General features: G+C 63.7%; 49 protein-coding genes and 5 pseudogenes. 18 read left to right on the plus strand and 36 right to left on the minus strand.

All coding sequences use genetic code 11. The features are described from left to right. The first annotated feature begins 159 nt into the window (after positions 1-159). Complete coding sequence (locus tag OKW41_RS17125) at positions 160-1,125, plus strand: diguanylate cyclase domain-containing protein (protein WP_429444253.1); 966 nt, start codon at positions 160-162, stop codon at positions 1,123-1,125. A gap of 369 nt (positions 1,126-1,494) precedes the next feature. Here the strand turns inward: OKW41_RS17125 and OKW41_RS17130 are convergent, their stop codons facing one another. Next, positions 1,495-2,703 (minus strand): acyltransferase family protein, encoded by a 1,209-nt coding sequence (locus OKW41_RS17130; protein WP_429573252.1) that lies wholly within the window; start codon positions 2,701-2,703, stop codon positions 1,495-1,497. A 537-nt stretch (positions 2,704-3,240) separates the two neighbouring features. On the opposite strand from OKW41_RS17130, the gene OKW41_RS17135 reads away from it, so the two are divergent. Together OKW41_RS17135 and OKW41_RS17140 are read left to right on the plus strand one after the other, a co-directional pair. Then, complete coding sequence (locus OKW41_RS17135; protein WP_429573253.1) at positions 3,241-3,366, plus strand: hypothetical protein; 126 nt, start codon at positions 3,241-3,243, stop codon at positions 3,364-3,366. Between the two features lie 54 nt (positions 3,367-3,420). Next, positions 3,421-5,385: an enterotoxin gene (locus OKW41_RS17140; protein ID WP_429573254.1), complete on the plus strand. Its 1,965-nt coding sequence runs from the start codon at positions 3,421-3,423 to the stop codon at positions 5,383-5,385. Between the two features lie 21 nt (positions 5,386-5,406). On the opposite strand, the gene OKW41_RS17145 is transcribed toward OKW41_RS17140, so the two are convergent. Beyond that, on the minus strand, positions 5,407-7,278 hold the full coding sequence (locus OKW41_RS17145; RefSeq protein ID WP_429573255.1) for a beta-galactosidase: 1,872 nt from the start codon (positions 7,276-7,278) through the stop codon (positions 5,407-5,409). Between the two features lie 300 nt (positions 7,279-7,578). Between OKW41_RS17145 and OKW41_RS17150 the strand changes: the two genes are divergently transcribed. Continuing rightward, entirely contained in the window at positions 7,579-8,070 is a 492-nt protein-coding gene (locus OKW41_RS17150; RefSeq protein ID WP_429573256.1) for an aminoacyl-tRNA deacylase, read from the plus strand. A 122-nt stretch (positions 8,071-8,192) separates the two neighbouring features. On the opposite strand, the gene OKW41_RS17155 is transcribed toward OKW41_RS17150, so the two are convergent. Continuing rightward, positions 8,193-10,577, minus strand: coding sequence for a filamentous hemagglutinin N-terminal domain-containing protein (locus OKW41_RS17155; protein WP_429573257.1), 2,385 nt, complete (start codon positions 10,575-10,577; stop codon positions 8,193-8,195). A gap of 354 nt (positions 10,578-10,931) precedes the next feature. On the opposite strand from OKW41_RS17155, the pseudogene OKW41_RS17160 reads away from it, so the two are divergent. Both OKW41_RS17160 and OKW41_RS17165 read left to right on the plus strand, forming a co-directional pair. Then, a pseudogene (locus OKW41_RS17160) lies at positions 10,932-11,051 on the plus strand (GGDEF domain-containing protein); the annotation flags it as partial. Positions 11,052-11,059: 8 nt separating this feature from the next. Next, positions 11,060-11,752, plus strand: a complete 693-nt coding sequence (locus OKW41_RS17165) for a cytochrome b/b6 domain-containing protein (RefSeq protein WP_429573258.1) — start codon at positions 11,060-11,062, stop codon at positions 11,750-11,752. A 44-nt stretch (positions 11,753-11,796) separates the two neighbouring features. Here OKW41_RS17165 and OKW41_RS17170 read toward each other — a convergent pair whose 3' ends face one another. Beyond that, complete coding sequence (locus OKW41_RS17170; RefSeq protein WP_429444260.1) at positions 11,797-12,258, minus strand: CHRD domain-containing protein; 462 nt, start codon at positions 12,256-12,258, stop codon at positions 11,797-11,799. 336 nt (positions 12,259-12,594) lie between these two features. On the opposite strand from OKW41_RS17170, the gene OKW41_RS17175 reads away from it, so the two are divergent. The 3 genes from OKW41_RS17175 to OKW41_RS17185 are packed head-to-tail and all read left to right on the plus strand — an operon-like array spanning position 12,595 to position 13,375. Beyond that, positions 12,595-12,732: a hypothetical protein gene (locus OKW41_RS17175; RefSeq protein ID WP_429573259.1), complete on the plus strand. Its 138-nt coding sequence runs from the start codon at positions 12,595-12,597 to the stop codon at positions 12,730-12,732. A 30-nt stretch (positions 12,733-12,762) separates the two neighbouring features. After that, positions 12,763-13,239, plus strand: a complete 477-nt coding sequence (locus tag OKW41_RS17180) for a GGDEF domain-containing protein (protein ID WP_429573260.1) — start codon at positions 12,763-12,765, stop codon at positions 13,237-13,239. Further along, positions 13,178-13,375 carry a GGDEF domain-containing protein gene (locus tag OKW41_RS17185; RefSeq protein WP_429573261.1) on the plus strand — a complete coding sequence of 66 codons (198 nt, stop codon included), beginning with the start codon at positions 13,178-13,180 and terminating at the stop codon, positions 13,373-13,375. The genes OKW41_RS17180 and OKW41_RS17185 overlap by 62 nt, the downstream gene beginning before the upstream one ends. A gap of 209 nt (positions 13,376-13,584) precedes the next feature. Here the strand turns inward: OKW41_RS17185 and ilvD are convergent. Further along, a pseudogene (gene ilvD / locus OKW41_RS17190) lies at positions 13,585-15,448 on the minus strand (dihydroxy-acid dehydratase). A gap of 480 nt (positions 15,449-15,928) precedes the next feature. On the opposite strand from ilvD, the gene OKW41_RS17195 reads away from it, so the two are divergent. After that, complete coding sequence (locus OKW41_RS17195) at positions 15,929-17,320, plus strand: short-chain fatty acid transporter (protein WP_429573262.1); 1,392 nt, start codon at positions 15,929-15,931, stop codon at positions 17,318-17,320. Between the two features lie 102 nt (positions 17,321-17,422). On the opposite strand, the gene OKW41_RS17200 is transcribed toward OKW41_RS17195, so the two are convergent. From OKW41_RS17200 to OKW41_RS17225, 6 genes are all read right to left on the minus strand, one after another. After that, on the minus strand, positions 17,423-18,568 hold the full coding sequence (locus tag OKW41_RS17200) for a branched-chain amino acid ABC transporter substrate-binding protein (RefSeq protein WP_429573263.1): 1,146 nt from the start codon (positions 18,566-18,568) through the stop codon (positions 17,423-17,425). A gap of 308 nt (positions 18,569-18,876) precedes the next feature. Further along, positions 18,877-19,308 carry an NUDIX hydrolase gene (locus tag OKW41_RS17205; protein WP_090807459.1) on the minus strand — a complete coding sequence of 144 codons (432 nt, stop codon included), beginning with the start codon at positions 19,306-19,308 and terminating at the stop codon, positions 18,877-18,879. A 23-nt stretch (positions 19,309-19,331) separates the two neighbouring features. Next, positions 19,332-19,976: a LysE family translocator gene (locus tag OKW41_RS17210; protein ID WP_429573264.1), complete on the minus strand. Its 645-nt coding sequence runs from the start codon at positions 19,974-19,976 to the stop codon at positions 19,332-19,334. 88 nt (positions 19,977-20,064) lie between these two features. Then, positions 20,065-20,199 (minus strand): hypothetical protein, encoded by a 135-nt coding sequence (locus tag OKW41_RS17215; RefSeq protein ID WP_429573265.1) that lies wholly within the window; start codon positions 20,197-20,199, stop codon positions 20,065-20,067. Positions 20,200-20,251: 52 nt separating this feature from the next. Continuing rightward, positions 20,252-21,232 carry a substrate-binding domain-containing protein gene (locus OKW41_RS17220; RefSeq protein ID WP_429573266.1) on the minus strand — a complete coding sequence of 327 codons (981 nt, stop codon included), beginning with the start codon at positions 21,230-21,232 and terminating at the stop codon, positions 20,252-20,254. After that, positions 21,229-22,608, minus strand: coding sequence for a leucine-rich repeat-containing protein kinase family protein (locus OKW41_RS17225; protein WP_429573267.1), 1,380 nt, complete (start codon positions 22,606-22,608; stop codon positions 21,229-21,231). Before OKW41_RS17225 ends, OKW41_RS17220 begins: the two co-directional genes overlap by 4 nt. Positions 22,609-22,907: 299 nt before the next feature. Between OKW41_RS17225 and OKW41_RS17230 the strand changes: the two genes are divergently transcribed. After that, positions 22,908-23,531, plus strand: coding sequence for a methylated-DNA--[protein]-cysteine S-methyltransferase (locus OKW41_RS17230; RefSeq protein ID WP_429573268.1), 624 nt, complete (start codon positions 22,908-22,910; stop codon positions 23,529-23,531). Positions 23,532-23,665: 134 nt separating this feature from the next. Continuing rightward, positions 23,666-23,971 (plus strand): panthothenate synthetase, encoded by a 306-nt coding sequence (locus OKW41_RS17235; RefSeq protein ID WP_090807469.1) that lies wholly within the window; start codon positions 23,666-23,668, stop codon positions 23,969-23,971. Between the two features lie 8 nt (positions 23,972-23,979). On the opposite strand, the gene OKW41_RS17240 is transcribed toward OKW41_RS17235, so the two are convergent. From OKW41_RS17240 to OKW41_RS17260, 5 genes and pseudogenes are all read right to left on the minus strand, one after another. Next, a complete protein-coding gene (locus OKW41_RS17240) occupies positions 23,980-25,221 on the minus strand; it encodes a Zn-dependent hydrolase (RefSeq protein WP_429573269.1) in 1,242 nt (413 codons plus the stop codon). A 4-nt stretch (positions 25,222-25,225) separates the two neighbouring features. Further along, a complete protein-coding gene (locus OKW41_RS17245) occupies positions 25,226-25,447 on the minus strand; it encodes a helix-turn-helix transcriptional regulator (protein ID WP_429444270.1) in 222 nt (73 codons plus the stop codon). Further along, the gene (locus OKW41_RS17250; protein WP_429573448.1) at positions 25,380-25,706 is read right to left on the minus strand and encodes a hypothetical protein; all 327 of its coding nucleotides are present in this window, start codon (positions 25,704-25,706) and stop codon (positions 25,380-25,382) included. Before OKW41_RS17250 ends, OKW41_RS17245 begins: the two co-directional genes overlap by 68 nt. Positions 25,707-25,772: 66 nt before the next feature. After that, positions 25,773-26,480, minus strand: a complete 708-nt coding sequence (locus OKW41_RS17255; protein WP_429573270.1) for a dienelactone hydrolase family protein — start codon at positions 26,478-26,480, stop codon at positions 25,773-25,775. Positions 26,481-26,771: 291 nt separating this feature from the next. Next, a pseudogene (locus OKW41_RS17260) lies at positions 26,772-27,945 on the minus strand (porin). A 372-nt stretch (positions 27,946-28,317) separates the two neighbouring features. Between OKW41_RS17260 and OKW41_RS17265 the strand changes: the two are divergent. Beyond that, entirely contained in the window at positions 28,318-29,826 is a 1,509-nt protein-coding gene (locus tag OKW41_RS17265) for an MFS transporter (protein ID WP_429573431.1), read from the plus strand. A gap of 136 nt (positions 29,827-29,962) precedes the next feature. Here the strand turns inward: OKW41_RS17265 and gudD are convergent, their stop codons facing one another. Both gudD and OKW41_RS17275 read right to left on the minus strand, forming a co-directional pair. Then, positions 29,963-31,312: a glucarate dehydratase gene (gene gudD, locus OKW41_RS17270; RefSeq protein WP_429573271.1), complete on the minus strand. Its 1,350-nt coding sequence runs from the start codon at positions 31,310-31,312 to the stop codon at positions 29,963-29,965. Between the two features lie 130 nt (positions 31,313-31,442). Next, positions 31,443-32,774, minus strand: coding sequence for an MFS transporter (locus OKW41_RS17275; RefSeq protein WP_429573272.1), 1,332 nt, complete (start codon positions 32,772-32,774; stop codon positions 31,443-31,445). 417 nt (positions 32,775-33,191) lie between these two features. On the opposite strand from OKW41_RS17275, the gene OKW41_RS17280 reads away from it, so the two are divergent. Then, a complete protein-coding gene (locus tag OKW41_RS17280; protein WP_429444275.1) occupies positions 33,192-33,902 on the plus strand; it encodes a FadR/GntR family transcriptional regulator in 711 nt (236 codons plus the stop codon). A 55-nt stretch (positions 33,903-33,957) separates the two neighbouring features. Here OKW41_RS17280 and OKW41_RS17285 read toward each other — a convergent pair whose 3' ends face one another. From OKW41_RS17285 to OKW41_RS17295, 3 genes are read right to left on the minus strand one after another with little or no spacing between them, the layout of a single operon-like run. Beyond that, positions 33,958-34,263: an AtuA-related protein gene (locus OKW41_RS17285; RefSeq protein WP_429444276.1), complete on the minus strand. Its 306-nt coding sequence runs from the start codon at positions 34,261-34,263 to the stop codon at positions 33,958-33,960. 1 nt (position 34,264) lies between these two features. Beyond that, positions 34,265-35,623, minus strand: coding sequence for an acyclic terpene utilization AtuA family protein (locus OKW41_RS17290; protein WP_429573273.1), 1,359 nt, complete (start codon positions 35,621-35,623; stop codon positions 34,265-34,267). 25 nt (positions 35,624-35,648) lie between these two features. Beyond that, positions 35,649-36,953, minus strand: a complete 1,305-nt coding sequence (locus OKW41_RS17295) for a CitMHS family transporter (protein WP_429573274.1) — start codon at positions 36,951-36,953, stop codon at positions 35,649-35,651. Between the two features lie 98 nt (positions 36,954-37,051). Between OKW41_RS17295 and OKW41_RS17300 the strand changes: the two genes are divergently transcribed. Together OKW41_RS17300 and OKW41_RS17305 are read left to right on the plus strand one after the other, a co-directional pair. Further along, complete coding sequence (locus OKW41_RS17300) at positions 37,052-37,948, plus strand: LysR family transcriptional regulator (protein ID WP_429573275.1); 897 nt, start codon at positions 37,052-37,054, stop codon at positions 37,946-37,948. A gap of 359 nt (positions 37,949-38,307) precedes the next feature. After that, entirely contained in the window at positions 38,308-38,535 is a 228-nt protein-coding gene (locus tag OKW41_RS17305; RefSeq protein ID WP_187634427.1) for a hypothetical protein, read from the plus strand. 188 nt (positions 38,536-38,723) lie between these two features. On the opposite strand, the gene OKW41_RS17310 is transcribed toward OKW41_RS17305, so the two are convergent. Together OKW41_RS17310 and OKW41_RS17315 are read right to left on the minus strand one after the other, a co-directional pair. Further along, positions 38,724-40,952, minus strand: coding sequence for an NADP-dependent isocitrate dehydrogenase (locus OKW41_RS17310; RefSeq protein ID WP_429573276.1), 2,229 nt, complete (start codon positions 40,950-40,952; stop codon positions 38,724-38,726). Positions 40,953-41,355: 403 nt separating this feature from the next. Next, entirely contained in the window at positions 41,356-42,651 is a 1,296-nt protein-coding gene (locus tag OKW41_RS17315; protein ID WP_429573277.1) for an MFS transporter, read from the minus strand. Between the two features lie 121 nt (positions 42,652-42,772). Between OKW41_RS17315 and OKW41_RS17320 the strand changes: the two genes are divergently transcribed. Beyond that, complete coding sequence (locus OKW41_RS17320) at positions 42,773-43,846, plus strand: LacI family DNA-binding transcriptional regulator (protein ID WP_429444280.1); 1,074 nt, start codon at positions 42,773-42,775, stop codon at positions 43,844-43,846. 46 nt (positions 43,847-43,892) lie between these two features. On the opposite strand, the pseudogene OKW41_RS17325 reads toward OKW41_RS17320, so the two are convergent. The 8 genes and pseudogenes from OKW41_RS17325 to OKW41_RS17360 form a co-directional block, all read right to left on the minus strand. Continuing rightward, positions 43,893-44,235: pseudogene (locus OKW41_RS17325) on the minus strand (type II toxin-antitoxin system ChpB family toxin). Between the two features lie 12 nt (positions 44,236-44,247). Further along, on the minus strand, positions 44,248-45,132 hold the full coding sequence (locus OKW41_RS17330) for an alpha/beta fold hydrolase (protein ID WP_429573278.1): 885 nt from the start codon (positions 45,130-45,132) through the stop codon (positions 44,248-44,250). Positions 45,133-45,213: 81 nt separating this feature from the next. Next, positions 45,214-46,476, minus strand: coding sequence for a 3-(3-hydroxy-phenyl)propionate transporter MhpT (mhpT, locus tag OKW41_RS17335; protein WP_429573279.1), 1,263 nt, complete (start codon positions 46,474-46,476; stop codon positions 45,214-45,216). Positions 46,477-46,577: 101 nt separating this feature from the next. After that, a complete protein-coding gene (gene dmpG, locus OKW41_RS17340; RefSeq protein WP_429573280.1) occupies positions 46,578-47,609 on the minus strand; it encodes a 4-hydroxy-2-oxovalerate aldolase in 1,032 nt (343 codons plus the stop codon). Positions 47,610-47,622: 13 nt separating this feature from the next. After that, positions 47,623-48,573 (minus strand): acetaldehyde dehydrogenase (acetylating), encoded by a 951-nt coding sequence (locus OKW41_RS17345; protein WP_429573281.1) that lies wholly within the window; start codon positions 48,571-48,573, stop codon positions 47,623-47,625. Positions 48,574-48,608: 35 nt separating this feature from the next. Next, positions 48,609-49,418, minus strand: a complete 810-nt coding sequence (locus OKW41_RS17350) for a 2-keto-4-pentenoate hydratase (protein ID WP_429573282.1) — start codon at positions 49,416-49,418, stop codon at positions 48,609-48,611. Between the two features lie 18 nt (positions 49,419-49,436). Then, on the minus strand, positions 49,437-50,387 hold the full coding sequence (locus tag OKW41_RS17355) for a 3-carboxyethylcatechol 2,3-dioxygenase (protein ID WP_429573283.1): 951 nt from the start codon (positions 50,385-50,387) through the stop codon (positions 49,437-49,439). Position 50,388: 1 nt separating this feature from the next. Next, positions 50,389-52,251, minus strand: a complete 1,863-nt coding sequence (locus OKW41_RS17360) for a bifunctional 3-(3-hydroxy-phenyl)propionate/3-hydroxycinnamic acid hydroxylase (protein ID WP_429573284.1) — start codon at positions 52,249-52,251, stop codon at positions 50,389-50,391. A 220-nt stretch (positions 52,252-52,471) separates the two neighbouring features. On the opposite strand from OKW41_RS17360, the gene OKW41_RS17365 reads away from it, so the two are divergent. Continuing rightward, entirely contained in the window at positions 52,472-53,311 is an 840-nt protein-coding gene (locus OKW41_RS17365; protein WP_429573285.1) for a DNA-binding transcriptional regulator, read from the plus strand. A 196-nt stretch (positions 53,312-53,507) separates the two neighbouring features. On the opposite strand, the gene OKW41_RS17370 is transcribed toward OKW41_RS17365, so the two are convergent. The 5 genes and pseudogenes from OKW41_RS17370 to OKW41_RS17390 form a co-directional block, all read right to left on the minus strand. Next, positions 53,508-53,645 carry a hypothetical protein gene (locus OKW41_RS17370; protein ID WP_429573286.1) on the minus strand — a complete coding sequence of 46 codons (138 nt, stop codon included), beginning with the start codon at positions 53,643-53,645 and terminating at the stop codon, positions 53,508-53,510. A 191-nt stretch (positions 53,646-53,836) separates the two neighbouring features. Next, positions 53,837-54,154 (minus strand): annotated as a pseudogene (locus OKW41_RS17375) (porin); the annotation flags it as partial. A gap of 189 nt (positions 54,155-54,343) precedes the next feature. After that, positions 54,344-55,039 carry a response regulator gene (locus OKW41_RS17380; protein WP_429444289.1) on the minus strand — a complete coding sequence of 232 codons (696 nt, stop codon included), beginning with the start codon at positions 55,037-55,039 and terminating at the stop codon, positions 54,344-54,346. Between the two features lie 32 nt (positions 55,040-55,071). After that, positions 55,072-56,454 carry a sensor histidine kinase gene (locus OKW41_RS17385; protein ID WP_429573287.1) on the minus strand — a complete coding sequence of 461 codons (1,383 nt, stop codon included), beginning with the start codon at positions 56,452-56,454 and terminating at the stop codon, positions 55,072-55,074. 50 nt (positions 56,455-56,504) lie between these two features. Next, positions 56,505-57,545, minus strand: a complete 1,041-nt coding sequence (locus OKW41_RS17390) for an ABC transporter substrate-binding protein (protein ID WP_429573288.1) — start codon at positions 57,543-57,545, stop codon at positions 56,505-56,507. Positions 57,546-57,671: the final 126 nt, after the last annotated feature.

Raw genomic sequence — 57,671 nt, forward strand, 5'->3', positions numbered from 1 at the left:
CGGCAAAAGCGATAGAATGCCCGCTCTGCAAAGGACAATATTGACGGGGTAGACGGCATGGAGCGGCCGGGCGCGCAGCGTTGGCATGAGCAAACGTTTCTAGGTGTCTTTCGCGGACAACCTGAGAAGGAGCAGGCGCTCCTCCGGATATGCTTGGGCATGGTCGTGTTGATCGGCTATATCGCCGTCGCCGCGCTCCAACGCACGGCCGCCGCGTATGACACTCTGGGCGTGGTTTTCGCATACGTTGTATTCGGCGTGGTGACATACATAGCCGCGACCGCCTGGACAGTTCGGCCGCGCCTTCGATTGACGGTCACCACGATTGCAGACCAGGCGCTTGTCATGACTGCCTTGGCGCTCGGCGGGCGCGTGGCGCTGCCCTTGCTCTGGGTCGTGTTCTGGTTTCTTGTGGGTGCCGGTTGCCGCCACGGTAAGCGGCCGTTGCTACTTTCATGTGCAGTTGCGCTTGCAGGCGTCGTGATTTTGATGCACGTCGAGCCGTGGTGGAGAGAAAACCTCGCGGTGGGATTGGGCATCATGCTCAGCATCGCGGCGACTTCCGTGTACTTGATGGCCCTCGTGCATCGGCTCGAACGGCAGGCTGCGACGGACCCTCTGACAGGACTCAGCAACCGCACTCGCCTCGAGCAGGCGATCGCTAAAGCGACTGCTGCGCGAGACGACGATAAAGGACAGTCTGTCTTGATGTTCATCGATCTCGACGGCTTCAAGTACGTCAATGATGCTTATGGGCATGCGGTGGGTGATGAACTGTTGCAGTGCTTCGCCAACGGTCTGCAGACACGCATTCGCCGCGGCGATACGGTTGCCCGCCTGGGAGGCGACGAGTTCGCGGTGCTCGCCCGCCACGTGCATGGCGACGCCGGCGCGCGCGCGATTGCCGACGGTATTCACGACATCCTTCATGGGCTTCGAGAGATCGCCGGTCATCCCGTCGCCGTATCGGCCAGCATTGGCGTGCGCATGCTCGGTGCCAATAGCGCGGACGGACGTCTTGATGTACACGCCCTGATGCGCCAGGCCGATAGCGCGATGTATCGCGCCAAAGCGAACGGGACGGACAAAACCTCATTCTTCGATGAGACGGGTGCCGGCGCGTAAGCGGACAGGGTTCCCGGCGGCGCCCTGCTCGTGTTGGCGAGCGCATTTGATGCAGGTGCCGGGCCGCGGACGCTCGTATCTGGGAGCATGTGCGCGTCGTCTCGCTGCGGAAGGTAGTTTCATTTCGCGGCTGGAGTTTGGCCCGGAGTGGGGCGAACTGAGACGGTCGCCATCCGGCCGGGTGCGGCCATGAACGGTCCGTCACGTAGCTCGCTAGTCTGACACCCAACGTCGGTTTGCCGCCATTAACCGGTCGCTCGTGCGCCGACGATTCACGTTGCTCGGACTGTCGCGTGACTGGCAAGATGAGGCTTTCAACCCGCAGATATATAGCTTTTAGCAAGACATCCGCAGGCTGGGGCTTCTCTGTCAGTCCCGCTCAGACGGGCGCCTGCTTGCGACGCTTGGTGAGTTGTCAGTGGTAGACGCGCGCGAAGACTGTTCCTTGCCCGCGGCGTAGAGGATCCGGCCGAGGCGTTCCCCGGGCCGTTCGACATAACGGCGCGAGAGCGCTGCCACGAAGATCGTTGTGCAAAGGGCGAAAACGGTGAGAACGAGCAGAGACGCCAACGGATGCGCGCGTACCTGTGTCGTTCCGAAACCCTCGACGACTAGCGGCGTCAACGCGAACAGAATTGGGAAATGCAGCACATAGATGCTGTAGGAGATGTCGCCGATAAATGCGAACGGCCCGGCTTCAAGTGCCTGCATCGACCTGCCGCTGTGATACAGGCAATATACGGCGACGAACGCGACCAGCATCTCGATGTTCTCAGCGCCTTTCATGTCTATACCGAGCCGGTCCGCGGCCATCTGCGAGAACAGCAGCGCAATCAATGCGATGGTAGCTGTGATGCGGTATGGAACATCGCCCGCACGCGGCAGGAAGGGAATGGCGGCGCCGAGTCCGAAGGCTAACGCATAATGCATACAAAACACCCGCGGGATCGGTAACAGGGCCAATAGGGAAACACAAGCGAGTAACGCCCACCGCTTGCGTGGATTCCGGGCAAGCAGATAAATAACTGGAAATGCGAGAGAGTAGAACAGCTCGACACGCAAGGTCCAAAGCGGCCCGTTCAGGTGTACGTAGAGCCCCAACATGGAGAGCGCGATGAGTTTTGCGGTGGGCGGCGAAGGGTACGCTTGCCACGCTCCCCACGCGCTATAAAGCCCAGAGTCCAACGCCTGCGGGGATCGAATCAAATGCCAGAGACATAGCGTCAGGACAATTGAAGCCCATAAGGCTGGGTAGATCCTGAAGAAGCGCCGCACATAGAACTTTTTAACCGGCGGCGCCTGTTGCGTTGGTTCATTTGACAGCGACACTGCAAGCACGCATGCGCTCAACACGAAAAACATCTGAACGGCGCCCGACGCATTGAACAAGCCGCCAATGAGTTGATACGAAGAGAGGACTGAACGATCGTTGGCAAAAAGGCGCGGCCAGTCAAGGATGCTCCACACGTGCGCCATAACAACGATCAGGCATGCGATACCGCGCAACGAAGTGAACACTTCGATATTCTTCCGCGCGTTGGCGGGACGGACTGACACGACGGCGTTAGTCATAGCCATGACCTGGCCTCCACATAGCATGCCCTTGTTATATCGTTTGCGGTCGATCCGACCGAGGGATTCCACGAAGCTCACCCAAGGATAAGACGACAGGTCAGACACGAATGCCGGATCGTCAAAAACACCCTACGGATTGGCGTATTCAAACGATTGGCGCATTCAACAGGAGGCTTATCAGGCAATGACCGCTGTTCGCGAAGTTGCGACCTCGCCGTCGCGGCCCGGACCTCCATAACAGGTCGAACGAGGCGGACGGCTCTTCTTTCCGACGGTCGCTGAACTGTATGAGAGGCTTTCCATAAGGCGGATATGGCTGTTGCGCGTCCGAACTGGCTTTCACAACCCCAAAGGCCCGATTGGTCGGCCCGAGTTACACAGCCGAGCCACGGAGCGGGATACAACGATGCGGCCGGCCGTAGTCGCCTCGGTAGCGATCATTTACGATGGAGCAGTTCCAGTGACCGCTGCGGGTCGCAAGTACGCGTTGGCGGATTTGAGAGTCGCCGCTCCGGAGCCGCCTCGGGCGAGCGCTACGGTGTGCCCGGCAACGAAGCGGTGCTCAACGCGTTCTTGCGCTACCACCATACGCAGGGGCTTTCCGAACGGCTAATGACTATCGACGAACTGTTCGCGCCTTCCACCACGGCGCAGTTCGTTATCTGACGCCATTCGCGGGGCGGCGAAAATCTCTTCCTCTGGCCCGAGACAGGTTTCTCCATGCGCGCCAACCATGCTTCGCCTACGCAAACTGGCATGCCCGTGCTCCAGACGACGGGACATATCTCCTCGTTCGGCAACGACGCGATTGCATTGCGCTGGACGAACGAAGACGAACGTCTCGCCGGTTTCTCACTGATCGATTGCGAGCGCAAACGCACGTTACGCATCGTCGCGCCGTTCACGCTCACGCTCGCTGACGGAACCACTATGGGCGTGGCCGAGCTGAGGGTCGTTGCGCCCGTGAGCGACGCTGCGCTCGAACCCAACCCGCATGCGTCCCGCTTGGGCGAACGAATCGCAGGGCGACGCGCGAGCGTCTCCCTGGTAGATACACATGGACGCCTAAAGGTGCAATGGAGCGTCGAGCAGCGCGAAGGGTCACGATATCTGCGCGTCCAGCTGGCAATTACGGCGCTTCTTCCGGACGAAGAGATCGCTGCCGTCTCATTGCTGAAGACGCGCGCTCCAGGCGCCAGGGCCAGTAGTGAGCGCAAGGGCACGCCGGTCATTGCGGGTAACTTCTATCTGGGCTTCGAGCACCCGCTGGCGACAAGTCAGGTGAAGGGCGACAGCCTCAGCTTCATGCTGCATCGCGCGTTGCCGCTGGAGAAAAACAGGACGCTGGTCTACTCCGCTGTGGCAGGTGTAGCCAGCGACGGCCAGGTTCGGCGCGACTTCGGCATCTATCTGGAGCGGGAACGGGCTCGCCCGTATCGCCCGTTTCTGCACTACAACAGTTGGGGCGACATCGGCTACCTCACGCCGTACACGCAGGAGCAGGCGCTCGAGCGCATCGAAGCAATCGGCCACGAGTTGCACACAGCGCGCGGGGTGCAGATCGATTCGCTTCTGTTCGACGATGGCTGGGACGACCTTGGCGGCGGCTGGCAATTCAGCAAGGCATTTCCACATGGCTTCGCTCCGCTGCGCGACGCTGCCGCGCGATTCGGCGCCGCTCCCGGCATATGGCTTTCCCCGTGGGGCGGCTACGGTATGCCGAAACAGGAACGCGTGACGCGAGGACGTGCCGCTGGTTATGAGGTCATCGACAACGGTCTCGCATTATCGGGGCCGACGTATTACCGGCGCTTTCATGAAGTCGTGATGGACTTGCTCGACAAGGGCGGCGTCAACCATTTCAAGTTCGACGGCACAGGCAATGCCGACAGGGTGTTCCCCGGCAGCCTGTTCGACAGCGATTGGGACGCGGCGATTCAACTGATCGAGGACATCCGCGCGGCCAAGCCCGAAACCTTCATTAATCTCACCACAGGTACGCATCCGTCGCCGTTCTGGCTGCGCCACGTCGACTCCATCTGGCGCGGCGGCAGCGACGATGGCCTGGCGGGCAGCGGCACGAACCGCGAGCGCTGGATCACATACCGCGACACGCAGACGTATCACAACGTCGTGGAGCGCAGTCCGCTCTTTCCACTCAATTCGCTGATGCTGCACGGCATCCTCTACGCGCAGTGCAATCCACGCCTCAATGCGTCGGCGGGCGACGCATTCTCCAACGAAGTGTGGTCGTACTTCGGAACCGGCACGCAATTGCAGGAGCTCTACATTACGCCGGCGCTGCTGGGCGAGCACGACTGGGATGTGCTTGCGCGCGCCGCCCAATGGGCGCGCGAAAACGGCGACATTCTTCGCGACAGTCATTGGATTGGCGGAGCGCCGGACGAACAGGCGGCCTATGGTTGGGCAGCGTGGGCGCCGCACAAGGCGATCGTGACGCTGCGCAATCCTCACAGTCGCACGCACCGCTTCACACTCGAGCTGCGGCGCCAACTGGAACTGCCAGATAACGCGGCGGCACGATTCGAATCGCGCAGCCTTGGGCGTGCGGGGGATTCCGGTATTCCTGCTCAACTGGACGCTGATCTGTCGCAAGCAGTGCAACTGGCGCCGTTCGAAGTGCTCACGCTCGAACTGCTGCCAGTTGCCGCCGCGAAGCGGTGAAGGGGGGACGAGGCGTAGGCGCTAGTACAACCTGTCGGCCAGTTGAATCGGCTTTGCCTCGATCTGATGGAGGTCGAAGACCAGCACCTCGTTGTTACCTTGCACGAGCCACGGCGCGGGACAATACAGGCGCCTTTGCGGGCCGATGTTCCAGTAGCGTCCGAGATTGTGGCCATTGACCCAGACGATACCCTTGGTCCAGTTGCTCATGTCGAGCCAGGTGTCGCCGACTTCAGTCAGCAGCACGCTCGCCTTATAAAAGAGACCGGGTTTCCGTGGGTTCGTGCAGTCTTCGTTGAGGTTGGCGATAAACGTTTCATCCATCGGCAGCAGGTAGATGTCCCATTCCTCGAGCAACGCGAGCGAGCCGTCGACGCGTTTCATCGTGACCGGCTCGAGCAGACCTTTACGGTCAACGATCGCGGGTCCGAAGTTGACGCGCCCCATCGCCTCGACGAGTATCTCCAGCGCTACCTGGCCGTCCGGGTTCGACCCGTGGTTATGCCGCGCCGAAGGCAGGGGAAGCGGCGCGCGATGCATCATGTGGAGCGACTGCGCGTACTTCTGCGGCAGTTGCGCTCTCGATACGCCGCCCGCGTACCGTTCACCAAGGAAAACCGTTGCGTAGTCGTGAACGGCGCTGATATCCAGCACACCGCGCGCGTGCTCCGGCAAAGACTTGCGATACAGCACGAAGCCAAACGCCTGACCGTAGCGTTCAAACGACTGCGGCTCGACGCCATGCTCGCGTGGCAGTGCCGCGGGCAGGTTGTCCCAGATCGAGGCGTAGAGCGTTGGCATCAAGGCCTCAGCGCCTGCGCAGTCAAGCGTGGCGATGACGTCGGGTATGGCTGGCAAGGGTTCGGGCAGATAGCTGGCGATAAGGTCTCGATACTTCATGTACTTCGGCGTCGCCATGCCTTGCTCGCTGATCGGGGCGCAGTAGTCGTAGCTCGTGATGTCGGGCTGATAGTTGCCTGAACCGTCCGCGTTCGCGCCGGCAAAAAAGCCAAAGCTCGTGCCGCCGTGAATGACATACAGGTTGAACGACAGTCGCGCCTGCATGAACGTGGCCAAGGTACTGGAGAGGTCGTAGTCCACGCCCGCGAACCCCGCTTCGCCCCAATGCGTGAGCCACCCTGGGTACACCTCGCCAGCCATCGCGGGCACCGAGGGGAATTCGCGGCGCACGGTTGCGATCTGCGCTGCGTCGCCGTTGCTCAGCGCGATCGCGCCGCCCGTTACCGTGGTGCGATTGCGTTCGAGTTGCGGGAGACCATCTTCGGTGTAGAACGGCCCGGTTATGCCTCCTGCTAGCCAAAGCTGCCTGAGCTCTTCGAGGTAAGCCGGATTACTCGCATACGAACCGAATTCGTTCTCGATCTGGATCATCAGGATCGGTCCGCCGTGCTCGCTCATCAATGGCTTGATACGCGGAACCAGTTCGTCGATATAGCGAGACACCGCCGCCATGTAGCGAGGATCGGTGGCCGAGTCGGTCCGCAACTGGATGTCCGGATCGCGCAACAGCCAGGAAGGGAGGCCGCCCAGATCCCACTCTGCGCACACGTAAGGCCCGGGGCGCAACAGCACCCACATCTGCTCGGCTTGGCACAGGCGGATGAAGGCCTCGATATCGCGATTCCCGCTGCGGAAGTCGAACACGCCTCTATGCGTCTCGTGGTAATTCCACATGATGTACAACGCGATGCAGTTCATCCCCATCGCCCTTGCCATGCGGATCCGGTGTCGCCAGTACTCGCGCGGGATGCGGGCTGGATGCATCTCGCCGCTGCGAATCTGGAACGGCAGGCCGTCGAGCAGGAAATGTTCGCCGTCGGGGCTAAAGGAGAAGGTATGGCTGCGTTCGAGGTTCACGATGGGCGTTGTCAAGTTGACGAATGCAGGCTACTTGTAAATCGGCTGCACCTGCGAGAACGGTAGAACGCAGTTCCTTAACGATCAACAACTTGCGAACTTTTTCGGTCCGCGGCGGCGCCGTGCCTCGCACGGACCAAAGGTGTCGTTCGCCGGACTGGCCGACCAACGTCATCTGAGGAACGGCGGATTCAACCGGTGGATGCGATCGCTCGATGGAATCGTTCAGCTGGCGTGCGTATTGCCGGTGCGTGAACTATTCTGAAAAGATCGCAATTGTTCATTCCTTTTCAGGTATTCGACAGGAGGTGTGCCATGTCGATGTCGCCAACCTTGCAGGATTGCCTGCGCAGCAAGGGTTCCCGCTACGAAGTCGTGCGTCACCCATACAGCCACTCGAGTATCGAAACGGCTGCTGCGGCGCACATTCCGGGCGACCGCCTCGCCAAGACCGTGCTCCTCGAAGACGAACACGGCTACGTGGCCGCCGTGCTGCCGTCAACTTACGCCGTGCAGCTCTCCGAACTCTGGAGCAAGACAGGGCGCCGGCTCGCCCTGGCCACGGAAGTCGAACTGCGCGAATTATTCAAGGACTGCGATGTGGGAGCGCTGCCGCCAATTTGTATGGCGTATGGCATGAAAACCTACCTGGAATCCAGCCTGGCAGGCCAGCCCGACGTCTACTTCGAGGCGGGCGATCACGAAGAACTGATTCATATGGAAGCGGATCAGTTCCTCAGGCTGATGGACGATGCGGAGCGCGCCCATTTCGCACGGCGGATGCGAGGGTTGAGCGGGCGGGCCTGACCCAACTGGCCAGCCCGTGCGCTGGCCGCGATAATTTGAGCGCCGTTTGCTTCATTTGTCAGGGGGTAACTAATCGGCGGAAGCTAGAATTTTTTTCCAGCTTCCGCTTGATTAGTCACGCGTCATTGCACCAGCTGCCAGCGCAGCACCGGATGCGTCGCGCCAGCAGGCATCGCCCACACCCCTGTCGGACTGAAGTCATAACCGACGAATGATGCCGGTGTGCTCATCTGCGCGGTGGTCAGCCCGTTCGCCGCGGGAATCTGCGTGCCGTACACGACGCCGACTGTGGCAGTCGTGGTGTCGGTGTCCCAGTACACATCGTTCCCGATCGTGCCGTTATTGGCCCGCGCGATGCCGATCGGCTGATAGGACGGCTGAGTCACGAGACCGGTCGCGAATGACTGGGTGATCGTTCCCGAGTTTATGACGACGAGGCCGGCGCCGCCGCATGGCGTACCGGCAGCGCCTCGGCAATAGCCCAGAAGCGTTGTCGAGCCGGTTGCATAAGACTGGTTGATCGTGCCGCTGTTAACGCCGACAAGGCCGCCGCCGCCCTCATTGATATAACTCAGAGAAACGACAGGACCCGTGGCGAACGACTGGTTGATCAGACCGCTATTCGCGCCCACCAGACCACCGAGCACATTTCCCGCGGTCACGGCGGCGCTGCTCGAAGAACGCTGGATCGAGCCGGCGTTAGCGCCCACGAGCCCACCGGCTATCGAAAAGTCGAGCAAAGCGGATGCGCCAGGTCCACCGCTAAGAACCGTGCCGGACGTATTCACCCGCAGGACCGTGCCGTTGTTCATGCCGGCCAGCAAGCCCATGTAGACGCTGGCCATCTGGTTGGGAGCCGTGCTCGCCGTGCCCGAAATGTCGACGTTGCGCACGACGCCCTGGGCGCCGATCACGCCGAACATACCCATCAATCGTACGAACTGGGAAGGCGCCAACTGCGCGACCGTTAGCGAGCTGATCGTATTGCCTTGTCCGTCGAACTGCCCCGTGAATGGTGTTTCGACGCTGCCGATTGGAACGAAGGCGGTGTTGCTCGTCGCGCTCGCATCGACATTCTTGCCGAGCGCGTAGTTACCGGTGAGGTCGTTGGCGACATTCGACAGATCGGTCAGGGAGTTCACCAGCTTGTGTGCGGTGATCTGCGTCACCAGACCGCTGAACGCGGGGGGCGTCCACGCCGGGTTGCTCAGTTGGGTACCGGCAACGTATGTGCCGTTCATGTCATAGAAAGCGCTCAGCGCGCCGGTGCTTTTCGACCAGTCGAGCGTGCCGTGATTCACGACGCTGCCGCCGTTGTCGCTTCCGGTTGCGTCGGTGCGCAAGGTCAAATTGCCCGCGCCTTTGTTCGCAATCGTCGCGCCGCTCGCGACCGACACGTCGCGGTACGCGGCGAGCGTCAGCGAAGCGGGACCAGACCAGCGCAGGCTCGATGCGACGTCCAGATCGCCCGTTGCGCCCATCGCGCCTGTCGTGTCGACATCGACAGTAGTGCCCGAATTCAGGCTGCGGCGCAGTGCGCGTGCAGCGAAATGATCGATCGTGAATGCAGGCGTCGAGAGATTCCATGCACCCGCATGGACAGCTGCCCTGGCGCCGAATGCCAGTTGCGCCGCGGCAGTATCGACCGTCCCGCCGCTGCCGTCGGCGTTCCTGGCCGTGATGACGCCCGACTGCTCGACCCGGCCGCTGTCGGCGACGAGCCACACATGTCCGTCGCGGTTCGCCGTGCCCGTCGCCCGAATGCGCGCGCCACCGCCTGCGAGCGCAAACACGTTGCCATCGGCGGCCTGCAGGCTGATCTGCGCAGCTGCGATGCGTCCACTGTTGACGACCGTACCAACGCTGCCCGTCTGCACGAAAACCTGTTTGCTGCTGGCCGAGTCCTGTAACAGCACCTGTTCGCCTGCGGCCAGTTCGGCCGTGCCGCCTGGCGCTTTGATCGTGCCCGCATTGACGACCGCGCCTCGCGAGATCAGGAAGACATCGGCGCCGCTCGAACTGATTTTGCCGAGGTTGATCACGCTCGCATTTGACTCGCCCGACAGCGTGAGTGCGTCGCCTTTGATGAAAGCACAGTTGCAGACATCGAGCGTAGACGCGACGAAACGTCCACCCGTTGTCACGACGCCCGAGGGGCCCACGACTATGCCCTGCGGATTGATCACATACACGCTGCCCGTTGCGCTGAGTCTGCCGAGGATTGCCGACGGCGAGCCGCCCGTGACCCTATTCAAGGTCGCGCCGGAGCCGTTGTCGAACGTCACGCGGTTGTGGGCTCCGACAGAGAAGCTGTTCCAATCGATCACGCCGCGCGTCGAACCCGGCTGCGTGACCAGCAGCGCGTTGCCATGGCTCGAGATGGTGCCGGCCCCGGCAACGTATTGGCCGCCCTGCGGAAGAACGCCTGCTGCGCACGCAAGGTGCGTCGCAGACAGACCGGCAACGGAAATGCACAGGAAAAGCAGCGATAGTGCAGGACGCGTCATACATCCCCCTTTCCGCGCGGGCACGCATGGGAGTGCGCGTGAAGAACCGGTCTATGTCTATGAAGAATAGCAATTTGGCGCTGCTGCGCCTCGCGATGACCTCAACCTTTCGCGACGATCAGTATTGGCTTTGCGCCGATATGGCGCGTTTCGCAGAAGATGCCAGCCGGCGGCGAAATTTCCGCGTTCACCGTGTAGCTTTTCGGTCGACCGTAGGCCCACCCGCCCGGCTTCGCGTCTCCTCCACGACCCATTCCGATATCATTTCGCAAGGATGCGCGGCGTTTGCCGTTATCACGTATGTAGTCTCTAACCTTTTGCCCGTTGCACCGGGGACGCGCTCTGAAGTCAGCGATGAAAGTCGATCTAGCCACGCTTTACCTTCTTGTGATCGGAACCTTGTTTGCCAGTTCCGCCATGATGTATTGGGAACACCTGTCCCATCCCAAGCGCGGCAAGGAATTGCGAATGCTGTACGACACATGGATGCTCACGAACCCGACACACGGCCGACCCAGCCCGTAACCCGCCCTGTCCTTGTCTGGGACGCGCCGGTGCGGTTGTTTCACTGGCTGGTGGTCGTGCTGGTCACGGCCGCGTATGTCACGTTGAAGTTGAACTGGATCGACTGGCACGTGCGCGTCGGCGAGACGCTGCTCGCCCTTGTCATTTTCCGGCTGCTATGGGGCTGCTTTGGCAGTGAGACCGCCCGCTTTCGCAGTTTCGTGGCATCACCCGCTGCCGCGCTTCACCATTTGCGCCGCCTGTTTCATCGCGAGCCCGATGTGCAGGTCGGTCACAATCCGGCCGGCGGCTGGATGGTTTTATTTCTGCTCGTCTTGCTGCTGACCGAGACGCTGAGCGGGCTCTACGTCAACAACGACATCGCCGACGAAGGGCCGTTTAGCGAACTGGTGCCCGTGTGGCTCGCCAACGCAATCTCAGCGTTGCACGGCCTTGTCTGGTACGTGCTGCTCGCCGCGGTGGTGCTGCACGTGCTCGTGATCGCCCTCTACGCGGTAGCGAAGGGACACAACCTGCTGCGCCCGATGCTGACCGGCTACAAACTGCTGCCCTCGTCCGTGGACGCGCCGCGGCAGGCGCCAGCGCTGCTGGCGCTGCTGCCATTCGGCGTCGGCGTTGCCATGGTGATGCTGCTCGCGGCTTATCTTTGAGCCTGACGCAAACCCGCTCTCCGGGCGCGGCTACCGTGCCTGCTTCAGTTGCCCTTCGGCGGCGTCACCTGGCCGCGAATCTCGCCATCCGGATTGTTCTTCGTGTGAACGTTGATGTACATGTCACCGGCTTCGAACATCTTGGCGTCGGCCGGAGATAGCGTGGCCTGACCGGTGATCGGGCTCGTCGCCTCCATGGTGCCCTTCTGCGACAGCCAGATCTTTACGCCAGCGTTTTTACCGGCCGGGGCGGGTCCGTGGAAATGCGCCATCGTGGTCGGACTCGTCAATCCGCTGAAGCTGATGTTCCAGGTGACGACCCGCGTGCTGGGGTCGAACGTGAGCTTGGCGCTGCCGCTGCCAGGCGTCTGCACCGGCGGAACCTGTTGGGCGCCCGTCAAAGGCACCTCAAACGAGACGGGCGCCGCTTGCGCCAAGGTCAGCGTACCCGCGAAGGCCAAACCACCGAACACCATGAAAGCGCGCCGCGTGATGGATCGTGACATCTGGTTTTCTCCTGTTGGGTTTGCCCTTGGTGAGCGGGCGATTATTGAAGACTGCAGAAGACCTCGTCGGCGTTGTTGGCAGCCAAACAAGTGAGTCAAGCATAGACGCAAGCAGGCCGTAACGCGAAGGTTGCATGAGGCCGAAATCCGGCTATGCGTGGCGACCGCCCCGTCACGTCGACGCCAGATGAGTCTGTCCAGCGATTCGAAAGGAAACCGTCGGGCGAAAATCGTTGAAATTTGATCTGGCGCGAAAAATTCTTCCGGTACGATGTGCGCTTTGCGCGAAGGCAGCGGATGTAACTGGCGCGACCTGGTGTTGCGCCAGGAGCCTTCATGGATCACACCCATTGTTACGCTGCCATGTCCATCCCGAACGCCTTCATCGGCATCGCGATTCTGTCCTGCATGATGAGCGTCGCCGTTCTCGGCTCGTATGGATCCGGCCTGGCGCATGAAACGACTTTTCTGTAGGACACGCCGCTGAACGTCGCGTTTCTCGGCATGACGATACTGACGTTGCCATGCCTGTCGGTTGGCATGGTGATGCTGGCGCATGACCGGCTGGCGGAGCGGGTGGAGCGCCTCGCCACCATCGACGATCTGACGGGCGCGCTCGGGCGGCGGGCGTTCATCGCCAGGACCGAGTCGCTGTTCGAGTTGGCAAAGGTGGCGAAGTCGAAGCTGTCCATCGCTATTCTGGACATCGATAACTTCAAGGGCATCAATGACAGATACGGGCATGCTGCTGGCGACCAGGCTCTTGCGCATGTTGCCTTGACGATATCGCGCGGAATTCGGCAAACCGACGTCCTTGGCCGCATCGGCGGTGAGGAGTTTGCGCTACTGCTGCCACTGACCGGGAAAAAGGAGGCGGCCCGTCTCACGAACCGGTTGCGCGCACTCGTCGCGGCAGCTGTTGCGCGCTCCGACCGGCGACGTCGAATGCACACTCAGCGCTGGCGTCGACGAATTCGGTGACGGCGATACCGTTGCCTCGGTGATGGCGAGAGCCGATACAGCGCTCTATGCCGCGAAAGCCAACGGCAGAAACTGCGTGATGCTGGCGGGGTCGTCGCAGCGTGCCGATGACATCGTTTCCAGTTTTCCGGCTTAGGAAAGGCTCCGCGGAGGGCTACGCAGGAGACGCCTGAACGATCGTCCATTCGCACTGCCACTGCAAAAAGAACCGGCATGCAGTCGCCCGCATACCGGTCTCTATTGGGGCCCAGTCGCGTCACCGCGAAAAGGGCCGCCGCGCCGATCCGCGCCAGTCCGCGCTTTATTGGCGCTTTATTGGCGCTTTATTGGCGCTTTATTGGCGCTTTACTTGCGCTTCAATTGCGAAATATCGCGCACCGCGCCGCGATCGGCCGAGGTCGCGAGCGCCGCGTACGCCTGCAATGCCTGCGACACGACACGCTCGCGATTGGTCGGCTGCCATGCGTCGTCGCCGCGCGCTTCCATCGCCGCGCGACGGCGTGCGAGCTCTTCATTCGACACCGCGAGATGCATCTTGCGCTGCGGAATGTCGATCTCGATCACGTCGCCGTCTTCGACCAGACCGATCGTGCCGCCTTCCGCTGCTTCGGGCGACGCATGGCCGATCACGAGGCCCGATGAGCCGCCCGAGAAACGGCCATCGGTAAACAGCGCACAGCTCTTGCCGAGGCCCTTCGACTTCAGATACGAAGTCGGGTACAGCATTTCCTGCATGCCCGGACCGCCCTTCGGACCTTCATAGCGGATCACCACGACGTCGCCCGGCACGACCTTGTCACCGAGAATCGCGTCGACCGCGTCGTCCTGGCTTTCGAACACGCGCGCGCGACCCGAGAACAGCCACTGCGATTCGTCGACACCCGCGGTCTTCACGATACAGCCCTTCTCCGCGAGGTTGCCGTACAGCACCGCGAGGCCGCCGTCCTTCGAGTACGCGTTTTCCTTGCTGCGGATACAGCCGCTCTTGCGGTCCGTGTCGAGCGTCGCGTAGGTCGCTTCCTGGCTGAAGGCGACCGTGGTCGGAATGCCGCCCGGCGCCGCGCGGAAGAAATTCTGCGCTTCCTCGCCCGCGCCGCCGGCGATGTCCCACTTCGCGATCGCGTTGCCGAGGGTGTCGCTATGCACGTTGCCGCACGACAGATCGAGCAGCTCCGCGCGCGCGAGCTCACCGAGAATACCGATGATGCCGCCCGCCCGATGCACGTCCTCGATGTGGTACTTGTCGGTCATGGGCGCGGCCTTGCACAGGCACGGCACCTTGCGCGAGATACGGTCGATGTCCGACATCGTGAAATCGACGCCCGCTTCCTGCGCGGCGGCCAGCAGGTGCAGCACGGTGTTGGTCGAGCCGCCCATCGCGACGTCGAGCGTCATCGCGTTTTCGAACGCCTGCTTGGTGGCGATGCTGCGCGGCAGGACCGAGGCGTCCTCTTCCTGATAGTAGCGGCGGCACAGATCGACGACCAGGCTGCCCGCCTGCTCGAACAGGCCCTTGCGCCATGCGTGCGTCGCGACGATGGTGCCGTTGCCCGGCAACGCGAGGCCGATCGCCTCGGTCAGGCAGTTCATCGAGTTCGCGGTGAACATGCCCGAGCACGAACCGCAGGTCGGGCACGCGCTGCGCTCGACTTCGGCGACTTCGGCGTCGCTGATCTTCGGATCGGCGGCCTTGATCATCGCGTCGATCAGGTCGATCTTCGCGATCACCTGGCCGTCGGTCGGCGACTTGACCTTGCCCGCTTCCATCGGACCGCCCGACACGAACACGACCGGAATGTTCAGGCGCATCGCGGCCATCAGCATGCCCGGGGTGATCTTGTCGCAGTTCGAGATGCAGACCATCGCGTCCGCGCAGTGCGCGTTGACCATGTACTCGACCGAGTCCGCGATCAGTTCGCGCGACGGCAGCGAATACAGCATGCCGCCGTGGCCCATCGCGATGCCGTCGTCGACGGCGATCGTGTTGAATTCCTTCGCCACGCCGCCGGCCCGCTTCGATCTGCTTCGCGACCAGCGCGCCCAGGTCGCGCAGATGCACGTGGCCCGGCACGAACTGCGTGAACGAATTCACGACCGCGATGATCGGCTTGCCGAAATCGTCGTCCTTCATGCCGGTGGCGCGCCACAGCGCGCGGGCGCCGGCCATGTTGCGGCCATGAGTCGAAGTGCGTGAGCGATAGTTAGGCATCTGTATCCTCAGGTATTGCTGTTATCGGTTTGGATGAGCGCCTGCGCGGGCGTGGGGATCGCAGCGCGGACTTTGCGCTGGGAACGAATAGTGCAAGAACGCCAGTAAGACGTCCAATATATTTTTTCTGCGCAATTAGGTCGTGAAAGATATTAATCGATGTCGCGACCGTTCAGCCGATTTCACGTTTTCTTGACATTGCCCGCTCCCACCGCGAATAATGTAGCGTTCGTTTAACGAAACCATGTTCACCGTAAGAACATTGAAACGGAAACAGAGGTCTTTTCGAGCGCAACACCGGGTTCGAGGCCAGTCGCGCCCAAGCCTGGGCCCACCCTCCTGGATTCGCGCCAATCTGTCCGCTGTGATCAAGATCAGGTAAGGCAAGTTTGCCGCCAATACGCGCCAGCACCCCGCGCCGGCGCGCCGTACCCGCCCCTCCGCCCAGCACAGGGCCGGGCACTACACAGAGTCACACACATGAAGCGAGACACTCCCCCTCACGCCGCCGGCCGACCGGCCGCTTCGCGCGGCATCGTCGAAGGGCTGGTTTATGTTTTCGAGCAGGTCATGCCCGACCCGTTCGTACTGTCGATCTGCCTGACGTTCTTCGTCGCCGTGCTGGCGATGCTGATCGCACCGACCGGCACACTGCCGACGCTGCTCGATTCCTGGTACACCGGCACGTTCGGCATTCTCGGCTTCGCGCTGCAGATGATCCTGATCCTCGCGACCGGCTACGCGATCGCGGAAGCGCCGATCGTGCAACGCGGTCTGCGCGCGCTCGCGTCGCATGCGAACTCGCCGACGCGTGCCGCGCTGCTCGTGTTTCCGGTCGTCGCGGTTGCCGCGTGGCTCAATTGGGGGCTCGGGCTCATCGTCGGCGCGTTGCTGTCGCGGGAAATCGCGCGGCGCGTCGACGTCGACTTCGCATGGCTCGTCGCGGGCAGCTATTCGGCCTGGTCGATCTGCAACAGCGGGCTGTCAAGTTCGATCGCGCTATCACAGGCATCGCACGGCAATGCGCTGAATCTCGTCGAGAAAGCGACCGGCCACGTGGTGCCGCTCAGCGAAACCATCTTCGCGCCGTTCGTGTTCATTCCGACCGTGCTGGTCGTCGTCGTGATGACCGCGATCTTCATCAAGATGCATCCGAAGGCGGAGAACGTCGTCGCGTTTCGTCAGAGCGGCGAAGCAGCCGCCGACGCGCCGAGCGACGACCCGCATGCCCGAGCGAGCAGCGAGACATCGCTCGCGGCGCGCCTCGAACAGTCGATGCTCGGCACACTGCTGATGCTCGCGCTCGGCATCGGCTATCTGGCGCTGACGTGGCACAAGGAAGGATTCGATCTCGACATCAACAACACGATCCTGATCTTCCTGATGATCGGTCTCGCGCTGCAACGCACGCCGATCGCGTACGCGAATTCGATTCGCCGCGCCGCGCGTCAGACCGGCTCGATGCTGCTGCAATATCCGATGTACGGCGGGATCATGGGCATCATGAAGGGCACGGGTCTCGCGTCGATGATCGCGAAAGCGTTCGTGACGATCGCGTCACCGGTCACGCTGCCGCTGTGGAGCTATCTGAGCTCGCTGATCATCACGCTGCTGGTGCCGAGCGCTGGTGGCCACTGGGCGGTGCAGGGTCCGTTCGTGCTGCCCGCGGCGCTCAGCCTGCATGCGTCGGTGCCACGCACCGCAATGGGCGTCGCGATGGCCGAGAATGTATCGAACATGCTGCAGCCGTTCTGGGCCGTGCCGATCGTTGCAATCGCGGGTATCCGGATTCAGCGCGTCATGGGCTATACGGCGGTGACGTTCGCGGTGTCGCTGGTGATTTACGCGGTGGCGTTGTGGCTCGTGCTGTAACCACAATGACCTGAGTCGAACGATCTCGCTACCGTCAAAACAAAGGGCCGATGAAGCAATGCTTGATCGGCCCTTTGTGCTTTTGCGGCGTACCGCTCGCTGTTACATCTTGACGACGTCCAGCAGCGTCTTTTTGCCGTCCTTGTAGTCGTACAGCGAGATCACGCCGTGCTGAAGGTCGCCCTTCGCGTCGAACGTCGTTTCGCCGGTCACGCCCTTGTAGTCGGTGCCCGACACCTTGGCGAGCACCTTCGCCGGATCGGTCGAGTTCGCGCGCTTCATCGCGTCGACGACGATATACACCGCGTCGTACGTGAACGGCGCGTCGAATTCGATCGGATGACCGAAGCGCTTCGTGTACTTCGCCGCGAATTGCGCGCCGCCGTTCATGCGCTCGACGGCCATGCCGGCCTGCGAGCACACCACGTTGCCCGCCGCCGGACCGGCGAGGTCCGCGAGGCTTTCGGTGCACACGCCGTCACCCGACAGCATTTTCGCGCGCAGGCCCAGCTGACGCGCCTGCTTCGCGAACGGACCGCCGGTCGCGTCCATGCCGCCGTACATGATCGCGTCGGGATTCTCGCCCTTGATCTTCGTGAGGATCGCGCGAAAGTCGACGGCCTTGTCGTTCGTCGCGTCGTGCGATACGACCTTCAGGCCGAGTGCCTTCGCGGTCTTTTCGAATTCGTTCGCGAGGCCTTGGCCATAGGCGGTCGAATCATCGACCACGGCCACGGTCTTCGCGTTCAGCGTCTTCGCGGCGAAGGTCGCGAGTGCCGGACCTTGCTGCGCATCGGTCGCGACGACGCGGTAGGTCGTCTTGAAGCCCTGCTGGGTGTACGCCGGGTTCGTCGACGACGGCGAGATCTGCACGATGCCCGCATCGCTATAGATCTTCGATGCCGGGATCGAGGTGCCCGAGTTCAGGTGGCCGACCACGGCGACGACCTTGTCGTCGACGAGCTTTTGCGCGACCTGGGTTGCCTGACGCGGGTCGCCCGCGTCGTCCTGGGCGTCGAGCACGAGCGTGATCTTCTGACCGTCGATCGTCAGACCCTTCGCGTTGATTTCCTCGATCGCGAGGCGCGCGCCGTTTTCATTGTCCTTGCCGAGGTGGGCGGAGCCGCCCGTCAGCGGACCGACATGACCGATCTTGACCACCTGATCCGCGTTCGCCGTGCCGGCGATGCCCGCGAATGCAACGACTGCCGCGCTGACCGGCAGCAGTTTGTGAAGCTTGAACGACATACAACACATCTCCTCTTTACTTACCTTGCCAACCGGATGGCTGGGGATTCCTGCTATTGATCGAACATTGCCATTCATCCAGTCCGGATGAATTGAAATCCGGCGAATCCAGCAATTCGCCAGGTCCGCCATTTTTGGTGCAGCACAATAACGCAAAAACCGGCGCAAGCGACAGATTCCCGCGCAATCCGGATTGGAGCCGCGTCAATTGGAGGTCGTTTCGTCGCTCGATTCAGCGGGATTTTGCGGGTTTGATTCGTTCAGGAAATCGTCAGCAAAAGTGACGAGATAAGCAGGAACTCTGCGAATCACGGCTTGAAATCGGCCAGCATCACACCGTCGCGGATATGCGCGAGAGCCGCCGCCACGTAGTCGACGACCGGTGCCGGTGGATGGTCCGGCTTCGCCCACACGAAGCCCGAGCACTTGTGCGGCTCCATGTTCGCCAGTTCGCCCTGCCATGAACGGCACACGAGAAAGAAGCTGATGCGGTTCGTGTCCGAGTCGCGCCGCATCACGAGTTTGAATTCGAGCGCGCCGGGCGCGATCGTCACACCGGCTTCTTCTTTCGATTCTCGAATCGCGCATGCCTCGATCGATTCGCCCGGTTCGAGATGGCCGGCAATCAACGCGTACTGGCCGTCCCTGAAACCGGTATTCGCGCGCTGGATGAAAAGGCACTCGCCCTGGCCATTCAGGAACAGCACGTTCACATCGACGATGCTTTGCATTCGGCTCATTTTCTTGCCGGCATCATGACGGACTAGCCGCGTTGCGCGGTCAGCAGCTTGATGCCGAGCGCGACGAAGACTAGCCCGCTGCCGCGTTTGATGGCCGCGACCCAACGGCTGGCTCCGACGCGCGTATGGATACCGCGCGCGCCGAGCGAATAAATGGTGTGCACGAGCACGACGGTGACCGCGATCGTCAGATACATCACGATGAACTGCTCCGACAGGCCGCGCTCGTGGTCGATGAATTGCGGCATGAACGCCGAAAGAAAGATCATCGTCTTCGGATTGCTGCCCGACACGAGCAAGGCTTCACGGAATACCTTCTTGCGCTCGAACGTATAAGCGGACGATGCGACGCCCGCCCGCTGCGCGGCCCGCGATGCCTCTTTGTTGCCGCCGCGCAGTTGCCTGATGCCGAGATACACCAAAAAACCCGCGCCGAGCACTTTCATCGCGACGAAGAGCGGTGGCAGCGTCGTCAATACCGCGCCGACACCTAGCGCCACGAGCGCGACGACGACTCCTTGCGCGAGCAGATTACCGGCGACGCTCGCCGCCGCGCCGCGGTTTCCATAGCGGACCGAATTGCGGATCACGAGCAGAACGTTCGGTCCCGGCGAAATGGTGGTGAGCAGATAGGCACCGGCGAAAAGCAACCAGGTATGGAAGGACATGGCAGGCCCAGCGGTTCGTTGTGGTTGAATCCCAATACACCGGACATCATCATGCCACGGAAAAAATCGCTGCCGCCGTCGCTGCGCGCTAATCGGTACGCACGACCTGACACAAGAACTGCTTCAAACGCGCACTTTGCGTGACGCGCTGCTGGCTGCCCGATAGTGGCGTCGGGTACTTGTGCACCTGCTCGGGAATGCGCACGCGCTCGATGTAGTGCATCGCGAGAGCCTGCGCGTCGGCCTTGCTGATGCGCCGGACGTCGCGCGCCGCCTCAACGTTTCGAGCCCGTCACCAGTTGCAGCGGCGTCTCGATCACCTTCGACAACTCGCGTTGCTTGCGCTGCTCGGTCACCGCCTTCAACGCGAAGTCGATGCCGAACACGGTCTGGCGGCCGGCGAACTGGTTCATCGTCGCGAGCACGCGGCCGTCGGCGAGTAGCGGCCTGATCGCATCGATCGCGTCGTAGCCGGTGACATAGACGCCGCCGCCGCGACCAGCGTCGCGAATCGCGTCGACCGCGCCCATCGCCATGTTGTCGTTGCCGCATAACAGCGCGCGCAGCTGCGGGTGCTCGGCCAGCATTTTCGCGGCCACGTCGCGGGCCTTGCCGTACTCCCAGTCACCCGACTCGACCGCGACGACCTGCACGCTCGCGGCATCCATCGCATCGCGGCTGCCGGCCGTGCGCTGCTGCGCATTGCTGCTCACCGAAACGCCTTCGATGATGCCAACCTGATCGCCGGGCTTCAGCCGCGTGGCCAAATATTGGCCGACCTGCTTCGCGCCGTTGCGATTGTTCGGCCCGACGAACGGCACCGAGATGCCGGCGGCCGCTTGCGCCGCATCGTCGAGCGGGTTGTCGATCGTGATCGTGATGATGCCGGCCTTGATCGCGCGCGCGATCACCGGGATCAGCGCCTTCGAGTCTGTCGGCGCGATCACGATCGCGTTCACCTTCGCCCTGATCGCCTCGTCGACCATGCGGATCTGCGCGGCGGTGTCGGTCTGTTTGGCCGTGCCGCGAATCGTCAGGCTGAATTGCGACGAGAAGTGGTCCTGGTAATTGCGCGCAGCGTCGACCATCGCGACCGTGAACGGTTCAGACATCGATTTGAGTACGAGCGCGATCTTCGGCTTCGTGCCGGGCAGCACTTCGGCGCCGGCATCGTCCGCGAACAGCGCGATGCCAGTGAGACCGGTTGCGGCCAGCGCGCCCGCGAGCAGCACGCGGCGGCGCATGTTCTGCGTCATGGCTTGACTCCTTCGCGGAGGTGCCGGTTGCGGAGGTGCCGGTTGCGGAGGTGCCGATCGAACGACGCGACGCTGGCGGCAATTTCGTCGAAGAACGGCCGGCTGTCGATATCTTCGCTCAGACAACGCGTCTTCAAGGTGGCGAGTTGCGCGTCGAGTCCACCGGGTACGTCGCAACGCTCGAGCAGTTCTTCGAGCAGACAGCCGTACGCCCTCACTTCGAGCCGCTGCAACGCGATAGCGAGCTCGCGATCGCCGGCGTCAAAAAACGACGCCGCCCCGAAATCGCCGAGCAGCGCGCGCCCCGCGCCGCCGTGCAGGATATTGTGCGCGTACAGATCGCCGTGCATCACACCGCCCCGATGCAGATGACTCGCGACCTTCGCGATGCCGCTCGCGATACCGAGCACCGTCGCAAGGTCGAAGCGCGCGTCGTCGCGATAGATGTCGCGCGTACACGATGCGAGGCTCGGCGGGCCGGCGAGATTGGCGAAGCGCGTATCGATCAATCCCATCACGAGGCCATGCGTATCCGACGGATGCCCGATCACCTTGCCGAGCACGGGGATCAGGTTCACATGTTCGCCGCCGCGAATGCAAGCAGCCATCTCGCAGTCGGGCAAACCGTCGCTCGTCACCGCGCCCTTGAACAGCTTGACGGCGACCGCACGCGGCGCGGGCTCGTTGTCCGCGTGCAGCGCCGCGCGATAGATGACCCCCGATGCGCCCTCGCCCAACGGCCGTTCGAGCTGCAACGCATCCCAACGAATGCCGCTGATGGGTGTGTCGATGAGCGCCGCCTGTTCGAGCGCCGCGTTGAACGGATTGCCCGCATAGGCGAGCCACGCAAGCCGCGGCAGACGCAGCAACCAACTCGGCAATGCATCGAAACGATTCGCCGCGAGCCGCAGCAGTTCGAGCCGCGTGCATGCGGCCAACTCCTCGGGCAGCGCGCGCAGCCGGTTGCCGGCAAGCATCAGCTTCTGCAGTTGCGTGCAGCGGCCGAGCTCCGCGGGCAAGCGTTCGATGTCGTTGTCGGTCAGAATCAGCCAACGCAGCAGCGGCGGCAGCGCGCGCGCCGGCACCTCGCGGATGCGATTCGACTTGAAGCCGATCATGCTCAGTTGCGCGCATTCGCCGAGCACGCCGGGCAATTCGATGAACGGGTTGTTGGACGCGAACAGGATGCGCAGTTTGCGCAGACGCGGCAGATCGTCCGGCAGCGTCGTCAATGCGTTGTTCGACAGGTCGAGCACTTCGAGCGTATCGGCGAGATCGAAAATCTCGCGCGGAAATTCGCTCAGGCCGCACGCGAGTTTGAGTTCGCGCGCACCCGCCAGTCGCCCGGCCCGCAGTTGTTCTAGAGTCGTGGTCACAGTCGTGGGAAAGAAGATCGGGTAGCGCCCGCAGCGCGTCGTACCGAAGCTGTCGATTTTACTGAGTCAAAGGCCATCTGGGGTCCTCTGCGGTACAGTGACGTGATCGCCGCGATGGTCACGCTCGTCGCGGCCATGTCGAATGCGAATGAGACAGCAATATCTGGAGCGCGTTCAGGCGACGCAAGCGACACACTATTGGACATCGGCGCAGCCTTCATGCAGCTTTCCGCGTCCGGTCGAAGAAACGCCGCCGCCTCGCGAACCTTGCGCCTCCACCCTGTCAGGAGCCTGAGAAAGTGACGTACACATACAAGTTGATCGATTCGCCGGTCGGTCAGTTGAAGCTCGTGGCGAAAGGCGAATGCCTTGCCGCGATTCTGTGGGAGCACGACAAGCCGAACCGCGTGCGACTCGGCGAAATGAGCGAAGCGAACGAACTCGCGGTGCTCGTCGAAACCGAGCGGCAATTGCGCGAGTACTTCGCGGGCACGCGCCATGCCTTCGATCTGCCGCTCGACTTTCAGGGCACCGAGTTCCAGAAGCAGGTCTGGCGAGCGCTGCTGACCATCCCGTTCGGCCAGACCCGCAGCTACTCGGAGATCGCGCAGCAGATCGGCAAACTCAATGCGGTGCGCGCGGTGGGCGCGGCAAACGGCCGGAATCCGATTTCGATCGTCGCGCCGTGTCATCGCGTGATTGGCGCGTCGGGCGAGCTGACGGGATTCGCCGGCGGCCTCGCCAACAAGATGCTGCTGCTTTCGCTGGAGGCGGGGCAGACCTCGTTCGAAGCAGCGGCGGATGACTCGCATCGGCTGGCGCCGAAGGGATACGCGGCGCAACCGGTCAAGGACGATGCGCCCGCGAAACCGGCGCATCGTCAGCCGAGCCGCGGAACGCAGGGTTCGCTGTTCGGTAGCTAAAGCAGCGCACACCCGGCACGATGCGCCACCCACCGGCCGTAATCGCCGATGCTTCATCCGCGATCAGCACCATCGCCCGCGCATGCAACACCTATCCTTAAGATGCCCTTTGGAGTATCGAACAGGAGGATGACATGCGCATGCTTCTCAACATACAAATACCGAACGAACCGTTCAGCACACTCGTGCGCGAAGGCCGAATCGGCGACCTGATGAGAAAGATCCTCGAGGACATGAAACCAGAAGCCATCTATTTCACCGAGCAGCAGGGCAAACGCGGCGCGGTGGCGGTCGTCGAGGTCGCCGATGCATCGGCGATCCCCGCGCTTGCCGAACCGTGGTTCCTGACGCTCGACGCCGACTGCGAGCTGCGCATCGCGATGCTGCCCGAGGATCTGATGAAAGCCGGGCTCGACGCGCTCGGCGACAAGTGGAAGTAGCGCGGCCCTCAGGAATGCCCAGCCGATAGCTGCAGCAGCATCGAAGCCGCGGCCGTCGCCGCGACCTGGCAGCCGAGCACGATATGCTCCTCGGCCGTGTCCTCGATAAAGTCGTGACTCACGCCGCCGATGCTCGGCACGAACATCATGCACGCCGGCATGCAACGCGCGATCACCTGCGCGTCGTGCGCGGCGCCGCTCGGCATGCGCAGCCACTGGCCCGGCGCGAGTGCTTCGGCGGCTCGCGCGATGTGCTCCGCGAGCGTGGCGTCCATGCTGACGGGTTCGATCGGCTCGTCGAGCGTCTGCAATTCGACGCTCACCGCGTCGTGCGCGTTGAAATCGCGCACCAGTTCCGCGAGCGCGCGTTCCATGGCCTGAAGCCGTGCCGGGTTCGCATCGCGGAATTGCAGGTACATGTCGGCCGCGCCGGGCACGACGCTCATCGAGCCCGGATCGAGATCGATGCGGCCCACGGTCCAGACGGTATCCGCGTCCACCAGTTGCCCGAACGCGTCATTCATCCGCGCGATAAACGCGACGAGCGCCGCGCCCGCGTCGCGGCGGATCGCCATTGGCGTCGTGCCCGCGTGGTTGCGCTGACCCGTGAAGCGCAGCCGCGATTCGCGCAACCCGACGATCGTCGTGACGACGCCGATCGCTTTGCCGATCGCTTCGAGACGTCCGCCCTGCTCGATATGCGGCTCCAGATACGCGACCTGGCGCCCTGCCTCGAAACGCGCACGCGGCCGGCCCGCTAGTCCAGCGGCCTCGAGTACGTCGGCGAGGCGTTCGCCCTGCCGGTTCGTCGCGCCGCGAATCGAGTCGTCGACCGCCTCGCCGACGAAGCTGCGGCTGCCGAGCAGGCCCGAGAACGTGCCCTCCTCGTCGATCCACGACGCGACGTCGACGGCGAGGTGCCGCGTCGCGTCATGCTCCGCTAGCGCGCGGGCGATTTCGAGCCCGTACATCACGCCCATTGCGCCATCGAGCCAGCCGCCGGTCGGCTGCGTGTCGGTATGCGAGCCGATCACGAGCGCGGGACCGCTATTGCGCGAGCGTCCGAACACGGTGCCGACGCCGTCGATGCGCGCCTCGAGCCCTGCCTCAGTCATCCTGCCGACCAGCCATTCGCGCGCCGCCAGATCGACCGGCGACAGCGCGAGCCGGACCACGCCGGGACCGGTCGCGCCGAAACCGCGCAGCCGTTTGAGGTCGGTCATCAGCCGGTCAGGATCGATCTTCACCACGTTGTCATCTCCATGAATTGATTGCGGATGCCGCCGCGCGAAAATCACCCGGCGACATATCGTAGGCACGCTTGAACGCGCGATTGAAATCCGACGCGCTATTGAAGCCCCAGCCGTACGCGACCTCGATCACCGGCCTGCGCGGGTGGCGATGCAGTTCATCGGCCGCTTCGCGCAGGCGCCGGTTGCGGATATACGCGTGAAGCCCACCCTCCGGCTCGAACAATCGATACAGTGGGCCGCGACAGCTGCGACATGGCCAGCACGCTGTCGACCGTCAGATCAGATTGGCCGAGATTTGCGTCGATATAGCGGCGCGCTGCCGTGAACAGCGGGGTGCGGGCCACCGCCCGCGCACTGCCGGTCAAGCCTGTTTCCTTGCCGAACGCCGCCGCCATCAACAGCGCGCGGGTGTGGAGCGCTTCCTGAGCCGCGGACGCGTCCATCGTGGGCAACGTGCGGCACAGTTCGGACGGCCGAATCAAGAAAGCACCACGACCGCAGGCACTCTCACGAAGCGGACTAACCGTCCGCTTCCGCCATTCACCAACTCATTTCCAAAGCGTGCGGCCAAAGAACGTCAACGTACGATCCCACGCCTGTTGCGCCCAGACCGGGTCGTATTGCGTCCTCGCGATGCGGCCCGACCCGACCGCCGTTTCGTTCGCGAACGCGTGACGCGCCAGATAGCGATGAAACTCGACGTCGACTTTCGCGTCGGTGAGTTTCTTTTCGAGCGCGTCGACGGTGTCGGCGGCGAAGAACTCGTCCTGCAGACCCCAGTGGCCCATCACCGGAACCTTGATCTTCGACGCGTCGATATAGTCGAGCGGCGGGAAGCCATACCAGACGACCCCGGCCGCCACTTCAGGCACGTTGCACAGCGCGAGGAACGTCAGCGCGCCGCCCATGCAATAGCCGGTCACGCCAACCTTCGCCGCGTGCTGCTGCAGATACTGGACCGCGCCGCGCACGTCCTGCGTTGCGGCATCGCCGAAATCGAGGCCGCTCATCAAGTGGTGCGCCTCATCCTCTTCGACCGTCGACTTGCCGCGATACAGATCGGGCACCAGCGCGAAGTAGCCGGCTTTCGCGAGGCGATCGGCGACGCCGCGAATCTGGTCGTTCAAGCCCCACCATTCCTGGATCACGACGACCGCGGGCGCACCCGCGGTTTTTTCAGGCTTCGCGAGATAGCCCTGTAGCTGCTTGCCGTCGGGACGGTTGAACGTGATCATCGAACCTGCGTGTTGGGTCATCGGTCGTTCCTCGAGTAGACGAAAACGCTAGCATAGCGCCACTACCCCGTTTTCTGTTCAATCGGATTCGTGCCAACGCGCGAGCGTGATCCCGCGGAATCTGCGCGCTATGTGCTCTGGCAATCATCCTCGGATGCCAGAATCTTTAGGCCGACACATTGTGTCGGTTTTTTTACTCGTGACGCTTTTGCAATTCCGACTCGCGTGACATGTGATTTCGCGCACGCATTCAAGCGCTTTTATCCAATCGGTGAATGACTCGACTGAAAGCTTGACGTATTGCGATGCGCGCTAGAACCGCTCTATTACACCGAATTGGACGCCCCGCGACCGGCGCGCCCGGATAGGCAACGGGCAGCCCGGTCACGTTGACGCCGCGCAGCGTGAAGCGCGAGTCGTCGTGATTCGCGAGATAGGCGGCGCTGAAATACAGCAGCAGCGTCGGCGACATGCTGTATTCGAATGCCGCGCTGAACTGGTCCGCGCTGCCGCCAGGCGTCGTGTAGTCGCGCACGTGCGCATAGCCGAGCGAGGCACGCGCATTGGTCGAAAAACTGTACTGCGCCGACAGCGAGCCGCCCGCGCCGTGATAGACCGGTGTGCCGCCATCGCCGTTGAAAAAGGACAGCCACACGCGCAGCTTGCCGAAGGCGTAGTTCGCGCCGCCGAGGTTCGCGCGCAGCGCGCCGGCACCGTGCGTCTGCTGACGCGCGTACAGCAGATGCAGGTGGTCGAGCCGATACGACGCGGTCACGTAATACCCGTCGATGCCGTTGCCGTCGGCCTCGGACGGATCGCGCATCGCCATCATCAGCGTCGCACTGAAGCCGGCGATGCTCGGCGACAGATACGCAACCGCGTTGTTCGCATACGGCGTGATCTTCGACAGATTGTTGAGCCCCGAGGCGATCGTGCCGGCGCCGAACGCGTCGAGATCGCCCTTGAACGGGATATAGATCGGCGAATACTGACGGCCGACGCGCAGTTCGCCCCAGCTGCCGCTCGCGCCGATCCATGCCTGACGATTGAAGATCGAGCCGGGCACCTGCAAGCTGCCGTCGGTCGAGCTGAAGCCGTTTTCGAGCGTGAACACGATCGCGTTGCCGCCCCCGAGCGGCTCCGCGCCATGCAGCCCGACCCGAGAGCCGCGATACGCGCCGGAGTCCATGCGCGCGACCCAGCCCGAACCGGGGTCGGTGATTTCGACGCTCGTATCGATCACGCCATACAGCGAGACGAAGCCGGTGTTGATTCCTGAGGCGGCGCCGGTGCCGGTATCGATGTCGGTGACGGCGGCTGCGCCGTGCGCATAGAGCAGAAGCGCGCCACCTCCCCAAGCCGCTCTCACGCCGACGCTGATCGTCAAGGCTTCGCGGACTGTGTTCAGCAGGAAAGCCATGGCGTGACGCAGGATGAGTTCCTCCTCGAACACATCGATCGGATATACCGCGAGCGAACTTACCACGTTCGGGCGTACCCGTGCGGGCCGTCCAGTACGCTCGCGCACATCCCAACGATGCAAGCGCGCGCCAGCGTCCGCGACCGGAGGACGGCGATGCAGGAGTCGCCGCGGCCCGTGTGCGACGCCGTGCCCGGGGGCACCACCTTTTTTCCCGCGCCGTGTGGTTTTTCGTGCGACGAATGATTTTGACCAAGGGGAAACCCGTATAATCCTCAAGACGTCAGACAACTTGCGTACAATCGCCGGCAGCCTGACCGCGATCCGCCGTGCAGCGTCCACCCCGAACCGCCTTCTGCCCGATCCGTGAATTCCACCGCCCCCGCCAGTTCCGCCGCCGCCGCCCCCGCCCTGCCGTATCGCCACGCGCTTTACGCGATGCTCGGCATCGGCCTCGTCAACATGCTGGTCGCGCTCGACCAGACCGTCGTCAGCACCGCGCTGCCATCGATCGTCGCCGAGTTGCACGGCTTCGAATATTTTGCGTGGATCGCAAGCGCGTACCTGCTCGCCTCGGTCGTCACGGTGCCGGTGTTCGGGCGGCTCGGCGACTACTTCGGCCGCAAGCGCTTCGTGATCGCCGCGGTGATCACGTTCACGGTCGCGTCCGTGTTGTGCGGCCTCGCCAACAGCATGCTGTTTCTCGCGATCGCGCGCGGACTGCAAGGCGTTGGCGGCGGCATGATGGTCGGCACCGCGTTTGCGTCGATTCCCGATCTGTTCCCCGACCCGCGCACCCGCGTGCGCTGGCAGGTCGTGCTGGCCGCGGCCTATGGCATCGGTACGGCGGCCGGCCCGTCGCTCGGCGGCTGGATGAGCGAGCACCTCGGCTGGCGCTCGACGTTTCTCGTCAATCTGCCGGTTGGCGCGGCGGCGCTCTATTTCATCTGGATGCATCTGCCGAATTTCCGGCGGCCGCATGACGGCGAAGTAAAGATCGACTGGCTCGGCGCGGGGCTCGTCGCGTGCGTGCTCGGCGGCTTGCAGGCGTTTATCGAAGCGGTGCCGAAGCACGGCCTCACCGTGGGCAATCTCGTGCTCGGCGCGTGCGTGATCGCCGGCGCCATCGCACTCTTCACGTGCGAAAAGCGCGCCACGCATCCGATCGTTCCGCTCGATCTGTTCAAGGACGCGCAGCTCGTCACGCTATTCACGCTCGGCATGCTGTCCGGGTTCGTGATGTTCTCGCTGATCTTCTTCGCGCCTTTGCTGCTGCAAGGCGGCTTCGGTCTTTCGCCGCAGCAGGCCGGCCTGCTCGCGACGCCGATCGCCGCGTGCATCGCACTCGGCAGTGTGCTGAACACGCGCATCGTGATTCACATGAAGAAGCCCACCCGCATTCTGACGATCGGTTTCGGGCTGCTGATGTTCGCGTCGATCGCGCTCGCGTTCGCCAATCCGGACACGCCGCACTGGCGCATCGTGCTGCCGATGGGCGCGGTCGGCATCGGCCTCGGCTTCATCCTGAACAACCTGAACGTGTTCGGCCAGGAGATCGCCGGACGCGAGCGCTTCGGCATCACGACCGCGCTATTGCAATCGACGCGCATGGTCGGCGGCATGCTCGGCACCAGCATCGTCGCGACTGTCGTGCAGCATCACTATCGCAATGTCGTCACCCGCACGATGAGCGTGCTCGGAGAGCCGGCCGCATCGCAATGGCGGCCGCGTTTCGTCGATCTGCGCATCCTGATCGACGACGCGTCGCGCACACAACTGATTGCGGATATGAAGAAGTCGGGACTCGATACGCTCACGCTGATCGATAGCGCACGCGACGCGCTCGTGCAGTCGATTCATATCGGTGTGTGGCTGACGGCGGTGGCATCGCTCGCGGCCGCGCTGCTGGTGCAGCGGATTTCGCATGTGGTGTTTCGCAAGAGCTGACAAGTGGCGCGATGATGGCCGCCGATATCCGCGGTGCGGCTATCTCGCGCCGTGCAATGCAAAAGGAAACAAAAAAGCCTGGTGAACCGCATCTTTCGTGCAGCCCGCCAGGCTTTTTGATTGAGTTAAATCGTCCTTAACGCACGAGACACGGCCGCTTGTTGTCGAACTTCCAGTTCGGAATCAGATATTGCATGGCAATGCCGTCGTCGCGCGCGCCGAGGCCGTGCTGCTGATACATCGCGTGCGCCTTCTCGAGCGCATCCATATCGAGTTCGATGCCGAGCCCCGGCTTCCGCGGCACCTTGACCTTACCGCCGACGATCTGCAGCGGATCTTGCGTCAGGAAGTGACCATCCTGCCAGATCCAGTGCGTATCGATCGCGGTGATCTTGCCCGGCGCCGCGGCCGCGACGTGCGTGAACATCGCGAGCGAAATGTCGAAGTGGTTGTTCGAATGCGAACCCCACGTGAGGCCCCAGTCGTTGCACATCTGCGCGACGCGCACCGAGCCCTGCATGGTCCAGAAATGCGGATCGGCGAGCGGAATATCGACCGATTGCAGCTGGATGGCGTGACCCATCTGACGCCAGTCGGTCGCGATCATGTTGGTCGCCGTCGGCAGGCCGGTTGCGCGACGGAACTCGGCCATCACTTCGCGGCCCGAATAGCCGTTCTCCGCGCCGCATGGATCTTCCGCGTAGGCGAGAACATCGTGCTTGTCACGGCACAGGCGCACCGCTTCCGCGAGCGACCATGCGCCGTTCGGGTCGAGCGTCACGCGCGCTTCGGGGAAGCGCTCGGCGAGTGCCGTGACCGCTTCGATCTCGGCGTCGCCTGGCAGCACGCCGCCCTTCAGCTTGAAGTCGTTGAAGCCATAGCGCGCCTTCGCGGCCTCGGCAAGACGCACGACCGTCTCCGGCGTCATCGCTTCCTCGGTCCGCACGCGCTCCCAGTCGTCACGCGCGCCGGCGTTGTTCGCGTACGGCAGATCGGTCTTGTTGCGATCGCCGATATAGAACAGGTAGCCGAGCATTTCCACTTCGTCGCGCTGCTGGCCTTCGCCGAGCAGTGCCGCGACCGGCACGCCGAGATGCTGCCCGAGCAGGTCGAGCAGCGCGGCTTCGAGCGCGGTCACCGCGTGAATCGTCGTGCGCAGGTCGAAGGTCTGCAGGCCACGCCCCCCAGCGTCGCGATCGGCGAACTGCGTGCGCACCTTGTTCAGGATCGCCTGCAGATTGCCGATCGACTGACCGACCACGAACGGCCGCGCGTCGTCGATCGTCTTGCGGATGTTCTCGCCGCCCGGCACTTCGCCCACGCCGGTATGGCCCGCGCTGTCGCGCAGAATCACGATGTTGCGCGTGAAGAACGGACCATGCGCGCCGCTCAGATTCATCAGCATGCTGTCGCGACCGGCGACGGGCACGACGCGCAGTTCGGTGACGACCGGCGTGGCGTTCGATTCGGTAGGTTTGGTGGACATGGGAAAAGCACCTGTGTGATGAAGTAGGCCGGCCGGCGGAAGCCGCCGCGCGCTGCGTGCGTGTTCGACCGGACCGGATGAGAACTCGAATACAGAAAAATTGACGGCCGCATGCGAGCCGTCAGTGTAGTCAATGCGCGTTGCCGCGCAACGAATCGGGCAACGGGTCGCGATTGCCGGGCTTGTTGCGCGTCAGGAAGCCGGCCGCCGCCGCGAGCAGCGACGCGACGCCGAGACCGTACAGCCCGCCCGCGATCGAGCCCGTGTGCTGCTGCAGATAGCCGAAGGTGGCCGGCGCGAAGAAGCCGCCGAGGTTGCCGAGCGAATTGATCAGCGCGAGCACGCCGGCGGCGACGCGCGCATCGAGGTAGCCCTGCGGAATCGGCCAGAACAGCGACGACGCCGCCTTGAAGCCGATCGCCGAGAAGCAGATCGCGATGAACGAGAACACCGGGTTGCCCGACGTCGACGCGAACAGACCGACCGCCGCGATGACGAGCGCGACCGCGAGCCAGCCCTGCTGATGACGCCATTTCGCCGATACGACCGCGAAGCCGTACATCGCGACCATCGAGATCAGCCACGGAATCGCGTTGAACATGCCGACCTCGAAGTCGGAAAGGCCGCCCATCTTGCGGATGATGGTCGGCAGCCAGAAAGTGGCCGCGTAGATGGTCAGCTGGATCGCGAAGTACAGGAAGCAGAACAGCGCGATTTGCGGGTCCTTCAGCAGCTTCACTGTCGGCAGATGCGCGCCGCCTTGCGCTTCGCGCTCGCCCTGTTCGGCCGCGATCGATTGTTCGAGCACACGCTGTTCTTCGGCCGTGAGCCAGTGCGCGTCGCGGATGTGCGATTTCAACAGCAACCAGCTGACGACGCACAGCGCGATCGAGAACGCGCCTTCGATCAGGAACATCCACTGCCAGCCTTGCAGGCCGAGGCCACGAATCGACAGCAGCGAGCCGGTGATGGGACCGGACAGCACCGACGCGAGCGCCGAGCCCGACAGAAAGATCGCCATCGCCTTGCCGCGTTCCTTTTGCGGCAGCCACTGCGTGAAGTAAAAGACGACGCCGGGAAAGAAGCCCGCCTCGGCGACGCCGAGCAGGAACCGCAGCACGTAAAACGACGTGTCGTTCCAGACGAACGCCATTGCGCCCGCCACCAGCCCCCACGTGCCCATGATGCGCGTGAGCCAGGCGCGCGCGCCGAACTTCTGCATCAGCACGTTCGACGGCACTTCGAACAGCGCGTAGCCGATGAAGAACAGCCCGCTGCCGAGCCCGTAGGCGGCCGCGCCGATGCCGAGATCGGCCTTCATGTGCGCGTTGACGAAGCCGATGTTCACGCGGTCGATATAGTTCGCGATGAACATGATCAGGAAAAGCGGCAACACGTTGCGCTTCACCTTCGCGACCGCCGATTCCAGCGGGTCGAGCGCGGTGGTCAGAACTGATGTCAAGTTGTGTCTCCCTGTCGGCCACGAGGCCTGGTGGAACGCAGTGCGGCGCACCCGGTGGGTGCAAGACCCTGCTCTACGCCTGTTATGTTGTCTGACGACAGTCTACCGCGTTACTTTTGTCAAGTCCAGTAGGGTGTTTACCCTGTGGTTCCAGAGAGACCGCCTTGAAATAACGGCAGATTCAAAGATTCAGGGCCCTGTTGACCAACCCGGAATTCGCTCGAACTAAGACGTCTGATGTCTCCAATTGACAGACTGTCGTCAGCAGCCCATGCGTTTGCGCAAATGTCCGCCTCATCCCCCGCCCCCACCGCGCATCCGCACGCAAAAAATAGCCCGCGCCGATGCCGCCGAACGCGGCAGAATCGAGTACAGTCCTGTGCGATACTTTGCAGGATCAGTCAACCAGCCACAAAAATGAGCAGCCTAACTGAAAAGGTGGTGGCCACCCTTTCCGATGAGATTCGCCGCGGGGCACTGAGGCCAGGCGACCGCATCCCCACCGAAGTCGCGATGATGAAGCAGCTGTCCGTGAGCCGCTCCGTGATCCGCGAGGCGATCTCGCGTCTGCAGGCAGCGAGGATCGTCGAGACGCGCCATGGCATTGGCACGTTCGTGCTCGCGCCCGCCGCCGAAAAGCCGATGCAGCTTCCCACCGCCGATCTCACCAGCATGCTCGACGTGATGGCGATCATCGAGTTCCGGATCGACGTCGAAGCGGCCGCGGCCGCGCTCGCGGCATCGCGGCGCACCGAGCAGAACCTGAAGCAGATCCGCACTGCGCTCGATCGATTCGAGTCGGAGCTCGAGCGCGGCAGCACCGACACGCTCGCACACGACATCGAGTTCCATTTGCAGATCGCGCGCGCGAGCGGCAACCGCTATTTCTTCGACGTGCTGAGCCAGCTCGGCCGCTCGGTCAGCCCGCGCACCCGACTCGGTTCGGCCGAGATCGCGGAGCTAGACCATATCGAGGTGTTGCGCAGCGTGCTCGGCGAGCATCTGATGATCTATCGCGCGATCGAGCGTCAGGATGCCGACGACGCGCGCGCCGCGATGCGCATGCATCTGAGCAACAGCCGCGAGCGACTGCGCCGCGCGCATGACCTGACGAAGGCTGGCGTGTGATCACATGCGGGGCTGAGCGGCCGCTCCGCAATACGACACGCCGCCGGCAATGCCCTCACTGCCCCACGTCGAGATCCATTAACGCCGAGCTCAGCGATTTGCCATGCGCGTCGAGCGCGAGCGAACGCGTAACGCCGCCGCCGAGCGCGTCGCCGAGCACGAAGTTGAATGCGGCAATGCACGGCAACTCATGGCGCACCACCTCGCCGCGCACCACATCGCGCAGATGCGTCTTGACGCGCTCTGGCGTCAGCACATCGCGCAACCGCTCGTAATGCAGCGCGTCGTAGCAGATCACCGAGATATTGAGCGTATTGCCCTTGTCGCCGGTGCGCGAGTGGGCCAGTTCCCGTAGTTTCATCTCAAGCCTCCATCAGCGAGAAAGCCGGCGCCGCATGCTCGCGCGGCAGCAGCACCGATTGCACCGCGACCACCTCGCGCGCCGCCTTCGTCACGCCGCCGCCGCCCGCCGGTCCGTTCGTGTACAGCGTCTCGACCTCGTTGCCGATGCGCAGCGCCTGCGCGAGCGACGCCGTGCGTCCCGCCACCCTGGCGCGCACTTCGTACGGCTCGCCATGACCGGCCGCCACCGCGTCACCATGCAGTGCGTTCACGCCGATCAGATCGAAGCGCAACTCGCGCGTCTGCACGCCGGTCAGCGCGAGACGCTCGCGCACGATATCGAGCGCGAGCCGCGCCCGCGCGAGCGCGCCGGGTCCGCCGTACGAAATCTGCCCCTCGCCGATATAGCCGTCGAAATACGCAACCGACACTTTCAACGTCGCGGTGCGCTCCGTGCCGCCACCGCCGGCGACGCGCACACGGTCCACGGCTTCCTGCTCGACGCGCACCTGCGAGAAATCGGCGACCACGTCGGGCTGCAGATAACGACGCGGATCGTGGATCTCGTAGAGCAACTGCTCCTTGCAGGTCGCCTCGGTCACGAGCCCGCCACTTTGCGCGAGCTTCGTGACCACCACTGAACCGTCCCGCGCAACTTCGGCGATCGGAAAGCCGAGCCGCGCGAGATTCGGCACGTCCTTGAAACCGGGGTCCGCGAAATAGCCGCCGGTAATCTGCCCCGCGCATTCGAGCAGATGGCCGATTACTGTCGCCTGGCCGAGCATCGGCCAGTCGTCCATGCGCCAGCCGAATTCGTGGATCAGCGGCGCGACGAACAGCGACGGATCGGCGACGCGCCCGGTCAGCACGATCTGCGCGCTGGCCGAGAGCGCCTCGACGATGCCGCTCGCGCCGAGGTACGCATTGGCCGATATCAGCCGGTCCGCGTACGCGGCCACCGCCTCGCCCGATTCGACGAAATGGAAGTCGCCCGCGCGCACGACGTCGAGCACGTCGTCGCCGGTGACTGCGGCAATCCTCAGGCCGCCGAGACCCAACTCGCGCGCGATCTGCGCGGTCCGGCGCGCTGCCGCGAGCGGATTGGCCGCGCCCATGTTCGACACGATACGCACGCCGTTGCGCGCCGCGACGGGCAGCACCGCGCGCATGCGCGCTTCGAGCAGCGGGTCGTAGCCGAGCTCCGGGTCCTTGCTGCGCGCCTGCTGCGCGATCGCGATCGTGCGTTCGGCGAGGCATTCGAACACGAGATAGTCGAGCTGGCCGTGTTCCGCGAGTTCGAGCGCGGGTTCGATGCGGTCGCCCGAATAGCCCGCGCCCGCGCCGATGCGCACGACGCGTCGAGGTTCAGTGGCTGTCATGGTGCTCCCGTTCCTTCAGTGAAGCTCACAGTGGAAAGATCCCGAGCACGACGCACGCGATCGTCATCACGACCGACGCGCCGAACAGCAGGGGAAACGTGAATCGTTGATGATCGGCCAGATCGATACCGCACAGCCCGACCACGAGGAACGTCGCGGGCGTGAGCGGACTGACCGGAAAACCGGTGGTCATCTGTCCAAGCAACGCGGCCTGACCGACGTGCACCGCGGGCACGCCGAGCTGGCCGGCCACTTCCGCGATCACCGGCAGTACACCGAAATAAAACGAATCGGGATCGAACAGCATGCTGAGCGGCATCGACAGCAGGCCGAGCACAATCGGAATATGACTCGCCATCGCCGGCGGCACGAAGCCGACGGCCGCCTGCGCCATCGCCTTCAGCATGCCGCTGCCCTGCATCACACCGGTGAACACGCCGGCCGCGAGCAGGATGCCGGCCATCATCAGCGCGGCGCGCGCATGCGCGTCGATCCGTTTGCGCTGCATGTCCACATTCGGATAGTTGACCATCAATGCGATGCACAGGCCCACCATGAACATGATCGCCGGCGGAATCTTCTCGCCCATCACGACCATCGTGCCGAGCACGACGAGCGTCAGCACGATGTTGAACCAGAAGTTTTGCGGGCGGCGCAGCGCCTGTTGTTCCGGCGTCAGTTCGCATTGGGGCATCGGCACGGAACCGCTCGCGGCGGTGAGACCGAGGCGCTTTTCCTCGCGCCGCCCGAGCCAGTACGCCATCGAGAACACAAATACGAGGCCGATCGCCTGCACCGGAATCAGCGGATTGAACAACGCCGAGATCGGCAGATGCAGCGACGCGGACGCGCGAATCATCGGCCCCGTCCATGGCAGGAAATTGATGCCGGCCGCCATCGATACCGCCGCGGCGAGCACGCGCCGGTCCATCTTCAGGCGGTCGTAGAGCGGCAGCATCGCCGGAATGGTGACGAGGAAGCAGACGGCGCCGGAGCCGTCGAGGTGGATCAGCAGCGCGAGCAGCGTGGTGCCCATCACGATGCGCGTGGGCCGTGTGCCGACCGCGCGCAGGATGCGCTCGATGATCGGGTCGAGCGTACCGGCGTCGGTGATCGTGCCGAAGTACAGGATCGCGAAGACGAACATGCAGACGACGGGCGCGAGGCTCTTGAGGCCATCGACGACGAACTTGCTCGTCTGCAAGCCGAAGCCGCCGAGCAGCGAGGCCGCGAGCGGCACGATGATCAGCGCGACGAGCGGCGACATGCGTTTGGACAGGATCGCGCCGAGCAGCACGACGATGGTAGCCAGCCCCAGCAATGGCAGCATGAGCTTGTCTCCGGGTTGTTTTTTAGTGTGATCGAGCGTAAGTTCGGGACAGCAATAAAGCAATTGAAATGAATTGATTGCAGCAATCACAAATCATCATGGATCTGAATCTCCGGGACATCCGCGCGTTTATCGCGGTCGCGCAAACGGGCAGCTTCACGCGTGCGGCCGCGCGGCTGCATCTGTCACAGCCGGCATTGACGGTGCAGATTCGCCGGCTCGAGGAAACGGTCGGCCTGCGCCTGTTCGATCGCAACAGCCGCAACGTCGCCCTGACGCCGACCGGCCGCGAGCTGCTGCCCGTGCTGCAGAAATCGCTGCACGACATGGAGCACGTGCTGCTCGATGCGCGCGCGCTCGGCGAAGGCGGGAGCGGCACGGTGCGCATCGCGTGTCTGCCGACCTTCGCGGCGAGCGCGCTGCCCGAGCTCGTGCACGCGCTGAGAAAAGCCGTGCCGCGCGTCGGCTTCGAGGTGCGCGATGTCGTCGCGAGCATGGTCAACACGTTGGTGCGCAATGAGGAAGCCGATATCGGACTGACTGGCGGCGAGTTGAACGACAGCGGGCTCGAGGTACTGCATGCGGGCATCGACCGGCTCGTCGCCGTGCTGCCGAAGCAGCACGCGCTCGCGCGGCGGCGCCGGCCTGTCACGCTCGCCGATCTCGCCAGCGAGCCGCTCGTGCTGACCGCGCAGGGCACGAGCGTGCGGGCGGTCGTCGACAGCGCGTTCGCCGACGCGCAGTGTGAGCCGCGCATCGCCTGCGAGCCGACCTACATGATGAGCGCGGTCGCGATGGCGCGCGCCGGGCTCGGCATCACGATCCTGCCGGCGTCGGCGCGCGAGGTGCGCGCGGAGCCCGAGCTAGTCGCGCGACCGATCGACGAAGCCGCGTTCACGCGGCGCATCGCGCTGATCAAAAAGCGCGGCCGAACCTTGCCGCCGGTGACCGAGACCTTCGTCGCGATGCTGATCGAACGGCTCGACGCGTCATAGGTCCGCACAGCGTCGTTTTGCGCGTCGCGCGCAGCCCTAATTTTCACGATACGAAACGATGCCGCGCGTCGTAAAAAATCATGTTGCGTGGCACAAAGCGGCCATTTCACGATGCCCGGCGGCGTTGCACATCGCAAAACGGATCTCGCAAGCCTTTGTTTTTACATGCATATTTTTAATATAAAGACCGATTCGACGCCCAATTGCCCGCCGATTCGCTGACGTAGACTCTTTCACAAGAGCACGCGCTTCACGCAGTCGGATTCGAGGGGCCTCACGACACGGCCACCCAAATCCCGCAGATTGCGAAGAAGCCGTCACGAATCGCGGCTTTTTTTATTGGAACTGGGAGACTAAAAATGAAAGGCTTTCGCTTTGGTTCGACGCAGGGAGCGTTCTACATTCTGCCGGGTCAGGACGGCTGGGAAGCCACCTACGGCAACGAAACGCTCGGAGAATTCTCGAGCGCGCAACAGGCCGCCGACGACCTCGCGCGCGGTCTGAGCTGCGAGCATCTGTCGGAGCTCGACACGTCGACGCTCGAGATTCCGGAGAAGCTCGCCGATTGGGAAATCGTTCACGTATAAGGATGGGTATGACCGACGGCGACGTAGCAGTGACAGTAGAAACGACAATGGCGCCCGAAGGCGCCATTGTCGTATTTGCGGTCCTGCTTGCGGCTTTGTCCGCGGTTGTGCTGCGTGCTTACCGCGCGGCTTTCGGGGCCAGCGCAGGTGCGGCCGCGGCGCTTACCGCATCAGTCGCCCGCGCGAGCTCAAGCCACCGAATCGACGATTGCGTTCAGCGTCGCGCTCGGGCGCATCGCCTTGCTAGTCAGCTCGACGTTCGGACGGTAGTAGCCGCCGATATCCACCGGCTTGCCCTGGGCCGCGCCGAGTTCGGCGACGATCTTCGCCTCGTTGTCGGCCATCGCCTTCGCGACGCCCGCGAACTGCGCCTGCAGCGCGGCATCGTCGGTTTGCGCGGCCAGTGCTTCGGCCCAGTACATCGCGAGGTAGAAGTGGCTGCCGCGATTGTCGATACCGCCGACCTTGCGCGCCGGCGACTTGTCGTTGTCGAGGAACTTGCCAGTCGCCTGATCGAGCGTCTTCGCAAGAATCTGCGCCTTCGGGTTGTGATACGCGGTGCCCAGATGCTCGAGCGATGCCGCCAGCGCGAGGAATTCACCGAGCGAATCCCAGCGCAGGAAGCCTTCCTCGACCAGCTGCTGCACGTGCTTCGGCGCCGAACCGCCCGCGCCGGTTTCGAACATGCCCCCACCGGCCATCAGCGGAACGATCGACAGCATCTTCGCGCTGGTGCCCAGTTCCATGATCGGGAACAGGTCGGTCAGGTAGTCGCGCAGCACGTTGCCGGTGACCGAGATCGTGTCCTTGCCGGCGCGGATGCGCTCGACCGAGAACTTCGTCGCTTCGACCGGCGTCATCACGCGGATGTCCAGACCGTTCGTGTCGTGATCCTTCAGGTACTGCTCGACCTTCTTGATGATCTGCGCATCGTGCGCGCGCGCCGCGTCGAGCCAGAATACGGCCGGCGTGTTGGAAGCGCGGGCGCGGTTCACCGCGAGTTTGACCCAGTCGCGGACCGGCGCGTCCTTGGTCTGGCACATACGGAAGATGTCGCCCTGTTCCACCGGCTGCTCGAGCAGCACCGCGCCGGCTTCGTCGGTGACGCGGACCACGCCGTTCGCCAGGATCTGGAACGTCTTGTCGTGTGAACCGTATTCTTCGGCGGCTTGTGCCATCAGCCCGACGTTCGGCACCGTGCCCATCGTGACCGGGTCGAACGCACCGTGCTTCTTGCAGTCTTCGATCACCGCCTGGTACACACCGGCGTAGCAACGGTCCGGAATCACCGCCTTCGCGTCGTGCAGCGCGCCATCGGCGCCCCACATCTTGCCCGACTCGCGGATCATCGCCGGCATCGATGCGTCGACGATCACGTCGCTCGGCACGTGCAGGCTCGTGATGCCCTTGTCCGAGTTGACCATCGCGAGCGGCGGACGCTGTTTGTACTGCGCCTTGATGTCGGCTTCGATCGCCGCGGCCGTTTCAGCCGGCAGATCCTTCAGACGCGCGTACAGGTCGCCGATACCGTTGTTCGGGTTGAAGCCGACCTTGGCCAGTGCTTCCGCATGCTTCGCGAGCACGTCCTTGTAGAACACCGACACCACGTGACCGAAGATGATCGGGTCCGAGACCTTCATCATCGTGGCCTTCAGGTGCACCGAGAACAGCACGCCGTTCGCCTTCGCCTCGGCGATCTGCGCTTCGATGAAGCTGCGCAGCGCGTTCTTGCCCAGCACCGACGCGTCGATGATTTCGCCTGCCTGCAGCGGCGTCTTCGCCTTCAGGACCGTGATCGTGCCGTCGGCGGCGGCCAGTTCGATCTTCACGCTACCGGCCTGCGCGACCAGCGCCGACTTCTCGCTGCCGTAGAAATCGCCATCGCTCATGTGCGAGACGTGCGACTTCGAGTCCGCGCTCCATGCGCCCATCTTGTGCGGATGCTTGCGCGCGTAGTTCTTCACCGACAACGGCGCGCGGCGGTCCGAATTGCCTTCGCGCAGCACCGGGTTCACCGCGCTGCCCTTGATCTTGTCGTAGCGGGCCTTGACGTCCTTCTCGGCGTCGGTCGTCGCGACGTCCGGGTACGACGGCAGCTTATAGCCCTGGTCGCGCAGTTCGGCGATCGCGGCCTTCAACTGCGGCACCGACGCGCTGATGTTCGGCAGCTTGATGATGTTCGCTTCCGGGCTCATGGTGAGTCCACCGAGCTCCGCCAGATCGTCGGAAGCCTTCTGCTCCGCGCTCAGGTAGTCCGGAAATGCGGCCATGATCCGGCCGGCGAGCGAGATGTCGCGCGTTTCGACGAGCACGTCGGACGAACGCGTGAACGCCTTGACGATCGGCAGCAGCGAGTACGTCGCCAGTGCGGGCGCTTCGTCGGTCAGGGTGTAGATGATCTTCGGCGGTGTGGACATGATTAATGCTTTGCTAGGAAGTGATAGACAGAGCGTTGGCAGTCGAAGCCAGCGCAAATCGTGGCGCGACGGCTGACGGCGTCAGTTCGGCACGACGCAACCCCGCGACCTTCGTTTTGCGATACGACCGAGAGTATATGCGCGTTTTCCACTAAATGTGACTAAACAAACAGGTCGCGAGACCCTACCTAAACGAGTCGATCCATGACTGGCAAGGGTTTGCGGCCGATTACCCCGGTCTTAAGACAGATATCTTATAGATGACTTGCGGAATATTATTTTTGGACGAGTGCGAATTGGTCGCATTGACGAGCCGCAAATGCCGCCACCGAGCCGTGACTGCTGCCCTCCACTTGCCGACGATTGGGCGCTTCGAAGATGCGCTTGCGCCGCCGCCGGCTCCTCACGCCCGCGCTTCGCGCGTCACAACGCCCTGCGCCGGCGTCGTCGACGGGCGGCGCACGAGCGTCCATAGCAGGCTCGCGCCGATCAGATCGCCAAAGCCGAGCGCGACGAAAAACGGCGTATAGCCGACGCGGTTCACGAACCAGCCCATCGTCATCGTGAACGCGAAATTGCCGAGCCCCGCCACGAGCGCGGCGAGTCCCGTCACCGTGCCGACTTCGCCGCGCGGGAACAGGTCGACCGACATCGAGATCACGGTGATCGACAGCGTCTGATGCGCGAAGCCGCCGAGGCACAACAGGAACACCGCCATCGCCGGATCGTGGACGAAGCCGACGCCGGCCATGCCGATCATCAGGAACGCGGCCATCGTGAACGCGATGCGCTTGCCGTTGACGATCGGCACGTCGAAGCGGCGCTTCAACCACGCCGACAGCGGACCGCCGACCATGCAGCCGAGGTCGGCCGCGACGAACGGCAGCCACGCGGTGAGCGCGATCGCCTTCAGATCGAAGCCGCGCGCCTGGTACAGGTAGAGCGGCATCCAGTAGACCAGCGTGCCCCACACCGGATCGGCGCAGAAACGCGGCAGCGCGATGCCCCAGAAATTGCGCTGCTTCAGGATGTCGAACACCCTCGGCGCGGAGTCTTTCGCGGCGCGCAAACCGGATTCCTGCGTCGCGCCGATATAGTCCGCCTCCTCGCGCGACAGCGCCGGATGACGGTCCGGATGCCGATAAAGCAGCAACCACAGCACGGCCCACGCGAGCCCCAGCCCGCCGACGATCATGAACGCAACGTTCCAGTTGTAGTGCAGGATCGACCACGCGATCAGCGGCGGCGCGAGCATCGCGCCGGTCGAGGTGCCGAGGTTGAACACGCCGGCGGCCGTGCCGCGCTCGTGCGACGGAAACCAGTGCGCGGCCGCGCGCATGCCGCCGGGAATGAACGCCGCTTCCACCAGCCCGAGCATGCCGCGCAGCACGAACAGCCCGATCCAGCCCGACGCGAAACCATGCGCGATGCAGATCAGCGACCACGCGACGCCGCACAGCAGAAAGCCCGTTCGCAAACCCACGCGATCCATCAGATAGCCGGTCAGCGGCGCGCCGACCGGATACATGACGAGAAACGCGCCCGTGATCCAGCCGTATTCGTGCGTCGAAATGTTCAGATGATGCAGCACCGTCGGCGCCGCGACGCTCAGCGAACTGCGCGCGAGATAGTTGGTGATCGTGCCGAGGGTGAGCAGCCCGATCATCCACCAGCGCAGGCCTTTTACCTTGATACTCATGTGTCCCCATGTGTCTGCGTTGATCGCGCCGGGTCAGGCGAATAGCGCGCGACGTTTCGCCTTTACGCGTTTTGCGATACCCGATACTATTAAAAACTCACTGGAAAACGCTATCCTACCGATGAAGAAGGGTGCCACCATTCGCGACGTCGCGGCCGCCTCCGGCGTGTCGGTCGCAACCGTATCGAAGTACGTGAATGGGACCCAGCGCTTTACCTCCGCCGTTGAGGCGCGTCTCAAGAAGGCGATCGAGCAGCTCGGCTACCGTTCGAATCCGCTCGCGCGTTCGATGATCACCGGGCGCACACACGCTATCGGTCTCGCGATTCTCGACATCCGCAATCCGCATTTCACCAACATCGTGAAGGGCGCCAATCGCGTCGCGCTTCAGCACGACTACACGCTGCTGCTCGTCGATACCGAAGAGAGCCAGGAACGCGAAAAGACGCTGATCGAATCGCTCGCGCAACGCGTCGACGGCATGATCGTCAGCTCGCGCATGCCCGACGATTCGGTGCAATGGCTGCTCGATCTCGGCAAGCCGGTCGTGCTGTTTGGGCGCAGTTCGCGCTTTCAGATTTCGAGCGTCGGCACCGACAGCAATCTCGCCGGCTATATGCTCGCGAACCATCTGATCAAGCTCGGTCACAAGCGCATCGCGTATCTCGGCTTTGGCCGTTCACGCTGGAACGACGAACGGATTCGCGGCATTCGTAATTGTCTCGACGAATACGGGCTGTCGCTGCACGTTCACGACGCACAAAGCCCGTCGGCGGCGGCCGGCGAGCGCGCCTGCTCGGGCCTGATGCTCGGCCCGAAACGACCGGACGCCGTGATCTGCTACAACGATCTGATCGCGCTCGGCTTCATCAAGGAAGCGCGCGAGCTGGGCTTCTCGTTGCCGCGCGACGTTTCCATCGCTGGATTCGACAACGTGCCGTATGGCGAGTACGCGTCGCCGGCGCTGACCTCGGTAGACTTTCAGAGCGAGAAGATGGGTGAGCTCGCGATGATGAAGCTGATCGACGAACTGCACGGTAAGGGCGAAGAAAGCGCGGGATATTCGATGCTTGATCCGCATCTGGTGGTGCGGGAGTCGACGGTTAGGCGGGAGTTGGGAGAGGCAGCGGACGACGCCGCGGGTGGTGATGGGCGGGTGCCGAAGAGTGTGACTCGGATGCCGGCGGCGGAGTGATGGGGTCGCTCGCCGCGGGCTGGTTTAGTTCGTATCGTCTTTCCCGTCATTCCAGAATCGTTTGAAGTCGGGCGGGCGCGTCCTCGACTACCTCGGCCGGAGCGCGCTCGACTTTGCGTGCGCCGCGGGCCTCGAGGTCCAGAGTGCGCACCATATTCACCAGAGCCACCCCCTGAGTCTCTGTTCCCGAACCCGAGAGCGGTACCGCGAACCCAGCGTATCGAGCGAACTCCCCCCTGCGTGATCGGCGCACCGAGCGCGACCCCAAGAGCATTGAATGCGGCAGGCGACAAAACCAGCGCGGGACTGAAATCGCCTTGCTGCTCCTTGCCAGGCGCCGGGATGAGGCAACCAGCCCGCCGCCGCAACGACGCACCAGTCGCCCACAACGACAACCCTGCTTAATACCCGCGTCCGAGAAACTCCCCCACCATCCGGTTGAACTTGTCCGCATGCTCCCACTGCGCCCAATGCCCGCAGCGGCCGAACACATGCAGATCGGCGTTCGGCATCCCGGCAACGAGCCGCAGGCCGATGTCCATCGGCACGAAACGATCGTCGCGGCCCCAGATCACGAGCGTCGGCGCGGTTACTTCGCCAAGGCGCGGCCCGTAGTCGTTGAACTGCTTCGGATTCGCGGCGAGGCTCGCGACGAAGTTCTCGAGGTGATCGCGGCGCGCCAGCATGTTCGCGAGCCGCGCCTGCATCAGGTCTTCGGTCAACGCCTTCGTGTCGAATACGAAGACGCTCATCATGCGCTGCAGGTTCTCGATGGTCGGGTTGCGGTACAGCCCTTGCAGCAGCTTGATGCCTTCGGTCGGCATCGGCACGAACTGGCTCGGGCCGCCGGTGCCGCCGCCCATCAGCACGAGCTTGCCGACGCGTTGCGGCTCGGCGAGCGCGAACGCGACCGCGCTATGCCCACCCATCGAGTTGCCGATGATATGCGCGCGTTCGATATCGAGCGCATCGAGCAGCGCCTTCAGGCAGCGCGCGTTCAGTTCCGAGCGCGAGCCCTTGCAGACGATCGGGTCGCTCTTGCCCCAACCGAGGCAGTCCATCAGGATCACGCGATAGCCCGCCGCGACGAGCGGCTCGACGTTCCGATTGAAGTTGGCCCAGCCGGTCGCGCCCGGTCCCGAGCCGTGCAGCATCACGACCGTTTTCGCACCCTGCCCCACGTCGTTGTAGTGGAGCTGCATCTCGCGGCCGTCTTCGGTGATGCGAACGAATCGGCTGGTCGCTTCCTCGGTGATCGCCGCTACTTGCGTGTTGGTGTTGCTCATGTCGAATTCCTTTGTTTCACGGATTGAGTGACCGCGAGTCGCCGTTGACGGCGGACCCGCTCAGTGTTTCGAGCTGCCAAACTACCGCGCGGCCACCGGGGTATAACGAAGTGTCGAGCGATTCACGACGAGCCACGCGCCAATCGCGGCGACCGCGATCAGCGGAATGCTCGCGCCGAGCAGCACGCTCGCACCCTGACCGATCGCGAGCAGTTGCCCCGCGATCAACGGTCCGAGGATCGAGCCGAGACGGCCCACCGCCACGGCCGCGCCGACGCCGGTGCCACGCACTTCGGTCGGGTACAGGCTGCTTGCCAGCGCATACAACACCGACTGCCCGCCGACCAGGAACAGCCCCGCGAGCAGACCGCCCCACGCCATCGACGTGCCGCCATTCGCGCTCAGCAACGCGCCAAGCGCAACGACGATGCCGACATACATGCCCGCGACCGTGCGGCGCCGGCCCATCCGGTCCATCATGCCGGCGATCACGATCGCGCCGATGCCGCCGCCGATGTTGAACATCATCTGTACGACACCGGACTGCACGCGCGTCAGACCGCGCGTCAAGACGAGCGACGGCAGCCAGTTGATCAGGAAATACAGCACGATCAGCGTGCCGAGATAGCTGATCCACAACGCGATCGTCGTGCCCGCGCGTCCTTCCCGCCACAGCGCGTGCGTCACGCTAGCCGACGCATCGCGTCGCGCGCCTTTGATTGCACGCGCCGCGACGAACTGCGCCGACTCGCGCAGGAACAGCGCAAGCAGCGGCAGCACCAGCAACGGCCCGAAGCCGCCGACGTAGAAGAGATGCCGCCAGCCCGCGTCGCCCGGGCTGATGATGCCGACCACCGCCGCGAGCGCCGCGCCGAACGGCATGCCGCAATACATGGCGCCGACCGCGGTGTTGCGCTGATGGGGCGGCGCCGCTTCCGAGCACAGCGCGATCAGATTCGGCATCGCTGCGCCAAGACCGAGGCCGGTCAGAAAGCGCGCGGCGAGCAGGCTGTTCAGGTCCCACACCTGCGCGGTCGCGAGCGAGAAGATGCCGAATAGCGCGACCGACCACATCAGCACGCGCTTGCGCCCGAGCCGGTCGGCGAGACGTCCGCCGATCGCGGCTCCTGGCAGCAGCCCGAACGCGCCGATGCTGAACGCCCAGCCCATCTGCGCGACCGCGAGATGAAATTCGCGCGCCATGCGCGGTGCCGCGAGGCCGGTCGATTGCAGGTCCACGCCTTCGAGCAGCGCGACGATCAGGCAGAGCCCGATCGTCAGCGCGCCGCCGGCAAGAGGTTTCGTCGACTGTGTTGTTTGCGTTGTTCGCGTTGACTGCCGCATAAAAGTCTCCAATGTTGAGTCAGCGTCGCTCTTGCGGCGACCTTGCTGGATGAAATGAACGCTGCGCGCGCGGCATGCGGCGCCGTCGCGCAGCGTCCGGGTCATGAAGCCACTGCGTCGGTCGCGTGCGCGCGCTTCAGATCCAGTGCGACGTCGACGATCATGTCTTCCTGGCCGCCGACCATGCGGCGTTTGCCCAGCTCGACGAGAATGTCCACGGTCTTCAGGCCGTATTTCTTCGCGGCCACTTCCGAGTGGCGCAGGAAGCTCGAATACACCCCCGCATAGCCGAGCGCGAGCGTTTCGCGATCGACGCGCACCGGCCGGTCCTGCAGCGGACGCACGATGTCGTCGGCGGCGTCCATCAGCGTGTAGAGGTCGGTGCCGTGATTCCAGCCCATGCGCTCGGCCGCCGCGATGAACACTTCGAGCGGCGCGTTGCCCGCGCCGGCGCCCATGCCCGCGAGCGATGCATCGATACGGTCGCAGCCCTCTTCGACCGCGACCATCGAGTTGGCCACGCCCAGCGACAGGTTGTGGTGCGCGTGCATGCCCGTCTGCGTTTCGGGTTTCAGCACCGCCTTCACCGCGCGGAAGCGGTCGCGCACGTCGTTCATTGTCAGCGCGCCGCCCGAGTCGACCACGTAGATGCAGGTCGCGCCGTAGCTTTCCATCTTCTTCGCTTCGATGGCGAGGCTCTCCGGCGTGGTCATGTGGCTCATCATCAGGAAGCCGACAGTGTCCATGCCGAGTTCGCGCGCGTATTCGATGTGCTGCTTCGAGATGTCCGCTTCCGTGCAATGCGTGGCGACGCGCACGACGCGAGCGCCCGCGTTGTATGCGGCCTTCAGATCGTGGATCGTGCCGATGCCAGGCAGCAGCAGCGTCGCGATCTGAGCGTGCTCGACCACGTCGGCGACTGCTTCAATCCATTCGAGGTCGCTGTGCGCGCCGAAGCCGTAGTTGAAGCTCGAACCTTGCAGGCCATCGCCGTGCGCTACTTCGATGCTGTCCACCTTTGCGCGGTCCAATGCGCGTGCGATGTCCTGCACGTTCTGGATCGAGTACTGGTGACGAATGGCGTGGCTGCCGTCGCGCAGCGTCACGTCGGAGATATAGAGTTTCTTGTCCATGCGGGAAGTCTCCTTAAGCCTCTGATGCCTGCACGAGCGCCTGCGCCATGCGCTCGGCGGTCGCGAGCGCGGCCGAAGTCATGATGTCGAGATTGCCCGCGTAGGCGGGCAGATAGTGCGCGGCGCCTTCGACCTCGATGAAGATCGAGGTCTTCAGACCACTGAAGCGGCCGAGGCCCGGAATGTTCAGCGGCGCGCTCGCGCTGATTTCGTCGAACTGCACCTTCTGCTTCAGGCGATAGCCGGGCACGTACGCCTGCACCGCGGCGGCCATCTGCTCGATCGACGCCTCGACCTTCGCGCGATCCGCGAGGTCGGACAGCGTATAGACGGTGTCGCGCATCATCACCGGCGGCTCGGCCGGGTTGAGTACGATGATCGCCTTGCCCTTCGCGGCGCCGCCGACCACTTCGATCGCCTTCGAAGTCGTCTCGGTGAACTCGTCGATGTTCGCGCGCGTGCCTGGGCCCGCTGACTTGCTGCTGATCGACGCAACGATCTCCCCGTAATGGACCTTCGCGACGCGCGACACGGCCGCGACCATCGGAATGGTCGCCTGTCCGCCGCACGTGACCATGTTCACGTTCGGCGCGTCGAGATGCGCGTGGAGATTCACCACCGGCACGCAGTACGGGCCGATCGCCGCCGGCGTCAGATCGATCACGCGAATCGAAGGCTTGAGCTTTCGCAACAGCGCATCGTTCTTCACGTGTGCGCCCGCCGAGGTCGCATCGAACACGAAGTCGATGTCGTTGAACACGGGCAGACGAGTCAGACCTTCGACACCATCATGCGTGGTCGCGACGCCAAGCCGCGCGGCGCGCGCGAGGCCGTCGGAGTTCGGATCGATGCCGACCATCGCCGCGACTTCGAGATGCTTGCCGTGACGCAGGATCTTGATCATCAGATCGGTGCCGATGTTGCCGGAGCCGATGATCGCGGCCTTCAGTTTTTCGCTTGCCATATGAGTTCCCTATCGAATGCTTGCGAGTGCATGCTTTATGCGGAAAAAGTCGCGCGGACGCTGCCGAGACCTTCGATCTGCGCGCAGTAGGTGCCCGGCTCCTTGACGGCGACCATCGGGCCCAAAGCGCCCGTCATCAGCACGTCGCCGGCACGCAGCGGCGTGCCGAGCCGGACCATGCGATCCGCGAGCCAGGCGGCGGCATTCAGCGGATTGCCGAGACACGCGGCGCCATTGCCGCGCGACAGGACTTCCGCATCCTTCGATAGCGTCATCGCGCAGGCCGCGAGATCGATATCGCGCAGCAGGACCGGCCGGCTGCCGAGCACGAAGCGCGCGCTCGACGCGTTGTCCGCGACCGTATCGACGAAACGGATGTTCCAGCCTTCGATGCGGCTGTCCACCACTTCGATCGCCGCGACCGCATACGCGGTTGCGCGCATCAGATCGGCGTACGTGTGGCGCTCGTGCAGCAGATCGTGTTCGAGCACGAGCGCGATCTCCGCTTCGACCTTCGGCTGGATCAGCTCGTCCAGCGGAATCGGCTGGCCGTCGCCATACGCCATCGATGCGAACAGCGCGCCGAAGTCAGGCTGGTCGACACCGAGTTGACGCTGCACCGCCGGCGACGTGAGTCCGATCTTGCGGCCGACGACGCGCTCGCCCGCCGCGATGCGCGCGGCCACGTTGGCCTGCTGCACCGCGTACGCGAACTCCTCGGCGTCGGCCGGGTTCCACAGTTCGACGAAACGCGGGTCGTCGCGCAACGGCGCGATGGTCGCGCGCGTACGTTCCGATTCCCGCAGGCGCAGGGCCAGCGCGTCTATATTGCTTTGAGTGGTCATAGCGGGTTCCTGATTCGGTTAGACATGGGAAGTCACGGGTCGGGCATGCATCGCGCCAAAGCCCGCGATCCATTCGGGGATCGGACGGTAGTAATCGAGCGACGCGCGATACGGACCGCTCGCGTTCAGTGCGCCGAACGCGGCGATCCACGTGCGGATTTCGTGCGCGGACTTGCCGGCCTCGCGCGTGATCGCGCGGTTGGTCAGACCGTCGAGCGCGGTGAGTTCGCCGTCTTCGAGCAGCTTCAGGAACGCGCGATCCCATTCCGGATTGAGCGGATGCAGACGGCTGTCGCCCGCGGCGAACGCGCGCGCCGCCGCGATCGTGCGCGCCTCACGCGCCGCACGCGATTCGGCCGACGGATTGCGGCCCGCGATCAGACGCTCGGCGACTTCCTCGCTCGCGCCCGCGAGTTCCGGCACCGGCGGCTCGTGCGAGATGCCGCCCGAGCCGATCACGAGCACGCGTTGCTTCGAACGTGCGAGCGCTCGACCCAACGCATCGCCGAGCAGACGCGCTCGGCGGCATGAAGCCATCGGCGCGGCCACCGAATTAATGAATACCGGCACGACCGGATATCGATCGAGGCCGCCCGTCAGAATCTCCAGCGCTTGCGCGCAACCGTGATCGACCTGCATGCGGTACGAGACGGCGACGTCGACGTCGCTCGCGAGCACCGCTTCGGCAAGGTCGAGCGCGGTATCGGCGGGCACGTCCAGCGGACCGGCGAGGCTCTTGAAGTCGCCGATCGCGCTCGCCGATGCGCCGATGCAAAACGGCGGCATCACGTCATAGAAGAAACCGTTGTAATGATCGGGCGCGAACACGACGACCAGTTCGGGATCGAACTCGACGACGCGCGCACGCGCTGCCGCATGCACGCGCTCGACTTCCGCGACGACTTCGGGCGCGGGATCGTAATAGCCGTGCAACGGCGTGTGCGATAGGCATTCGAGTAGCATCGGCATATCAGGCTCCGGCGGTTGCAGCGGTGGCGAAAGTGGCGACGGCATCGGGCGCGAACGCTGCTTCGTTGCCATAACCGGCCACGTCAGCGCGCCCCGCCACGTCGAGATGCAGCCGCCGCGCGAGTTCGACGACGAGTTGCGACACCTGCTGCGGCGAGCCCATGCCCGCGACGAAACGATCGGGACGCAACAGCACGACCGATTCCGGCACTCGCGTGAACCAGTCCTTCAGCCGCGTGTTCACATCGCCGATCGCGATGACGTCTTCTGGCACGTCGTCATGGAAAGACAGCTGCGTGTCCGGCTTCGCGACCACGAAGCAGCCGCCGAGCCGCTGCCAGATCGCACGCGCCTGCTCCGACAAACCGAAGGTCGGTTCCGCGCCCCAGCCGACGATCGCGAAGCGGTTGCCGAGCACATCGTCGAGTCGCACGACCTCGCCGCTCACCGTGCGCACGCGCGGTTGAATGAACATGCGGCCGACCGGCGAATGACAATGCGGGTCGCGTCCATACACCAGACGGCCGAGCCGCGACTCGCGCTTCTCGCTCATCAGACCGAGCAGGCGGCCCGGCGCCGAATGCCCCGAGCGTTCGAGCGCGCGCGCGAGCCAGCCACGCTTGCGCGGCGTGCGCGCCAGCAGCACGACGCCGCTCTCATAGCGTGGCATCGGCTTGAAACGCATTTCGACGAAGTAGCGCTTGACCGCCGGGAACCAGTTGAACGTACGCACGAACGCGTCGCGAAACTTGATGCCGAAGCGGCTCGTCGGCGCGAAGATGTCGCCCGCGACCTCGGAGAGGTGGATCATCGAGCGCGCATGCGAACGGCGCTCGGCGGTGTAGCTATCGAGCAGCGCATCGCCGGCGACGCCCTTGACCACCATCGCGAGTTTCCAGCCGAGGTTGCTCGCGTCGCGAATACCGCTGTTGTAGCCCTGACCCTGCCACACCGGCATGATGTGCGCGGCGTCGCCGGCGAGCAGCACGCGCTTCACGCGGAAGCTGCTCGCGAGGCGCGCGTTGTGCGTATAGACGCGCTTGCGGATGTAGTCGACCTTCTCCGGCTCGGCGACGACCTTGCGGATCAGCGCGGCCATGTTCTCCGGCTTCGACAGCTCTTCCTCGGTCTCGCCGGGCATCACCATGAATTCGAAGCGGCGAATCCCGTGCGGCAACGCGGCCGACACATACGGGCGCCGCGGATCGCAATGCATGTACACGTGCGGCGAGCCGATCGGGTCATTGCGCACGTCGACGACGATCCACTGATTCGGTTTCGTGCGGCCCTCGAACGGCACGTCGAGGATGCGGCGCACGAAGCTGTTGCCGCCGTCCGCACCGACCATGTACGACGCGCGGATCGTGCGGCGGCCGCTCTGCGCGTGTTCCGCTTCGATCGTGACGCCGCTGCCGTCCTGCGTGAACGAGTTGACCGTGTGGCCGAACAGCACCTCGACGTGCGGGAAGCGTTGCAGGCCGTCGCACAACACGCGATCGGCCAGCGGCTGAATGAACGCGTTGCGGCGCGACCAGCCGAATTCGTCGGTGCGCGGCTCGATCGATGCGAAGCAGTGACCGTTGCTCGTGACGAAGCGCATCCAGTGATCGGGGGTCGTGTGCGGCAGCAATGCATCGGCGAGGCCGACGGACTGAAACACGCGCAGCGCTTCGTCATCGAGGCCGATCGCGCGCGGATAATCGATGATCTTGTCGAGCTTTTCGATCAGCACGACGCGCACGCCCTGCAGGCCGAGATAGTTGGCGATCATCAAACCGACCGGGCCGGCGCCGATGATCGCGACGTCGGTGGTGACGGGTCCACTGTGACCTTGCGCGGCCACCGGGTCGAGCGGTTGGGGCATGTTGTCTCCGTATGTCGACCAGAGTGACCGGGTCGAGATATTCACGGAGCGCAGCGGCTGGAACCGGCTGTCGCCATGGCGAAAAATCGCCTGCGGGCAACAGCTTGCGTCTCCATGAAATCGTTGATTTGTTGGCAGTCTAGGACCGGCCACCTGCCCGCTCAACAAAATCTGGAAATTGTGCGTAGAATGCACATAGTTGATTTGATTGAGGTTTTAAGTGACCAGATACACGAATGTGCGAGGTCTGTCGCGCGGCTTGCAGGTGCTGCAGGCGCTCAACTCGATGGACAGCGGCCGCGCGACGAGCCAGCAGATCAGCGAGCTGACCGGCCTGCATCGCACCACCGCGCGGCGGCTGCTCGAAACGTTGATGCAGGAAGGCTTCGTGCGACGCAGCGCGTCGGACGACAGCTTCCGGCTCACGCTAAAGGTGCGCGCGCTGAGCGAAGGCTTCACCGACGACGAACGCATCGCGACGATCGCGCCGCCGGTGATGGGGCGTCTGCTGCAACGCGTCGCGTGGCCGTCCGATCTGACCACGCCCGACGGCGACGCGATGATCGTCCGTGAGACCACGCACCGCTTCAGTCCGCTATCGTTTCATCGCGCAATGGTGGGCCGCCGTTTGCCGATCCTGCTGACCGCGGCGGGTCGCGCGTACTTCGCGATGTGCCCCGACGAGGAGCGCGAGGACATTCTCGATCTGCTGCGCGCGGGCGCCGGCGGCGAGGAGCAGAAGGCGCTCGCGTCGAACGACGCGTTGATCCGCAGCCTCGTGCGACGCGTGCGCGCGGATGGGTTCGGCTCGAATCACGGCGACTGGGCGGACCAGGGGAAGATCGGCGCGGTTGCCGTCGCGATCGTGTTCGAGGAACGCGTGCTCGCGAGCTTGAACGTCGTGTTTCTGTCGCGCGCGGTGTCGCTCGCGGAAGCGAAGCGGCGCTATGTGCCCGAGTTGCAGACGGCCGCGCGGGAGATGGTCGAGGAACTCGCGACGCAGACCCGCGCGAGGAGCGGAGCGGGCAAGACGCGTGCGGGACGCGAACGGAAGTCGTGAGGTGGCATTCGCAACCTTATCGAAATCTTAAGAGATTCATCCGTTAAAGCATCCTGCGAGGCAAAACCTTAACAGCCACTTAAGGCGCGCGAAAAATAGAAGAAATATAGTTCTCAAGCACTCTTGAACGACGCCGATAGACAGAGCGCAGTACTCGTCTTTTACCAGGAGAAAAGATGTCTATTCAGGCGGTTGCTCAAACCACGGCAGGGGCCATGGGCGCGGCAGTCACGTCGAGTTCCGGTTCGACAGCGACATCGACGGTGCCGACATCCAGCACGAGAGGTTCATCGTCAGCAGGATCGACGAGCGGCACCACCTCGTCGTCATACACCGTCAGGATCAGCAGCGCGGCGCGTGCCCTGCTCGCGGAATCCAGCGAAACCTCGGTTCAAACCGCACAGGAAGCGGCAAAGGGCGATCGTCAGGCTCAACGCCTGCTCGCCAGGGAGACTGCGGTCAAGGCCGGCTAACTACGCCAACCATTGACCCGCGCAAAGCGTGACCGCCGCTGAACTGGCGGCGGTCGCGGTCGAAGAGCTGACCCGGGTCTTCCATCGCGCCGTCGCTCACCCGGAATTCCGCTTCGATGCGGAAGATCGCTTTCAGTCCGCCGCCGAGATCTTCCGCGCCTTTCATGCCGAAGCGGCTGCCGCTGAACCACGGCTCGCCGTTGATACCCATCGAAATGGCGTGCTTGCCGTCGGCATTCGCATTGGTCTGATACGTCACCACGCTCAGATCCATCAAGCCATAAAGCTGCACGCTCGACTGCGCGTGAACGCTGCTCATCGCCAAGGCACTACCACCCGCCACCAGCCACCACCTGGTCTTTTCCCCCATCTTCTCCTCCGCTCCTTCTGTGTTGAATTGATCCGACATCGGCTTGCATAGCGAAGCCAAGAATAGTCAGAGCAACCCTTCACGCCTTTTTCGCGAAAGAGCGGTTGAAGTCGGTGAAAACACTGAAGCCGCTTGAAATTGACGACGGAACACGAGTCGATCAGAGGCGTTTTTGTGGAGCTGTCACTTTTAGGTCGACGCAAACGCTTCGCGCGGTTCTTCTTCGCGCAAGATATAACCGAGTCCGCGCAGCGTCATGATATTCGCGGTCGATGCCGACAGATGCTTGCGCAGCCGGTGAATATAGATATCGATCGCGTCGGCGCTCGGCTCTTCGTCGAGCGTGAAGATCTTGTCCATCAGCGTTGCTTTGGATACGGTCTTGCCCTGCTTCAGTATCAGCGCTTCGAGGATCGCGTGTTCGCGGCGGCGCAGCGGCAGACGTTCGTCCCGCAGCACGAATTCGCGTGAGTCGAATAGATACCGCAGATCGCCGCACTCGATCGACTGCCCTCTGTCTCCCGCGGCCTGACGGCGAATCAGTGCCTTGATGCGCGCCACCAGTTCGCGCGCGTCGAAAGGCTTGACGACATAGTCGTCGGCACCGGCCGAAAAGCAGGCCACCTTGTCGTCCGTCGAGCCGTTCGCGGTCAGCATCAGCACCGGCACGTTGTCGCGCTTGCGGCGCAGCCTCGCGAGCAGCTCCTTGCCGCCCATGCCGGGCAGGCGCAGATCGAGCAGCACCGCGTCATAGCATTGCAGACCGAGCAGCGTTTCCGCGCATTCGCCGTTCTGCGCCCAGTCGATCGCGAATTGCTCGACCTGCATCAGGTTCATCACCCAGCGCGCGAGGTCCGCGTCGTCTTCCACGAGCAGCAGTTTCATTCTTGTCTCCCTCTTTTGCGAGTCGAGCGACGTCAGGTTGCGCCGATCCATAGGCGCATCTCGACGGTCGCGACGAGGCCTGCGCCGCCTTCATTCGATTCCAGCATCACGCTGCCGCCCTGCCGATGCGCAATCTCGCGCACGATTGGCAAGCCGAGCCCTGTGCCTTCCGCATGACTCGACGCGCGATAGAAGCGCTCGAACACCCGTTCGCGCGCATCGGCCTTGATGCCGGGTCCGTTGTCGATCACGCGCACAATCGCCATCCCGTCGCGCCGCTGCGTCTGCACCGTGACGCGACCGCCCGCCTGCGTATAGCGCAGCGCGTTGTCGACCAGATTGGTCACCAGCGCAGCGGTCAATGCCTCGTCGCCGGTCACGTACAGGCCGTCTTCCAGCTCCGCGCCCAGGTCGATTTCTCGCGACTGCGCAAACGCGATCAGCTCCTCGAGCACGCCCGCGATCGACGCGCTCAGATCGATCCGCTCGCGCACGTTCAGCGGCGCGGCCGACTCGGCCTGCGCCAGCAGCAACAGTTTGTTGGTCAGCGTGGTCAACTTGCGGCTGCTCTTGTGCATGCCCGCGAGCGCTTCGGCAAGCGGGGCGTCGCGGCTATCGCGTTGCCGCGCGAACTGGATCTGTGCGGCCAGCAGCGCGAGCGGCGTGCGCAACTGATGCGCGGCATCGGAGATGAATTGGCGCTGCGTCGCGGCCTGCTGGCCCATTCGCGCGATGCACTGGTTGATCGCCTCGACGATCGGCCTCAGTTCGACGTGCAGTCGCGCGACGCGAATCGGTTCGAGTTGCGACGCATTGCGATCGGCGACGTCGTCCTTCACCTTCATCAGCGGCAGCAGTTCGAAGGTCAGGCCGAGGTAGACGAACACCACCGCCAGTACCAGCGTCAGGACTTCGCCGGACAATTGCGGCCGCAGCAGACGCCACACCATCGCATCGCGCGAGCCTTCCGTCTTCGCGACCGCAACGATCACCTCCTCGGTATGTCCCGAGTCGTAGAGCTGCCGCGCGTAGGCGACCGCGCGCGCCGCGCGGCCATCGGCGAAATGCGTGGAATAAAGCGTGGGCTTGTCGCTCACCTGCGGCGGCAGCGGCAAGTCGGGGATGCCCGCGAGCAGACGATGGCCGCTTGCCTCGACCCGATAGAAAACCGTGTCCTGTTCCGGCGATTCGAACAGTTCGAGCGCGGCCGGCGGAATCTGGATCGTCACGGAGCCGTTGTCCCAGTCGATATCCTCGCCGATGATCCGCATCGACGACAGCAACGCATTGTCCTGAACCAGGTCCGCGGTGTTCTGCGCGAACCGGTATGAAATGACGACGGAAATGGAAACGAATGCCGCCAACGGCAACAGCAGCCACCACAACAAGCGTCCGCGCAAACTGCCTGAAAACACGATGTGCCGATCCTCTTGTGCTCGAAGCCACCCACGCGGTCAGCCCGCTTTCAAGGCTTCACGTCATCGACGAACTGATTGGTAAACGTGCGCGACAGATCGATATGCCGCCCCTTCACCGCCGGATTGAAGCTCGACAGTACCTTCAGCACCGTCTGCGGACCGTCGGCTGGCATCTTGCCGTCGACGGTGTACATCGGCAGCGAGGCCTGCAATGCGCTGATATACAGCGCCCTGTCGTTGCCGATGTCTTCTTTTGGCATCTGCGCGGCGATTTGTTCCGCGCTGTGGGTGTGCATATAGCGCAGCGTCTTGACGAATGCGCGCGCGAGTTTCGCGGCTTCGTCGGCATGCGCGTCGAGCCACGTGCTTTGCACGTAGAGGCTCGACGCCGGATACATGCCTCCGAGCGCGGCGCGCGTGCCATCGACATTGCGCATGTCGACGAGTACTTTGGCGTCGCCCGCTTTCAATAGTTGAGTGACGGTCGGCTCGGTCGTCATACCCGCGTGAATGCGTCCTTGCCGCATCGCCGCGATGAAACTGCTGTCCGCGCCGACCGGCAGCAGCGTGTATTGCGTGGACCGCACGCCCGCGCGCTGTGCGAGGTACTGCGTGAGAAAACTCGTCGAGGAGCCGAGCCCCGTCACGCCGAGCGTTTTACCGCGCACGTCGGCCATGCTCCGGATCGAATCGGCCGATTTCGCCGCGACCAGTTGCACTTCGCCGGGCACCTGGCTGAACACGACGATCGTCTTCACTTCCTTGCCGCGTGTCTGCAGATCGATCGTGTGATCGTAGAAGCCGACCACGCCCTGCACCGCGCCCGCGAGCATTTCGTTTTCGCCGTCTATTCCGGTCGGCTGCGACAGCATTTCGACGTCGAGCCCTTCGGCCTTGAAATAGCCGAGCTGTTCGGCAAGACGCGCCGGCAGATAGATGAGCTTGTTGGTACCGCCCACCATGATCGCGAGTTTCTCCGGCGCGGCGGCTTGCGCAGGCGTCGCGAGTCTCGCGAGCGTGCACAGCGCGAGCGACGCCGCGACGGCGGCATAGGCCGCGCGCGAGAAACGCGTCAAGGAAAGCTTCATTGGGGGTGTCTCCGTTATCTTGTGTCTGGGCGCCGCGCGGGTCGCCTGCCCGTGATTTTGAAGGTGCGAACCCTTCCCGATGCTTTCACGGCTGTGCATGTTGCGCGAACCTCGGGTTTATCCCGA

The organism is Paraburkholderia sp. UCT70 (genome assembly GCF_050434085.1).
In the GTDB taxonomy this organism is placed as follows: domain Bacteria; phylum Pseudomonadota; class Gammaproteobacteria; order Burkholderiales; family Burkholderiaceae; genus Paraburkholderia; species Paraburkholderia tuberum.

Coding starts and splice junctions, on each gene's coding strand:
- OKW41_RS17310 (WP_429573276.1), bottom strand. CDS start 40,952: ATGTCCACACCGCCGAAGATCATCTACACCCTGACCGACGAAGCGCCC.
- OKW41_RS17180 (WP_429573260.1), top strand. CDS start 12,763: ATGACGATACTGACGTTGCCATGCCTGTCGGTTGGCATGGTGATGCTG.
- OKW41_RS17345 (WP_429573281.1), bottom strand. CDS start 48,573: ATGGCAAGCGAAAAACTGAAGGCCGCGATCATCGGCTCCGGCAACATC.
- OKW41_RS17205 (WP_090807459.1), bottom strand. CDS start 19,308: ATGAGCCGAATGCAAAGCATCGTCGATGTGAACGTGCTGTTCCTGAAT.
- OKW41_RS17175 (WP_429573259.1), top strand. CDS start 12,595: ATGGATCACACCCATTGTTACGCTGCCATGTCCATCCCGAACGCCTTC.
- OKW41_RS17195 (WP_429573262.1), top strand. CDS start 15,929: ATGAAGCGAGACACTCCCCCTCACGCCGCCGGCCGACCGGCCGCTTCG.
- OKW41_RS17150 (WP_429573256.1), top strand. CDS start 7,579: ATGTCGATGTCGCCAACCTTGCAGGATTGCCTGCGCAGCAAGGGTTCC.
- OKW41_RS17210 (WP_429573264.1), bottom strand. CDS start 19,976: ATGTCCTTCCATACCTGGTTGCTTTTCGCCGGTGCCTATCTGCTCACC.
- OKW41_RS17280 (WP_429444275.1), top strand. CDS start 33,192: ATGAGCAGCCTAACTGAAAAGGTGGTGGCCACCCTTTCCGATGAGATT.
- OKW41_RS17200 (WP_429573263.1), bottom strand. CDS start 18,568: ATGTCGTTCAAGCTTCACAAACTGCTGCCGGTCAGCGCGGCAGTCGTT.
- OKW41_RS17235 (WP_090807469.1), top strand. CDS start 23,666: ATGCGCATGCTTCTCAACATACAAATACCGAACGAACCGTTCAGCACA.
- OKW41_RS17295 (WP_429573274.1), bottom strand. CDS start 36,953: ATGCTGCCATTGCTGGGGCTGGCTACCATCGTCGTGCTGCTCGGCGCG.
- OKW41_RS17255 (WP_429573270.1), bottom strand. CDS start 26,480: ATGACCCAACACGCAGGTTCGATGATCACGTTCAACCGTCCCGACGGC.
- dmpG (WP_429573280.1), bottom strand. CDS start 47,609: ATGGACAAGAAACTCTATATCTCCGACGTGACGCTGCGCGACGGCAGC.
- OKW41_RS17285 (WP_429444276.1), bottom strand. CDS start 34,263: ATGAAACTACGGGAACTGGCCCACTCGCGCACCGGCGACAAGGGCAAT.
- OKW41_RS17355 (WP_429573283.1), bottom strand. CDS start 50,387: ATGCCGATGCTACTCGAATGCCTATCGCACACGCCGTTGCACGGCTAT.
- OKW41_RS17300 (WP_429573275.1), top strand. CDS start 37,052: ATGGATCTGAATCTCCGGGACATCCGCGCGTTTATCGCGGTCGCGCAA.
- OKW41_RS17305 (WP_187634427.1), top strand. CDS start 38,308: ATGAAAGGCTTTCGCTTTGGTTCGACGCAGGGAGCGTTCTACATTCTG.
- OKW41_RS17320 (WP_429444280.1), top strand. CDS start 42,773: ATGAAGAAGGGTGCCACCATTCGCGACGTCGCGGCCGCCTCCGGCGTG.
- OKW41_RS17380 (WP_429444289.1), bottom strand. CDS start 55,039: ATGAAACTGCTGCTCGTGGAAGACGACGCGGACCTCGCGCGCTGGGTG.
- OKW41_RS17165 (WP_429573258.1), top strand. CDS start 11,060: ATGGATGCTCACGAACCCGACACACGGCCGACCCAGCCCGTAACCCGC.
- OKW41_RS17220 (WP_429573266.1), bottom strand. CDS start 21,232: ATGACGCAGAACATGCGCCGCCGCGTGCTGCTCGCGGGCGCGCTGGCC.
- OKW41_RS17315 (WP_429573277.1), bottom strand. CDS start 42,651: ATGAGTATCAAGGTAAAAGGCCTGCGCTGGTGGATGATCGGGCTGCTC.
- OKW41_RS17170 (WP_429444260.1), bottom strand. CDS start 12,258: ATGTCACGATCCATCACGCGGCGCGCTTTCATGGTGTTCGGTGGTTTG.
- OKW41_RS17140 (WP_429573254.1), top strand. CDS start 3,421: ATGCGCGCCAACCATGCTTCGCCTACGCAAACTGGCATGCCCGTGCTC.
- OKW41_RS17330 (WP_429573278.1), bottom strand. CDS start 45,132: ATGAGCAACACCAACACGCAAGTAGCGGCGATCACCGAGGAAGCGACC.
- mhpT (WP_429573279.1), bottom strand. CDS start 46,476: ATGCGGCAGTCAACGCGAACAACGCAAACAACACAGTCGACGAAACCT.
- OKW41_RS17215 (WP_429573265.1), bottom strand. CDS start 20,199: ATGCACTACATCGAGCGCGTGCGCATTCCCGAGCAGGTGCACAAGTAC.
- OKW41_RS17350 (WP_429573282.1), bottom strand. CDS start 49,418: ATGACCACTCAAAGCAATATAGACGCGCTGGCCCTGCGCCTGCGGGAA.
- OKW41_RS17290 (WP_429573273.1), bottom strand. CDS start 35,623: ATGACAGCCACTGAACCTCGACGCGTCGTGCGCATCGGCGCGGGCGCG.
- OKW41_RS17265 (WP_429573431.1), top strand. CDS start 28,318: ATGCTCGGCATCGGCCTCGTCAACATGCTGGTCGCGCTCGACCAGACC.
- OKW41_RS17125 (WP_429444253.1), top strand. CDS start 160: ATGGTCGTGTTGATCGGCTATATCGCCGTCGCCGCGCTCCAACGCACG.
- OKW41_RS17360 (WP_429573284.1), bottom strand. CDS start 52,251: ATGCCCCAACCGCTCGACCCGGTGGCCGCGCAAGGTCACAGTGGACCC.
- gudD (WP_429573271.1), bottom strand. CDS start 31,312: ATGTCCACCAAACCTACCGAATCGAACGCCACGCCGGTCGTCACCGAA.
- OKW41_RS17390 (WP_429573288.1), bottom strand. CDS start 57,545: ATGAAGCTTTCCTTGACGCGTTTCTCGCGCGCGGCCTATGCCGCCGTC.
- OKW41_RS17155 (WP_429573257.1), bottom strand. CDS start 10,577: ATGACGCGTCCTGCACTATCGCTGCTTTTCCTGTGCATTTCCGTTGCC.
- OKW41_RS17130 (WP_429573252.1), bottom strand. CDS start 2,703: ATGGCTATGACTAACGCCGTCGTGTCAGTCCGTCCCGCCAACGCGCGG.